Below are 57,671 nucleotides of genomic sequence, written 5' to 3'. Positions count from 1 at the left end.
AAATCAAAAATAAAACATGTTAATTGATACACATACACATTTATATTCGGAGCAATTCGAGAATGATATAGATGAAGTAATTGCGCGAGCAAAACAAAATGGAGTAGGGAGATTTTATTTGCCAGCAATTGATAAAAGTTACACGGAGAGAATGTTGACATTAGAAAGTCAACATCAAGATTCGATGTTTGCGATGATGGGTTTACATCCATGTTCGGTTCATCCAGATACAATAGAGGAGGAGTTGGCTCATGTACGTGAATGGATTGATAAACGACCATTTAAGGCGATTGGCGAAATCGGAATCGATTTGTATTGGGAAAAAGAATTTCTACAAACGCAACAAGATGCTTTTAAAACACAAATTGAATGGGCAAAAGAAAAGAATTTACCAATTGTAATTCATTGCCGTGATGCTTTCAACGAAGTTTTTGAAGTATTAGAAGAAGTGAAAGATGAAAAATTATTCGGAATTTTTCATTGCTTTTCTGGAACAAAAGAAGATGCACAACGCGCAATTGATTTCAATTTGAAATTAGGGATTGGTGGTGTTGTAACATTCAAAAATGGTAAAATAGATCAATTTTTAGGTGATTTTGATATTAAACATATTGTTCTCGAAACAGATTCACCTTATTTAGCGCCTGTTCCGTTTCGTGGAAAACGAAATGAAAGTAGTTATTTGACACATGTTTGCGATAAGTTGGTCGATATTTATCATCAAACACCAGCTGAAATTGCAGCAATTACAACAAAAAATGCGTTTGACATTTTCGAACGTTAGGATAAATCAGAATAGAAAAATTATATTTGCAAAAGAAAACCTTTGACAAGATGAAATACAAAAGAATATTACTTAAATTGAGTGGTGAAGCATTAATGGGAGATTTACAATATGGTATCGATCCAAATATGCTGAAACAATATGCGCAACAAATTAGAGAAGTTGCAGAACTTGGTTGCGAAGTGGCAATAGTAATCGGAGGTGGTAATATTTTTAGAGGTGTACAAGGTGTTGCTTCTGGTATGGATCGTGTACAAGGAGATTATATGGGAATGTTAGCAACTGTGATTAACAGTATGGCATTGCAAGGAGCTTTGGAAGACGCTGGCGTTAATACGCGTTTACAAACGGCTATTCGTATGGAGCAAATTGCAGAACCATTTATCAAAAGAAGAGCAACGCGTCATTTAGAAAAAGGTCGTGTCGTAATTTTTGGTGCAGGAACAGGAAATCCATATTTTACAACAGATACAGCAGCAGTTTTGAGAGCAATTGAAACACAAGCTGATGTTATTTTGAAAGGAACTCGTGTTGATGGAATTTATACTGCAGATCCTGAAAAAGATCCAACAGCAGAGAAATTCGAAACAATTTCTTATCAAGAAGTTTACGATAAAAACTTAAAAGTAATGGATATGACAGCTTTTACTTTGAGTGAAGAAAATAATTTACCTATTATTGTATTTGATATGAATACAGATGGTAACTTGAAAAAATTAATTTTAGGAGATAACGTAGGTACTCTAGTAACAAATAAATAAATCCCGAAATGGAAGAATTAGATATTATTTTAGAAACGGCTAAGGAGCAAATGCAGGGAACTGTAAGTCACTTAGAGGTTGCATTCGACAAATTAAGAGCAGGTAAAGCTACTCCTGCAATGTTAAGTTCAGTTCGTGTTGATTACTACGGAAGTTTATCTCCGTTAACTCAAATTGCAAATGTTAATACACCAGATGCAATGACATTGAGCATTCAACCATACGAGAGAAATTTAATTCATGAAATAGAAAAAGCAATTATCAATGCTAATTTAGGTTTTGCACCTTCTAACAATGGAGATACAATTATTATCAGTATTCCTCCAGTAACAGAAGAACGTCGTAAAGAGTTAGTAAAAATGGCCAAATCGGACATGGAAACTGCTAAAATTTCACTTCGTAATGCACGCCAAGATGCGAACAAAGCATTGAAAGCTGTAAAAGAAGCTTCTGAAGACATGGTGAAAGATTACGAAACACGTGTACAAGGATTAACAGACAAGTTTTCTAAGAAATTAGAAGAAGCTTTAACGAAAAAAGAAGCTGAAATCATGAAAGTTTAATCTTTCTTGAAAAAAAAATATTTTAAGGCAGCGTTTCGCTGCTTTTTTTATTTATTTGCATAATCAATTTCAAACGATGAAGAATTATATATTCCTGCTAAATTTCTGTATCTCAATTGCCACATTTGCTCAAATTAAAGTAAGAGTATTCGATGCTCAAGACGAATTTCGTTTAACAGGTGCTAATGTTTACAGTGATACCAAACAATTCCTTGGTCAAACAGACGAATTAGGAGAATTGGATATCAATGATTCTGTTCATTTTATTGATGTAATCAAGAACGGATATTTCTCGGAAAGTATTCAGACTGAAGGTAAAAAGTTGGTCGAAATTATGATGAAACCTTCTTTCATTAGTTTGGATGAGGTTAGTTTTACAACAAATGATTCTGTTGGTCGTAATTTGATTATCAAAGCAATTCGCAATCAATCTAAGAATACAATCAGAAACGGAGGAAATATTTTCCTAAAATCATACACAAAATTTTGGAGTACAGTAAATAACGATTCGATTCCGTTTATTATTCAACCTCAAAATCACAAAGATTCTGTCAATAATCAATGGAAAAAATTATTAGACAATAGTCATTTATTTTTGGGAGAACGTGCAATGGATCACAAAGTTTCGAAGCGTTTTGGATTAAAAAATATTGTGCAATCTTCTCGTATTTCTGGAATGCGTTCGCCTTTGTACGAATATTTGGCGATGCAACCAATTGCGTTCAATTTTGATCAAGATAAAATCAATTTTTTCTTCAAAGGAATTATTAATCCAGTAAGTCGCGAAGGTCTTTCGCATTACCGTTATGGTTTCAAAGAAGATATTTTTATTGATGGACGAAAAACGGCTGTTATTAGTTTTTTCCCATCGATCAAAACGGATAAAAGACAAATTAAAGGAACGCTTTGGATTGATGACAGAACCTTTGCTTTGATTAAGATTGAAGCGGAAAATACAAGTGCAAATTATATTGCCGAATTAGAAGCAGATTGGAAATTGAACAATGGTTCTTGGATACCGAATCAACAAAAATATCGTATGGAAGCTGGTAATTTCAAGATCACTGAGAAATTAGCTGGCGATGATTTTATTGATAAAAAAGAAAAAATTTGGATTAATCTCGAAACTACTTTCAAGGATATTCAGAATCCTGCGCATTTCAAACGCAACGAATTTTTAGGTTACGAAGACGAAATTTCTTTTCAAAATATGAACGAAAAGAAATGGGACAATGTGATGGAAGATTACCGTGATTCGTCATTATCGAACAAAGAGCGAAATACGTACACGACAATTGATAGTATTGGCGATAAATATAAGTTAGAACGTCAAATGAAATTGACGCGAATCATCAATTCTGGCGGAAAATTATCGTTAGGAAAAGTTGATTTAGATTTAACAAAAATCTTAGCGTTTAACGATTACGAAGGTTTTAGACTTGGTGCTGCGTTTAATACAAATGAAAATTGGAGCGATAAATATTCATTGAATGCATATTCGGCTTATGGTTTCAAAGATGAAACATTCAAGTTTGGATTTGGTGGAGATTATTATGTAAACAAACCTTATTCGGGTCGAATTTTTGCAAAATACTCGCAAGATGTTTCGGCTTCTGGGAAAACGCCAATTTTATTGCAATCGAATTATACACGTCTAATTTCTGGAGCTTTTAGTAATATTTATAACCACGAATATTTTTCATATAAACGCTATTCGTTTGGATATGAACAAGATATTTTCAAAAATGTAACTTTCAATATTTCGGCGAATTATGAAAAACAGCAAGCAGAATTTGATTATTCTTTCCTGAATAATATTGGTTGGTACGATTTGTATAACACGCAATTAGCGATTCGTTTTGCGCCAAAAGACAAGTTTATTCGCACGCCTTACGGGAAAGTGACGGTGAATAGCGGGAAATCTGTTTTCTATGCAACGCTGACGAAATATTGGGATATTTTCAATTCTGATTATGATCCACTTCGTTTCAATGTTTCTTATTTTGATGTGTTTGATACGCGAGTTGGTAAAACAAATTTTAATGTAAATGCAGGTTGGGTCGAAGGTAAAATGCCGTTGATGAATTTGTACGAAGGACAAGGAAATGCAAAACGAAATGACTTTTTGAATTTTGGAGTAGGTGGTTTAACGAATTTCGAAACAATGCGTCCAGGTGAATTTTATTCGGATCGATTTGTATCATTTCAGTTGAAGCATATTTTTGCTGGCGTTAAAGTTGGAAACAAAATTATTTTCCCGCAATTCGTTTACCGTGGAGTTTTGGGTGATATGAAAGATAGAGCAGATCATCAAAATTTAGAGTTCAAAACGTTGAACCATTATTATCACGAAACAGGTGTTGAGGTAAACAATTTAATTTTCAAAACATTTGGTTTAGGAGCGTTTTATCGTTTAGGTGCTTATTCAGAAGAAAAATTCCAAGATAATTTCTACTTAAAATTAACTGTAAATTTGAATTTCTTGTAGGATAAGGATGCTGTCATTCTGAACTCGTTTCAGAATCTCATCTAATATTCAATTACAATTCTAATTATTATGGATAAAGAATTTGAACTTAAAAAGTATAGAGATTTAGTAGTTGCGACTTTAGATTATTATATTGTTCATCTTGCCTTTAATAATGAAATGAAAGATGAATATTTTCGTTTAAAAACTCAAGCAGAAGAATATTATTCAAAAGGAAAATTAACTATTTTAAAAAACTGGTTTAAAGATTTAAGGTCTGATTTTATCGAAGATAGAGATTTTGGTTTTAATGAATATTTGATAAAGACAACCAATTATGAAATTGATATTTTTGAATCATATTTTAAAAGAATCGAAAAGATAATTGAGAAAGATCAAATTAAAACTGATAGTCAATTTTACGAATTAAAAAATTATGTAGATTATTTAATTCAAAATAATAATTCTGATAAAGTTCTTATTCAAAGAATAAATGAAATTCTTTTGCGTTTTGAATCTAAGAATTAGAATAATTTCACTTCAAAAAATAAACTAAAATCAAAAATCCTTTACATTTTCATTGAAATTATAAAGGATTTTTAGGTTGGTTGAAAAATATTCGCAAAAATTATGCCTATAATTTTTATAACTTTAAATAATAACTAAATTTGTAAGGATAAATTAAAAAATTATGCAATCGTACGGAATTAAAGCCTTATTAGAAAAAGGCAAGGATTTGTTGCTACAGGAAGTAGTTGTAAATGGATGGGTAAGATCGTTCAGAAGTAATCGTTTCATCGCGTTGAATGACGGTTCTACAATTAATAATATTCAAGTAGTAGTAGATTTCGAAAATTTTGACGAATCAATTATAAAACAAATTTCTACAGCAGCTTCTTTACAAGTTAAAGGAGAAGTGGTAGAAAGTGAAGGAGCAGGTCAAGATATTGAAATTGTTGCGAAAGAAATCAAAATTTTAGGAACTGCGCCATCTGATGATTTAAAAGGAACTATTTTACAACCAAAACAACACAGTTTAGAAATTTTGCGAGAGCAAGCACATTTACGTTTCAGAACGAATGTTTTTGCTGCCACTATGCGTGTTCGTAATGCGTTAATGTTCGGAATTCACAAGTATTTCAACGAAAATGGATTCGTTTACATCAACACACCAATTATTACAGGATCTGATGCTGAAGGAGCAGGAGAGATGTTTCATATCACAAACTTGGATATGGAAAACTTGCCTAAAAACGAAGAAGGAAAAGTAGATTATACACAAGATTTCTTTGGTAAATCGACTAACTTAACGGTTTCTGGACAGTTAGAAGGAGAAACTGCAGCAATGGGATTAGGGAAAATTTATACATTTGGACCTACTTTCCGTGCAGAAAACTCGAATACTTCTCGTCACTTAGCTGAATTCTGGATGATTGAACCAGAAGTTGCGTTTTTCCGTTTAGATCAAAATATGGATTTGGCAGAAGATTTTATGAAATCTGTTATCACTTATGCAATGGAAACGTGTAAAGATGATTTGAAATTCTTAGCTGAACGTTTTGACAAAGAACAAAAACAAAAACCAGAAGCAGAGCGTTCTGAATTAGGTTTAATTGAGCGTTTAGAATATGTTTTAAATAACAAATTCATTCGTTTAACTTATACAGAAGCAATTGATATCTTAAAAGATTCTAAACCAAATAAAAAAGGTAAATTCAAATATCCAATCGAAGGTTGGGGAGCAGATTTACAATCAGAACACGAACGTTATTTAGTTGAGAAACACTTCAAAACGCCAGTTATTTTATTTGATTATCCTGCAGAAATCAAAGCATTTTATATGCGTATGAATGATGACGGAAAAACAGTTCGTGCAATGGACGTTTTATTCCCTGGAATAGGAGAAATTATCGGAGGTTCTGAGCGTGAAGAACGTTTAGAAGTTTTAGACGAAAAAATGGAAAAATTCGGAATCGATAAAGAAGAATTATGGTGGTACCGCGACACAAGACGTTTCGGTTCTGTGCCACATTCAGGTTTCGGTTTAGGTTTAGAGCGTTTGGTATTATTCGTTACAGGAATGGGTAACATTCGTGACGTAATTCCTTTCCCTAGAACACCGAATAACGCTGAATTTTAATCAAAATATTTTTACGGATTTATGCTTAAAAATTGTAACTTTAAGCTAAATCCGTTTTTTATATAAGCCAAAACCCAAAATATGTTAAAGCAGGAATTAAATTTAAAATTACAACAAAAACTATCGCCACAACAAATCCAATTAATGAAGTTGGTTCAACTTCCTACGGTTGCTTTTGAACAACGCGTAAAGGAAGAGTTGGAAGAAAACCCTGCTTTGGATGATCAATCTTCTGAATATGACGAAGATTACGGAGGAGAGCAGGAAGAATGGGACAATCAGAGTGATGATTTTGGCGACGAGCAAGTGATTGATACAAGTGATATCAATATTGATGATTATTTGAGCGATGATGACATCCCAAATTATAAAACGTATACGAATAATTATAGTGATGATGACGAAGATAAATCTGTTCCTTACGCGCAAGGAGAGAGCTTTATCGAGTTTTTGACATCGCAATTATATACGAATCGATTAACTTCGGAACAATTTCAAATTGCTGAATTTATCTTAGGAAATATTGACGATGATGGTTATATGCGTCGTGATATTAAATCGTTGGTTGACGATTTAGCATTCTCGCAAAATATTTACACTTCGCCAGAAGAGGTCGAAAATTTGTTGATTAATTATATTCAACGAATGGATCCAGTTGGTGTAGGTGCGCGTGATTTGCAAGAATGTTTATTGATTCAATTAGAAAATAAAAATCAAACAGAAGCAGTAGAATTAGCCGAAAAATTAATTTCAGAATCGTTTGATGCATTTACGAAAAAGCATTATTCGAAATTGATGGCAAAATATGATGCGGATGATGATGAGTTGCGTGATGCAATTTCGGAGATTGAACGTTTGAATCCAAAACCAGGAAAATCATTTTCGAGTAGTAGTAAAATTGTAGAGCAAATAACGCCAGATTTTACGATTCATATCAACGATGGCGATTTAGAATTGTCGTTAAATGGACGTAATGTACCAGAATTGAAAATTTCGAGTGCGTTTGCAGAAATGTTAGATACATACAAAAAAACCGAAAATAAATCGAATCAACAGAAAGAAGCTGTGATGTTTGTCAAACAAAAGTTAGATTCTGCGAAATGGTTTATTGATGCGGTTCAGCAACGCCGTAACACGCTTTTGTACACAATGGAAGCGATTATGAAATTTCAAAAAGAGTATTTCTTAACAGGAGATGAAACGAAAATTAAACCGATGATTTTGAAAGATATTTCAGACAGAATTGGAATGGATATTTCGACAGTTTCTCGTGTAGCGAATTCTAAATATGTCACAACGCCTTACGGAACATTTTTGATAAAAGATTTGTTCTCAGAATCGTTAACAAATGATGAAGGTGAAGAAGTTTCGACGCGCGAAATTAAACGAATTTTGCAAGATGTAATTGCAGATGAAGACAAACGTAAACCTTTGACAGACGAAAAATTAACTGAAATTTTAAAAGAAAAAGGTTATCCAATTGCTCGTCGTACAATTGCAAAATATCGTGAACAATTAAATATTCCGGTTGCGAGATTGAGAAAAGAAATCTAAAATTTTTAGAAATATATTCAACAAAAAAAAGAGCTTTTTATAAAGCTCTTTTTTTGTTTTTACCCCAAGTTGTCATCCATTCAAAATAATCTTCTTTGTATGAATTATCATTCAATTGAGTAATAATTTTTTGTTGTTTTTCTACGTTCAAATCATCATCAATCACAGAAAAGTTTAAGAAAATATCTTTACCGATTAATTTAGAAAAGAAATTTTCATTCTTTAATTCTTCTAAAACTTCGATACATTTTTCATTAATTTTATTCTGAAATTGATAAAACCAATCTTCGTCATCATCGTGTTCATCAACGATTTCTTTGCACATTTGATTGATTTCTTGAAAAGAGTTTTCAGCTCCTAAATAATCATATTTCCATTCAGAAGGCTCGTATTTGTAGTAACAAAAATCGTCTTCATCCGAAACTTTTTCCAAATGTTCTACAGAATTTGCCGAAGGATGAATAGCTATTTTCGAGTCGTTATTGCACAAGGCAAAAGCATAAAGGTCTTGGGAAGGATTTTCGTTATAAATTTTCAAAAAGGCTTGTTTGGTTGATTGCACTAATTTGTTTTTTAATTCATTAAAATCCATTCATTTATATTTTTTTAATCAGTTGTAATTATTTTTTGAAATGTAGTAAAATTCTTTAAATATTAAATCATTGTTAATTTATTTTTTAAAGACAAATTCAATTATTATTCATTTTCTATGTAACTTTTCTGTAATTCACACGTCATTATAGTAAACAAACCTAATATGTCTAAATTATACATACCAATTTTATTATTTGCCTCGACCTCGATTTTTGCGCAACAACAATATAAAGGAAGCTTGCAATATACGAATCAAATGCCTGTTAGTTTGGCTGATGTTATTATTTTAAAAGATGATCAAATTATTGATGAAATTTCAACTGATGATAAAGGAACTTTTACAGTTGATTTAGTAGAAGGAAATTATACGTTTCGAATAGAAGAAGCTGGTGTTTTGCTTCATACTCAAACAATTTTATGTGGACAAAATCAAGATTTAGGCGTTATTATTATTCCAAAAACTGAAAATATTACATTAAATGAAACAGTTGTAAAAAGTCAGAAAAAATTAATTGAAAAGAAAGTTGATCGACTTGTTTTTAATGCAGATTTAGCGGAAGGAGCAAAAGGTGGAGATGCGTTAGATTTGCTAAAATTGGCGCCTCGTGTGAAGGTTGATAATGATGTTGTTTCGATAATTGGTAAAAGTAATTTGCGTGTGATGGTGGACGATCGTTTGTTGGAAATGTCTGGTGATCAATTGATAAATTATTTAAAAACGCTTCGCGCAGATGATATCGAGAAAATAGAAGTAATTACAAATCCGCCCGCAAAATATCAAGCAATAGGAAATAGTGGAATTCTAAATATTGTATTAAAATCTGGTAAAAAAGACTCGTGGAATGGGAGTTTGTCATCGTCATTGCAACATTATAACAAACCATATTGGAACAATAGTGCATCGTTTAATTACCGAAAAAATAAATGGACATTAGTTTCGAATATTTTTGGTGGTTTTGGAGAATATGACGGAATTGGACAATCTGATATTTATTTCACAAAAACCAATGAAGTTTGGACCGAAAGAGAAAAAAATAGTGGAAAAAATAGAAATATTGGCGGAAAATTAGGTTTAGATTATAAAATTTCGGAGAAGTTGACAACTGGTTTTACACTTGATTTATATGCTGGAAATCGAAAAGGAACTGGTGGTACGAAAACAACGATAAATAGTTTGGATAAAAATGAATTGTTGAGTTATATTTTGAATGATCGAAATGGGAGCAAAGGCAACACGAAATACAATACACTGAATTATCATGTGATTTATAAAATGGATACAATCGGGAAAAAATTAACCTTTGATTTTGATTGGGTTAATTTTAATAACAATAATACAAGTGTAGCTTCTAACCGATTTTTTGATTCAAATGATCTTGAAAATACAGCAGAATATCAAGGAAATAAAAGTTTGTCTGATCAAAAAGCAAATAATTATAGTTTGAATATTGATATGGAACACCCCGTTAATACTTGGAAACTAAATTATGGTGGACGTTACAGTTGGACGAAAAATAATAGCGATAATTTATTTTACAACACATCTTCTGGAACGCCTGTTTATGATGAAAAGTTGAGTAATGGTTTTTATTATGACGAAAATATTTTAGCTTTTTATGCGAGTATCGAAAAAGATATTTCAGAAAAATGGTCAGCAAAAATTGGTTTGAGATACGAAAATACTGATGCAAAAGGTTTTTCTCCACAAGAAAATCAACATGATACCTATAAATATGATGGGTTATTCCCAACGGCTTATTTGATGTATAAACCTGCTGAAAATCATTCGTTAAGTATAAATGTTGGGCGACGTATTGATCGACCTTTTATGGGACAATTGAATCCGTTTCGTACCATTTATTCGCCTTATTCTTTTGCAGAAGGAAATCCGAAGTTAAAACCTTCTTATTCGTATAATTATGAGTTGGAATATGCATACAAAGATTTGGCAATTACAACGTTATATTATAGAAATTCTACGGATGAAATCAATCAAATTGTGGTTGTAAATCCAACAGAAAATACACAAAATTGGATTCCATATAATTATGCTGATTCGGAGAGTTTTGGGATTAGTGAAAATCTAAATTTCAAGCTTGTAAAATGGTGGAAAGTCAATGGAGCGATTGATTTGTATTACAAAAAAACGAAAGGAATTATTCCAGAATATAATTATACATTGGATGGATTTAATGGAGAATTTCGTTTGACAAATAATTTAGAACTGAATAAATCTAAAACATTATTATTTAACCATACTACAAATTATTCAACAAAAACAATTGATGCGATGTCAAGAAGTCGTGCTAATTGGAGTACAGCTTTTGGTTTGAGAGCGTTATTTCTGGATAAAAAGTTTGAAGTTTCGTTTAATGTAAATAATGTATTTAAAGATAGAGCTTGGCAAGATCAAAGTTTTAGTAACGATACAAAATTTGTTTATACAGGACAATCCGCTCGTTATTATCGTGTTGGAATTCGATACAATTTCGGAAAATCATTTACGATAGAACAATCAAAAAGTAGTTCGGAAAAAGGAAGGTTATAATTTTTAAAACTAAACCCCAATATTGATTAAAATATTGGGGTTTAGTTTTATTTGAAAATTAATACGTAATTTTCTCTGGTTCAGGGAAAATATCTTGACTTTTTATACTAAAATTCTTATCTGTTTTTAATAGCTTCAAATTATCAACAGATTTTAATATTAATTGTTTCAATTGATTTTATTCTTCTGGAGGCATTTTGTTAGAAACGAAAATAGATTTTTCAGTATCATCCTTTTTTAAATATATTCTATAAATAAATCCAACAATAATAATTTTATTTTGGTAAACTGAATCATAGTTATATAGATTAATATTTGCAATTGCTTTATTAATATTATCTCGATCAGTTTTATTTAAAATTGCATAATAATCCTTGTGATAATATGGATTTTTTAATTCGAAATCTTCATAATATTTTCTAATAAATACAGTGTCACTATTAGTTAATTTGATTGAATTATAAACTTGAAAAAAATTACTATATGTTATATCAAATTCATCAAAAGAATTATTTTTATCAGCACAACTTTGACATAGATAATATAATAATAGTAATGTAATCTTTTTCATAGATATTCATATTATTATTTCTTCTCCATTTTATAGAACAATAAAATAATGAAACTAATCGCAAACGAAACGCCCATTGCAAGAGCCGAAGCTTTCATTCCGCCAGAATATTCAATCAATAATCCATAAATAACTAAACCTAAAAATAAGGCAAATTTTTCGAACACATCATAAAAACTAAAATAGGTTGTTGTGTCTTCTGTTTCTGGTAATAATTTGGCGTATGTAGAACGTGATAAAGCTTGCAAACCTCCCATTACAAGACCAACCATTGCAGCCATTACGTAAAATTGAGTTTTTACATTAGGATCATTTTTATTAATTAAATAACCAATAATACATGTAATAATCCAGATAAAAATCCCGATTAATAAGGTTTTCTTATTTCCTATTTTTCCTGATAGAAAAGAGAATAACCATGCCCCTAAAACAGCTTCAATTTGAATTAATAAAATGGTCATAATCAATTCTGAAGATTCCATTCCTATTTCTGAACTTCCAAACATTGCCGCCATCAAAAAGATAGTTTGCATTGCTAAACTGTAAAAGAAAAATCCAGCCAAAAAAACACGAATATTTTTGTATTGATTCAGATCTTTGAAGGTATGTTTTAAATTTCTAAAACTTGATTTGATAATATCTTTCGGAATTTCACGATCATATTTGTGATTTGGTAATTTGCTTAATGCAATTTGTCCAAATCCTAACCACCAAATTCCTGTTAATAAGAAACTTATTCGAGTAAACATAGCTTGTTGTTCTTCTGGGGCGAATTGTATCATTGCTAAACAAATCGTCAATAAAATGACAGAACCAATATAACCAAACATATAACCTTGAGCGGAAACTTTGTCCATTTTTTCGTCTGAGACAATTTCTGGTAAATAGGCGTTGTAAAAAACTAAACTCCCCCAAAAACCTATGCTTGCGGTGATATTGAGTAATAAAGCTAACCAAACTAAATCGCTCGATGTGAAGAAAAACATTCCGATACATGAGAACGACCCTAAATAACAAAAAAAGCGAAGAAATTTTATTTTATTTCCGATTAAATCTGCAATTGAAGACAAAACAGGAGACAAAACAATCACAAAAAAGAAAGCAATTGCCAATGAAAAATTGAATGCGGACTCTGGTAATAATCCTAAAAATTTGATCGGTTGATCGTTCGCATCATAGGTCATTAAAGTATAATAAACCGGAAAAATAGCAGAGGCAATAACTAAAGAATGAACAGAATTTGCCCAATCGTAAGAAATCCAAGCTCGTATTAGTTTGGGATTATCTTTTGTATTCATAAATTTTTATAGTAATGTTGGCTAAACTTAAGAATAATTTATCAAAAATAATGTTTCGTAAAAATTAATTGTTCAATCTTCTATTCTTTCAGTTCAAATTTGGTTAGTTTATTGCCTTTGTAACAATAAAATTCATAACTATCTTCTCCAATTTTGAATACTTTTTCGAGATGGATTTTATCGTAATTAGGTAAAATTTCATTGTATTTTTTCAATAATTTTTCAGGTAATTCATTCGGTTGAATTGGACGTTCAATCTCAAATTCACCATCTAACGAATATTCCATCACAAAATCACTGTTTCGCCATTTCAAAGTTGTTTCATTTTCGTCACCTTTACTTGTTGTTGTAAGTTGAACTTTATCTTCTTGAATGATTTTTTGAGAACTTGTATAAAAAAGTGTAATTCCAGAAATAACCATTGCCGCATAGCCAACTTTTCTGAAAATAAAATCGCTAAAATAAGGTAAAATATATTTGACCGTATAAGAAGAAATAATTGAGGCAACTGCAATCGTCAATCCAAGTAATAAAGCGTTTTTTGAATATAAACCAAGAACAATATAAATGATTAATTTTATGATATGAAGTATAATTTCGTTGGCAGCTCGCGTTGCAATAATTTCTTCTTTTGTTAATCCATATTTTAAATAAAATCTATTGAATAATAAACCTATTGCTCCTGTTATTCCAGAAACGAATCCAGCTAAAAAACCAACAATGGCTAAAATATATTTTGGTGAAGGTTTTTCTTCATTATCTTGTTGTTTTTTGTTTAGAAATAATTGTGGAACATTTGAAATCAATAATACAGCTACAATAATTTGTAAATAAATTGGGTTGATAAATTTGATTAAATAAGCGCCCATTAAAACTGCTGGAATCGAAAATGGCACGAACCAAAAGAAGATTTTCCAATGTACAGATTTTCTGAAAGCCGCTATTCGAGAGGCAGAACTTGTAAATGTTCCGATTGTTAACGAAAAAGGGACTAACGAAGTTGGAATAATAAGATTGAGGATTGGAATTAAGATTAAACTTGCGCCACCGCCACAAATTGCACTTATCCAAAATGCTAAAATTGCTCCAATAAATAGGAGAAAAATAGTAAAAATCATGATCAGAAATTTTATTCTGTTACAAAATTAGGACGATGATTTTAGAAATAAATGTCTAAAGACTTATCTTAAGTAAAACTTAAGAATAAGTAAATCTTAATTGAAAAAGATGATTTTTCGGATAAATTGTTTGCGAAATTTGCTGAAAATTATTTTTTAATAAGGCTTTAGACGAGGCGATATTTTCTTTTTTCACCCAAGCTTCAATCAGCATATATTTTCTCAATTTCAACTCTTTCGAAATCAGATTGATGATTCGTGTTGCGTAACCTCTGTTCCAAAATTGTTCATCAATGGAATAGCCAATAATCGCTTTGTCATGAACAGGTTGAAACATTACAGTACCAATCAAGGTTTCAGAAGATTTTTCGATAACAGCAAAGCGAAATTCATATCCAGAATTCTTTTTTTCTTTATCTCTTTCTAGCATTTTGTACGAATCTTTGATCGTTTTCATTGATGCGGTTTCGCGGTATTTCATGGCTTTTGCATTCGAATAAATTTCGAAAAGCCGTGTGCTACATCAGTGTCCAAAAGTTCTCTGAAATAAATTAATTCGTCTTCCATATTTTGGTTTTAAGAATTTGCTTGACGTTCTAATTTTTCAATCAATAATGCTTTTGCATTTGTAAGCGCATAATCTTTAGCTTCTGCAAATGAAACGTTGTATTTTCGTTTAAGAGATTGAATATCTTTTGGTAAATCGTTTAAAAGTTTATCGTAATAAACATCTAACATTTCAGATGTTGGCATTTTGAAATCAATTTTTAACTGAAATCTTCTCAATAATGCAACATCAATAATATGTGGATGATTTGTTGCGGCTATCAACAACGAATTTTGTGGCAAATAATCAATTAATTGAATTACCGTGTTTACCAAACGACGCATTTCGCCAACATCTTTGTCGTCATTTCCACGCGCTTTTCCAATTTGGTCAAACTCATCCAAAAATAGAATCGCTTTTTCACGCGCAGCTTTATCAAAAAGCATTCGAATATTTTGTGAAGTTTCACCAATTCTTGATGAAACAATATTACTTAAATTCAAAATCAATATAGGTTTTCCGATTTCATTTGCAATTGCTTTTGCAGTTGTTGTTTTTCCACAACCTGAAAATCCATGCAACAAAATTTTATTATTGACAGGTAAATTATATTTACTCAATTCCTCTATATATCTATGTTCTTTGATAAGTTGTTTTACTTGAGCAAGATTTTGATCATCTAAAAAAACATCATTCAAAGAAATTTCTTCCTTATCGTCAACAATTAAATCGTAAATATTCATATCAATTTTACTTCAAGACTCAAAAATAAACTATTTTAATCCGAAAGCCGATTTTTAGCACAAAAAAAGCTTCAGATTTCTGAAGCTAAAATTTTAAACCGTCATATGAGAACTGATTGCAATTCTATTCCAAGCATTAATCGTGGTAATTGCAATAATGATAATCGCAATATAATTTTCAGAAAAAAGTGTTAATGCTTTTTGATAAGTTTCTTCTGATAAACCATGTTGACTAATATTTGTAATTTCTTCTGTCATCGCCAATATCACACGCTCTTCTTCTGTAAAAAGTGTCGTTTCTCGCCACGCATTCAACAAAAAAATACGTTGATTTGTTTCGCCTAATTTCATCGCGTCTTTGGTGTGCATATTAATACAAAAAGCACAACCATTGATTTGTGAAGCTTTGATTTTAATAAGTTCTAAATGTAATTTATCTAATTCAGAATTTGCTAAATAATTCTCTAGACCATACATTGCTTCGTAAGCTTTTGGTTCTAATTTTTGAATGTTTAATCGTGATTTCATTTCTTAATTTTTAACAAAGTTCGTCGATTATTTATTCAAAAAAATTAAACTGGTTTAAGAAAACTCTTTCTTTCGGATTTCGCTTAAATATTCGGGTGTGAAACCTAAATAAGAAGCTAATAAATATTGCGGAACACGTTGTAAAAACTCAGGAAAATTTTTCTTGAAGTGAAGATAAAACTCCTCTTTCGAAAACTCTTTCAAATATTTGGAACGCATTTGAGCAGCAGCATTTGCTTTTTGATAAATTTGTTTGAAATACGAATTGAAAATAGGATGTTTTTCGCATAAAATTTCTTCGTTTGTTTTACTCATTTTCATAATAATTGCATTTTCTAGAGCTTGAATATAAAACTCAGAAATTTGTTGATTAATGTAAGAAAACGAATCTGTCAACCACCAATTTTCGATAGCAAAATCAATGGTTTGTTCTACACCTTTTTCATTGATGAAAAATAATCGAATACATCCAGAAATAATAAAATAATTGTACGTACAAACTGTTCCAGCTTTATGAATCATTTCTTTTTTCTTCACCGAAAATTTTTCAAAATATTGGACTGAATCGTGAAATTCTTCTTCAGAAATTGAAGTGAAAATTTGAATATGTTTCTTTAACTGACCGAAAGAATTTTCCATTTTATAAGCTTAATATATTTCTCTTTAAAATTAATGATTAGTTTCCGAAAGGACTTAATTTAGTTTAAAATTAATCAGGTTTATAGTCAGAATTTGGAGTGCAATTTGCTTGAAATGAATCGTTGAAAGAACATGAAAATAATCTGTAAAGATTTGTCATTATTTTTTACTTTTACGAACCAAAAAATAACAATAATATGGCTTCAGGAATATTTGCAATTTTAGATGATATTGCAGCATTGATGGATGATGTAGCGGTTACAAGTAAAGTAGCAGCGAGTAAAACAGCAGGGATTTTAGGAGATGATTTGGCTGTAAATGCTGAGAAAGCAACGGGATTTTTATCTTCGCGCGAAATACCAGTTTTATGGGCAATTACAAAAGGCTCTTTTATCAATAAATTGATCATTGTTCCAATTGTTTTGACACTAAATCATTATATGCCAGAGGTCATAAAATATGTTTTGATTTTGGGAGGTTTTTATTTAGCTTTTGAAGGTGTAGAGAAGATAATCGAGTTTATTTTTCACCGTCCAAAAAAAGGTTCAGAAGTTATTCATGAAGATAAAGTAGAAGATAAGAAACAAGTTTCGGAAAAATCAAAAGTGAAATCTGCGATTATTACGGACTTTATCCTTTCGATAGAAATTGTGATTATTGCATTGAGTACAGTTTTGGAACAACCGATGTTGACACAAGTTTTTACAGTTTCGTTTATTGCAATTTTAGCAACCATTGGTGTTTACGGGATTGTAACCTTAATTGTTCGTATGGATGATGCTGGTTTTAAACTTATAAAAGCATCACATGACAAAGGAGCTGTTTCTAAATTAGGACATTTTTTGGTTGACGCATTACCTTATGTGATCAAAATTTTAGGATTTGTAGGGACTGTTGCACTTTTATTGGTTTCAGGTGGGATATTTGTTCATAACATCGATTATATTCATCACCATTTACCTACAGCAATTCCAATGATGATTAGTGAAGCTTTGATTGCTTTGATTGCAGGATTATTGGTTGTGGTAATTGTCACAATAGTTAAGAAAATAATAGGTTTAGCTAAAGGTTAGGAGATAGATAGATTTCGAAAAGAATTGTTTTCATTTAATTAATGAATAAATTTTTAATCTAAACTTTATCCTCAAATACACACTTTCAACGTATCTTTAGGGCAATTAAACAATAAATTATGAAAATAAAGTCGATAATAGCACTTTTTTTTCTCGCTACCACTTTTACTTTTGCTCAAACAAAACAGATTCTGATTGAAAATGTTAGAATTTTAGATCATCAAACTCAAGCATTAACATCACCGATGAATGTTTTGGTTTCTGGTCAAAAAATTGAAAAAATTAGTTCTGCAAAAATTTCTTCACCTAATCAAGATGTTGTAAAAATTAATGGAGGAGGAAAAACGTTGATGCCAGGTTTAATCGATGTTCATGTACACATGGTATTTGGTTCATTGACGATGGCGCAAATGATGTCGCCAGATATGTCCGAAGAAATGTTGGTTTCAAAGATTGGTGAAGCTTCTCACAAAATGTTGATGCGTGGTTTTACGAGTGTTCGTGATGCTGGTGGACCAATTTTTCCTTTGAAATTAGCCATTGATAAAGGTAAAGTTGTAGGGCCTAGAATTTGGCCTTCGGGAGCAACGATTAGTCAAACGGCTGGTCATGGAGATTTTAGAACTCCTGATGAACGTTCGCGTCGTTTTTTTGGAAAAGCATCTCGTGCAGAGGAATTAGGAGCTACTTTTATTGCTGATGGGAGAGATGAAGTTTTGACTGCAACAAGAGAAAATTTACGTTTTGGTGCGAGTCAAATTAAATTGATGGCAGGTGGTGGAACGTCTTCTGCTTATGATCCGATTGATGTTACACAATATACTTTTGACGAAATGAAAGTGGCTGTTGATGCTGCAGAAGATTGGGGAACCTATGTAATGGTGCATGCCTACACGCCGAGAGCTGTGCAGCGCGCTGTGGAAGCAGGAGTGAAGTCAATTGAGCATGGTCAAATGTTAGATGAAGAAACATTGAAAATCCTTGCTAAAAAAGGTGTTTGGTTAAGTCTTCAGAATTTGATGGATAATAATGAAAACATGGACGAGCAGCGAAAAGAAAAACGTAAACCAGTTTTGGATGGTCAAGATAAAGTTTGGCCATTAGCAAAAAAACTTGGTGTGAAGCTTGCTTGGGGAACGGATTTCTTGTTTGAACCTGAGTTGAATGATGAGCAAAATAGTTATATTTTACGTCTTCAAAAATGGTTTACAAATGCTGAAATTCTGAAAATGATTACTCAAGATAATGGAGAATTGTTGCAATTATCTGGTTTGAGAAGTCCATATCCAGGGAAATTAGGTGTTGTAGAAGAACAAGCTTTAGCAGATTTGATTTTGGTTGATGGAAATCCATTGAAAGATTTATCGTTAATCGCTAATCCTGATAAAAACTTTTTAGTGATTATTAAAGATGGTCAGATTTATAAGAATACAATTAAAACGAAAAAGTAAAATTATCGTACATTATAAAAAAAACGAGGTTAATTTTTATTTACCTCGTTTTTTTTAGTTGTAAAAATTAGAAATTTTAGATCTTATTTATCGGCTTGAAATTTGTTAAAAAAGTCAATGGTTTATTCATAAAAATGTTGATTTTGAATAAGTAAAACTGTAAATTAATAATTAAATCTTAATAAAAATGTCAATACCAAAGAATGTTTATTATAGAGTAATTCTTCCAGAAAATGAGATTAAAGCTACGTTTCTTATTGTCCATGGTATGCAAGAACATAGTGGGCGATATGAAAATTTTGCAAAGTATTTGGCTGACAAAGGAATTCTAGTTTTGTTATATGATCATTTAGGACATGGAAAAACAGCTAAAATAGAAGAAGATTACAGTTTTTTCTGCTTAGATAATCCAAAAGAAAATTTAATAAATACGGCAAAAGAGTTAGCTAATTTGTTAGAGAATGAATACCCTTTATTACCACATTTTATTTTGGGGCATTCAATGGGATCGTTTATAACACGTTGCCTACTTCAAGAATATGGAGACCACTTTGATGGTGCTATAATTATGGGAACAGGAGGTAGAATTCCTGGAATTAAATTATTGAGTAGTTTTTTAAGTCTTCTAAATAAATTGATTCCTCATAAAAGAAGTCAATTACTTAATACTATTTTTTCAAAATCGAATAATAAACATTTTCAAAATGAAGAAAATTTTCATGAGACTAATTGGCTTAGTTTAGATGAGTTAAATCGTTTAAATTTTCTGAAAGATCCTCTTTGCGGAATACCTTTCACTGTTAACGGTTTTTATACTTTGATTAATTTAAATATACAAGCAACAAAAAAGAATTGGGCAAAAGCTATACCGCAATCTTTACCTATTTATTTTGTGAGTGGAGCAGATGATCCAATTGGTGATTTTGGTAAAGGAGTTTTGCAATCGTATAAAGATTTAAAGCAAAATGGATTTCAACATGTAACAATGAAATTATATCCAAACTTGAGACATGAAATATTGAATGAATCTATCAAAGATGAAGTATATCAAGATATTGTAGATTGGTTAATGGTTTTGATAAATCATAAAAAAATAGAGCAAAAAGACGTTTAATAAATCTTTTTGCTCCAAAAAAATTATTCTCCTAAAAGAACACCAGAAACATTCCAATAACTGAAACTATTTCCTTCAGGTTTTCCTTGCGGAATTTTCACTTGTATGCTATGTTTTCCAGCTTTCAAATCTCCTAAATTAATAAAATATGGATTTGTAATTGTTCCTGGACACCAATTAGAACGGCTATAATCGGATGATGACAAACCATTATCAAAATTACCAGAAGCTGGATTGTAAGCGCGATAAGAACCACAATCTTGTCTCCAAGGAACTATATTAAATACTTTTTGTCCATCAAGAAAAATACTATTTTCTTTTGGAACAAATTCATCTCCATTTTCCCAACCGCCATGTCCAGTTGTTGTAAAACGCAATTTAGCATTGTTGTAATCTTCTTTCAACGTGAATTCTACTGTAAAACCATTCGAATTTTCGAACAAAGTAGGATATTCCTGTCCAGCCATTTCCATCACATTTGCAGTATTGAAAATTGGTAAAACTTTTTTGATAGGCAACGTTGTCGTTGAACTTGACGGATGAATAGAAATATTAGCAGTAATTGTATGTCCGCCTTGATCATAATTTCCAATGAAGAAACCAATCAAAACTTCTTGATTAGATAATAAACCTTGAAATTCTGTGATTTCTTGACGATATTTTGCTTCGGTTTCCCAAGTTTGATTTTTTAATTGAATATGATTGAATTTATTAATTCCAAAAGGTGTGAAAAAGCGCATTAATTCTATCGTTGGCGAATAATTTTCTGTCAAAAAATAACCTTGGTATTTTTTATTATTTGCCGATGTATAAACAGGTAATTCGTTGATTCCTTTTTGTAAACCATCCATAAACGTAATTTTAGAATCACGCGGAATCAAAAATACAGAACCTGTTCTATCGTAAGCATCGCCATTCGATTGTTGCGAAACTTTTAAGAAAACTTGACTCCCTTCTTTAATTTGAGGAATTTTAATTTTTCTGACTACAACTGTTCCATTTGCAAAGCGATAAATCGAATCATTTGACGAAAAATCTTTACTAAAATTAACTTGTTGATGAGATAAAAGTGGAATATCAACAAATTTACTTTTCCAAATAATGTCTTTATATGTCAATAAATCAACTCGATTTTGATGCAATTCTTTTTGGATAAATAGACTTGGAATCAAATCTTTTTCGCGTTCTATTTTCGAAGCTCGAATAGTTGAATTATTATTTCGTGTAAGTTCTAACACAAAACCTAAATTCATTCCAACCATTGTTGGAGAGGCATTCAATTCCATATTGTCCACAAACCAAACGTCTATTGTATTCGAATTGATATTTGTCGTCGCTTTTTTACAACGTAAACCTAAAATTCGTTTTGTTTCTTTAGAAATCGTGAAAACAGATTTATTGAACGCGACAGAATCATTTGTAATAATAGAATTAGTCGGGTCAAATTGTGTAATCAAGGAAATAATTGATGGATTTGTTTTGGTATAATAAAACATTTCATCAGGATAATTTGAAGAATTACTAAAACTTTGTTGCTTTCCAATAACGGTTTCTTTTGTATTCGCAATAATCTGTATGGGGTTATTTTCTTCGACTTTCTTTCCATTCGAAAAGCGTTCATACGTAATTTTGTAGGTTTCTTGTGCATCAAGAAAAATAGCCTGAATACAAAAAATGATAAGTAGAATTGATTTCAATTTCATGTGTGATAAATAAAAAAGGTTTACAAACGAATTGTAAACCTATAAAAATATCTGATTGTATGAAAAAATATCTTATACAAAAGCATTAATTCCTGTCACATCTGCTCCAGTAATCAATAAATGGACATCATGCGTTCCTTCGTATGTAATTACAGACTCCAAATTTGCAGCATGTCGCATCATAGGGAAATCGCCAACAATTCCCATTGCTCCAATAATTTGACGAGATTCTCTCGCAATATCAATAGCCATTTTTACATTGTTGCGTTTTGCCATAGAAATTTGTTCAGGAGTTGCTTTATTTTCGTTTTTCAACGTTCCTAATCGCCAACATAACAACTGAGCTTTCGTAATTTCTGTAATAAATTCAGCTAATTTTTTCTGCTGTAATTGATAAGAAGCAATCGGTTTTCCAAATTGTGTTCGTTCTAATGAATATTTCAAAGCAGATTCATAACAATCAATTGCAGCACCAATTACACCCCAAGAAATTCCGTATCGAGCCGAATTTAAACACGATAAAGGTCCACGTAAACTACTTACTTCTGGTAAAATATGAGATTCTTCGATCTTCACATTTTCGAAAACTAATTCACCTGTTTTTGAAGCTCTTAATGACCATTTATTCAAAGTTTCTGGTGTTGTAAAACCTTGCATACCGCGTTCTACAATTACACCACGAATTTTTCCTTCTTCATCTCTTGCCCAAACAACTGCAATATCACAAATTGGTGAATTTGTAATCCACATTTTTGCTCCATTTAAAATATAGTGATCACCATTTTTAGTTAAACGAGTTTCCATTCCACCTGGATTTGAACCGTGATTTGGTTCAGTTAACCCGAAACTTCCAATGAATTCTCCTGAAGCTAATTTTGGTAAATATTTTCGCTTTTGTTCTTCTGATCCAAAAGAAAAAATTGGATACATCACTAACGAAGATTGTACTGATGCAGCAGAACGAACAGCCGAATCGCCGCGTTCTAATTCTTGCATGATTAATCCATACGACATTTGATCTAAACCAGCGCCTCCATATTCTTCAGGAATATAAGGTCCTAAAGCGCCAATTGCACCTAATTTTTTCATTAAATCTGGAATGTCTTTGTGATGTTGCGCAGCATCATCTATAACAGGTTTTATTTCGTTGTCCACAAAATCTCGAACAGATTGACGAATTAATTTATGTTCTTCGGTTAATAAATCATCAATCTTAAAATAATCTGTAGTTGAATTCATTTTATGCGGTTTTATTTTATTAAATCTAACGATTATTCATTAAATTAAAAATTATTCTGAATAATATTTATTAAAAATTTTAATTTATGAAACTTTTGACTAATTTAGGTAAAAGTTAAAAACACAAAATAACACAAAAAAATGATAGAAAACGAATTAAAAGAATTAGGTATTTCTTCCGAAAATCTCGGAACATCGACAGGAAATACTTGGTTTGGAAAAGGTGAAGAACTTTCTTCTTACTCGCCAGTAGACGGAAAATTGATTGGAAAAGTAAAATCATCAACCAAAGATGATTATGAAGAAGTGATAAAAAAAGCACAAGTTGCTTTCAAAGAATGGCGAATGATTCCTGCTCCGAAACGAGGAGAGATTGTGCGTCAATTTGGAGATAAACTTCGTGAGAAAAAGGCTTCCTTGGGAAAATTGGTTTCATATGAAATGGGAAAATCCTATCAAGAAGGTTTGGGTGAAGTACAAGAAATGATTGACATTTGTGATTTTTCGGTTGGATTATCGCGTCAATTATATGGTTCGACAATTCATTCGGAAAGACCTTTGCATCGCATGTACGATCAATATCATCCGCTTGGAATTGTAGGCGTGATTTCTGCGTTCAATTTTCCTGTTGCGGTTTGGTCTTGGAATACATGTTTAGCGATGGTTTGCGGTGATGTTGTAGTTTGGAAACCAAGTGAAAAAACACCTTTGTGTGCGGTTGCGTGTCAACATATTTTAGCAGAAGTTTTAAAAGCAAATAATGTTTTAGAAGGCGTTTCTTCTTTGGTAATGGGAGATAAAGCAATCGGAGAATTAATTGCGCAAGATGCTCGTGTGGCTTTGGTTTCTGCAACAGGTTCTACGCGAATGGGAATCGAAGTGAATAAAGTTGTTGCAGCACGTTTGGGTAAAACAATTTTAGAATTAGGCGGAAATAATGCGATTATTGTTACGCCGGATGCTGATCTAAAAATTATGTTAACTTCAGCTGTTTTTGGTGCGGTTGGTACTGCTGGTCAACGTTGTACAACAACAAGACGTTTGATTGTTCACGAATCGATTTATGATAAAGTAAAAGAATCGTTGGTAAATGCTTACAAACAAATAAAAATAGGTAATCCGTTGGATACAGCAAATCATGTTGGTCCGTTGATCGATAAACATGCGGTTGAAATGTATTCAAATGCTTTAGATAAAATCAATCAAGAAGGAGGAAGTATTATTGTTGAAGGAGGAGTTTTAGAAGGAAATGGTTTTGAAAGTGGTTGTTATGTAAAACCTGTAATTGCTGAGGTTGAGAATCATTATAAAATTGTTCAACACGAAACTTTTGCTCCAATTTTATATTTAATCAAATATTCTGGAGATGTGTTAAATGCCATCGAAATTCAGAATAATGTAGCGCAAGGTTTATCGTCTTCTATCATGACAAATAATCTTCGCGAAGCTGAATTATTCTTGAGTCAACAAGGTTCTGATTGTGGAATTGCAAATGTAAATATCGGAACTTCTGGTGCTGAAATTGGTGGAGCTTTCGGTGGAGAAAAGGAAACTGGAGGTGGACGTGAGTCGGGTTCGGATGCTTGGAAAGCGTATATGCGACGACAAACGAATACAATTAATTATTCGACAGAAGTGCCATTGGCGCAAGGAATTAAGTTTGATTTTTAAAAAATTACAGAGATGAGTACAGTACACGAAAGATTAGCAAAACATATATTGGCAGATGGATATCCGATTGTAATGGATATGGATAAGTCGCATGGTTCCTATGTTGTAGACGAAAATGGTGTTGAATATTTGGATTTATTTTCAATGTTTGCTTCGACGGCGATTGGTTATAATCATCCACATTTGATGGCGAAAATTGATTTTTTAGGTCGAAATGCAGTTAATAAACCTGCGATGTCAGACATTTATACAAAAGATTATGCAGATTTAATTGATACATTTGAGCGTGTTGCGATGCCGAAAGAATTGCAATATTTATTCTTTATTTCTGGAGGAACATTAGCAGTAGAAAATGCATTGAAAACGGCTTTTGATTGGAAAACAAGATTAAATTTTTTGAAAGGAATTGAAAAAGAAGCAAGTGATGTCATTCATTTTAAGCAAGCGTTTCATGGGCGTTCTGGTTATACATTATCGCTGACGAATACGAAAGATCCTCGTAAATACGAATATTTTCCAAAATTTGATTGGCCAAGAATTGAAAATCCAAAACGAATTTATCCTGTTACAGAAGATAATTTATGCAAGGTTGTTGAGGCTGAAAAACGAGCGATTGAACAAATTGAAAATGCTTTAGAAACACGCAAAAATAAAGTTGCTTGTATTATTATTGAGCCGATTCAAGGTGAAGGAGGAGATAATTATTTTCGAAAAGAATTCTTTCAGAAATTGAGAGAAATTTGTGATCGAGAAGAGATTTTATTGATTTTTGATGAGGTACAAACAGGAATGGGAATGACTGGTAAAATGTGGGCTTTTCAGCATTATGATGTGATTCCTGATGTGATTTCGTTTGGAAAGAAAACACAAGTTTGTGGAATTTTAGCGAATAAAGAAAAGTTAGATCAAATTCCGAATAATGTTTTCAAGGAATCAAGCCGAATCAATTCAACTTTTGGTGGGAATTATATCGATATGTTGCGCTTCAAATTAATTTTAGAAGTAATTGAACAAGAAAAATTAGTAGAAAATGCGGCAGAAAAAGGAAAATATATTTTATCAAAATTGAATGAAATCGCAAAAGAAACGAAGAAAATTCATTCGGTTCGTGGATTAGGGTTGTTCATTGCGTTTGATTTTTCATCAGATTTGGATCGTTCAGAGTTCATCAAAACATGTTTCGAAAATCACATGATTATTCTTCCTTGTGGTGAAAACTCTGTGCGAATGCGCCCTCATCTCAATATTTCTGAAGAAGATACCAATAAAGCAATAGAAATTATTAAATTAGCGTTAAAATAAACAGCAAAAGCAACCAAACAAAGGTTGCTTTTTTAATTTTGTAAAAGATAAAACTAAAGTATGATAGATTCTTTTTTCTTCGATTTTGACGGAACATTACAAGGTTTTGAAAACCACGAAATCAGTGATTCTACAATTGAAGCGTTGAAATTATTAAAACAAAAAAATAAAAAAATATACATCGCAACTGGACGAAATATGGTGGATATGCCCGAACATATTTTTGATTACGGTTTTGATGGTTATATCAATAATAATGGTGGAATGTGCTCGGATGAAAATCGACAATCGTTTTTTGTAGATTATATCAATCCTAATGATATAGAGGCTTTGTTGCAATATGATGATGAAAATCCTTTTTCATTTTCGTATATGACCAAAGAAGCGTTTAGTATTAATCGTGTGAATGAAAATGTAGAAAAATCGTTTGCATATTTTGGAATGGAAGTTCCAGAAGTGGTTGATCCTCGAACTTTACCGAAAGATAATATCATGCAAATGAACTTTTTTGTGAATGAAGAACAAGAAGATTATTTGATGAAAAATGTGTTGACAAACAGTGTAGGAACACGTTGGATAGAATATTTCGCCGATATAAATCCGAAAGATATTAGTAAAATGCGTGGAATAGAACGAATGGCTGAGCGCGATAATTTGGATTTATCTAAAACAATGGCTTTTGGCGATGGCGGTAACGATATTAGTATGTTGAAAGGCTGCAAAATTGGTGTAGCAATGGGCGATGCGAAGGAGAATGTTCGTGAAGCCGCTGATTATTATACAACTTCTGCGGATAATCACGGAATATGGAATGCGCTGAAACACTTTGAGATAATTTAGAAAGCTATAAAATCTACAATGAAACCAATTTACATAACCAAATTTAATTTAGCCAGTATATTACTGGCAATTTTAATTATTATTGCTTTATTAGGGGCTGGTGTATATTTTCTTTTAGAACTTAAAGGAGAAAATTTTTTCATTAAACTATTTATCTCATTACCAATATCTATTATGATATTATTTTATTTTTTGATTTTTGAAAAAATTTATAAAATTAATATCTACCATAATTATTTCGAGTTAATTAGTAGGTTTGGTTTTAAGAAGCAAAAAATCTATAATCACGAAATTTCAGGTTATTTTATTCATTACACTAAAGATCGTTTTGGTAAAGTACAGTCTAATTTTTTTTTACTTTTGAAGAGTAATTTACGTATAGGGATTTTATTTGATTACTATTTAGATAGAGAACAATTGCTATATTATTTAACACAAAACTTACAATTGTTAGAAGATCCATTTATAGAGAAATAAATTAATGTACCTGTTGTGCATTTTGAATTAAAANNGGTTTAATTGCTAAAATTATCCAAATGAACAACAGGTATTAATGTAAGATATGATATTATTTTAGGAGATAAAAGGAAAGATGATTTGTTAAACCTATAATATAAAAAGATTGATATTTATTTAATCGTTTTTCATTTTGAGCGGAATGATTTATCAAGGAAACTAAATTTAATTCTTAATTATATCACTTATTTGGAATTGGGAGTATAAGTATTTACTAGGAGTTATATAAAAGTTCAACCATTTAGTTGAATTTTTTTCTTTTCCCAATGTTGTGTTAATTATATGTTCTATTATTGTAGAATTGAAAAATAAAAATTATTTTAGAGTATTAATTATAAACTACAACATAATGAAACAATTATTACTAGCTGGATTTTTACTTTTTTCGAATTTTGGTTTTGGGCAAGAAAAGTTTATTGTCGATTATAAATACGATATAAAGCATGATGAAGAAAAAATAAAGGAGTTTGAAAGAGAGCAAGCACAAAAAGGAGGAGGTACAATAAAAATTGGTGGGTCTCCAAATATTTATTATCAATTAGAATATAGTGATCATCAGTCCATTTACAAAAAAATAGAAACTATAAATAATGATCAAAATGGTAGCTCTATGGGGGCTTTTTCAATTAATATTGGAGGAGAATATAAAGATCTGATTAATGAAACAAGTAAGAAAGCGTTTCGTCAAGAAGTCGTTTTAGATAAACAAAGTTTTATTGTGGTTACGCCATATAAAGATTATGAATGGAAAATTACAGATATTGAAGATACGATTTTGGGTCACAAAGTAAAAAAAGCTATTGGTAATGATAAAGGTAAACAAATAGCAGCTTGGTTTGCGCCAGATATTAAGATTGATGCAGGGCCAAATCAAGTGAATGGATTGCCTGGTTTGATTCTGAAAACGGTGAGCGAAACGGGTGGTAAATTAGGTTCGATTATGACTTATGAAGCGGATAAAATTACCTTAAACCCTAAGAAAATGTCTAAAACTAAACCTATAAAAGGTGAAGAAATAACACAAGAAGAGTTTAAAAAATTGCAAGATGAATCTCGTCAAAAAATGAGAGAATCTTTTTCGATAGGAGTGGACAAAAAATAATTTTGAATGAAATATTTAGTAATTTTCATTGGTTTTTTTTGTAGTTTAATTCAAGCGCAAGAAGCTCTAGAGATTGAATACGAAGAAGTTTCTATTCCACGAATAATAGGAAAAGATGGGAAGGAAGAAAAATTGGATGATGATTTTATAAAAGCACTTTCTGTTCCAAAAAATTATGTGCTACAAATAGAAAAAGGAAAAAGTGTTTTTTCTAAGATTGAGAAAATTAATAATTCTCAAGGTAAGGCATCGGTTACGATGTATGGTATTTTTTCGTATAATTTTGAGCAAGATTTCAATCAAAATAAAATGAAACAAGAATGGATGATAGAGAATAAAAAATACCTTGTAAGTGATACCATTTCTACACATTATAAATACGAATTAACACAAGAAAAATCTACTTATTTGGGTTTTGATGTTAAACAAGCAGTTGTAAAATATGATGATAATAACAAATCAATTATTTGGTACGCACCAAGTTTACCCAAACGTTTTGGTCCAAAAGAATTTATTAATCTTCCAGGTTTGGTATTAAAAGTAGAATCTATTCGAAATGGAATTATTGATCCATCTTATTCTTTGAAAGCAACTTCTGTTACAACAAAAGATCATTTAGAATTTAAGAAATTATTCAAGGCTAAGGAAATTTCTAAAGCAGAATTTGAAAAGCTGAAAGCTGATTATAACCAACAAAGTTCGAATGAATATCAAGGAGTAGATAAAAATTAACCTAAACAAAAAAGGATTTCAATTGAAATCCTTTTCTTTTATATGAACTAATTGATAAAATTATTTATCAATCGAACCCATTACGCGTTGCATAAAAGTATTGGCAGCAGTACGCTCATCCAAACCTTCTTCTTCCATCATTTGCTTCATTTCCATAGCTCCACAAATGTTAGAAATCATTTCACCAATCACTTCTTGTTCTGGCTCTTTTACAGCTGGAGAATCAGCATAAACTTCCAAAACTTCTAAAGCTGTTTCCATTGCTTCAATAGAAACATTTTTTGCTAAATTTTTAAATACCGGCAGCTTCATTGATCAATTCTTTTACAGCATCAATTTTAGACGCAGTTACTTGTCCTACATTTTGTCCTCCTTTAAATACCGCGAAAGTTGGTAAGTTAGGAACATCAGCTAATTTTCTTGATTCTACTAATTTCTCAGCATCAACATATAAAAACTCAGCTTGACCTTCATATTCAGCCGCTAATTTTTTGAATTTTGGTTTTACTAAACGGCAGTTTCCACACCATCCAGCACCATATTGTACAATTACTATATTGTTATCAGCAACTACTTGTGCTAAGTTATCTTGTTCTAATTCTGCAAACATTTTATTAATTTTTATGGTTAAAAATTGGGTATAAAAAAGGCTGTCTAAGTGTTGAGCTTAGTGATTTTTATTGAAAATTAATCCGTTAAAATCTCCTGTCAAATTTTTTAGACAGCCTCTTCGTGAATTTTGAAAATCAAAAGATTTTCAAGTTATTTTTAGTGAGAAGCTAAGTAAGAAGCTACACCATCTTTAGTAGCGTTCATTGCATCTTTTCCTTCTTCCCAGTTTGCTGGACAAACTTCACCATATTTCTCAACGTGTAAAATAGCGTCTAATAAACGTACATACTCATCGATGTTACGTCCTAATGGTAAATCGTTGATTGTTTCGTGACGAACAACACCATTTTTGTCGATGATGAAAGTACCACGGTAAGCAACTGGAGCTCCTTCAAATTTTAAAGAATCATTTTCTTCATTGTAAACATACTCACCAGCCAAAACTCCGTAATCCATAGCGATAGTTTTTGCTAAGTCAGCAACGATTGGGTAAGTAACACCTTCGATACCTCCGTTATCTTTAGCAGTGTTTAACCATGCTAAGTGTGTTTCTTCTGAATCACAAGAAGCAGCAATTACAACAGCATCTCTTTTTTCGAATTCAGCTAATTTAGCTTGGAATGCGTGTAATTCTGTTGGACAAACAAATGTAAAATCTTTTGGATAGAAGAATAAAACGATGTTTTTTTCTCCGATTGGCATTGAAAAGTTTTCTACGATTTCGTCTCCATCAATTACTGCTGGCGCTGTGAATAAAGGCGCTTTTTTTCCTACTAATGACATAATTTTAATTTTTTATATTTTGTTTTTTACTTCTCGATTTGATAAAACTTGTTACAGTTTTTATCTCTTTTACTGATGCAAATTTAGACTGATATTTTAAACTGTCCATATATTTTCAATTTCAAATATAGATTAAACTATAAATTATATTTATGATATATGATTAATAATAATTATTGAGTTAATATTCTATTGAAATTCAATACAACAAACCTTTTTATCTTATCTCTACGCTAATTTACGAAGATTATTTACCTTAAAGAATGATATTGCTTATGTTGATGATTATTTAAAATGAATTAAATTTTATTTCTATATTAGTAGAATAATAAACACTATAAAATGCTAAAATATTTATTTTTAATACTTCCAATAATTGGATTTGCCCAAGATGCTGTTCGTGTAGAATATGAAGTTCGTCAAGAATTTGATAGAAATAATATAAAACAAACATCAGCTAGAATGGAAGAAATGCTTGTCAATTCAGAAAATAAACGATATTATTTTGAGTTATTTGTAAATGCTACAAATTCTAACTTTACGGAGATTGAACGTATAAATAATGAACAAGGTCGTGGAATTTCTGTAGGATTATTAAGCAATGTTAGTTCTAATATTTATAAAGATTTTAACTCGAAAGAATTGTATGAGAACAATAAAATGAAACCTAAACTATTCATCAAAGATTCTATCCAGACCTTTCCTTGGGTGTTAAGTAAAGAAGAGTCAACAATTTTAGGTAACAAAGTCAGAAAAGCAACATATACAAATCTAACACAGACAGTAGAAGCGTGGTATGCGCCAGATTTGCCTTTTCGAGATGGACCTTCTCGTTTTAATGGATTACCAGGTCTAATTTTAAAAATTAAATTCAAATTACCATTTACAAGTGATATGGATACAAATGTTAGTTTTACGGCAATTGATGTAAAACCATATGCAGGTAAAATAGAATTGCCAAATAAATCGAAGAAAATAACCAAGGAAGAATATGATAAGGAGATTGAGAAATCGATGGGAAAATCTGGAGGAATAATAAATCAAGGCGTAGAGAAAGATTAAGATATTAAAACGAAAAAGGTTAGTGANNTCACTAACCTTTTTCGTTTTATATTTTTTTACTTTTTCCTTCTATATATGTATTGAAATTTTTTCCATCCATCGAAATTTCAAAAGCTGTATTAACTTCTTTATTTTCTAGTAGCGAGTATATCAATCTAAATGTTGGTTGATTGGGTTTTGTTTCACTCAGAAATGTAATTGTTTTTTCGGTATAAGTAATCGAATAATTGATAACATGACCTTCGTTATCAAAATAAATGGCTTTCGATAAATTTTTATTTTCATCTAAATAAACAACCAATAAATCATCATGAATTGTCATTTTTTTAGAATCTCGCGAAGGATATTCGGAATGACTTTTTCTAACAATTACATTTTGATCCAATTGGTATTCAAAAGAAAAAACGCCTTTTCCTTCTCCTGGCTTTCCATTACCAACGCCTTCCCAATTTCCGATTAACCAATTCCAATTTTGATTTGTTTGTGCAAAACCTAAATTAGAAAAAACAAGGAATAGGAGGAACGTTATTATTTTTTGATTGATCATATTAGATTTTATAGACTTCATTAACATTGATTTGAGTTGTAAATAAACCATAATTTACAAAAACAATTTCCTTTTTTATTTTATCAATTGTTCCAACACTCGACGAACCATGAATTTTGACGCGATCACCAACTTTTAACGCATCAATTTTCTTTTGCGTAGCTGCTTTTTCTTTCTTTTCGATCACATGTTTTTGTTGAGAAATTGTTTCAGAATTTTCTTTTAATTCACGCTTAACTTCTTTCTCTACAATTTTTTCGATTTTCTTTAATTGTTGAACTTCTTTCGTTTTTTTCGAATTTTCCATTTCAATTAATTTCAAGAAATTCGAAATCATTTGTTTTTTATTTTTCGTTTTCAAGTAAGAATCCGCCATGTCTGAAATACGTTCACCAAGTTTCAAACGTTTTTGTTCACGATCATATAATTGCTGAAAATCATATAGTTTTTGTTGAATTTTTTCGTTCGTTTGCTCTAATTTTTCATTATGTTCAATATTCGTTTCGCGCAACTCTTCAACATGATCTTTTGTTTTCTGAATTTCAAATTTCTCTTGTTGAAGTTTTAATATAGTTTTATCCAAACTCACTTTTTCACTTTCAACTTTTTTCTTTGCGCGATTAATCAAACGAAACGGAATTTTATTTTTCTCTGCAACTTCAAAAGTAAACGAACTTCCGGCTTGTCCAATTTCCAAACGGTAAAGTGGTTCCAATGTTTTTTTATCAAACAACATACAAGCATTTATCGCTTCTGGCAAACTTTCTGCGCTCAATTTGATATTTGTATAATGCGTTGTAAAAACACCGAAAGAATTGCGTTCATAAAACTCTTCAAAGAAAACTTCCGCCAAAGCTCCACCTAATTCAGGATCAGAACCTGTACCAAATTCATCAACTAACAACAATGTTTTATCATCAGCATTTTTCAAAAAATACGACATTTGTTTTAGACGATAACTGTAGGTTGATAAATGATTTTCAATGGATTGATTATCTCCAATATCTGTAAAAATTTGATTAAAAAATCCAAATTGACTTTCATCTTTTACAGGAACTAAAACACCACTCTGAATCATAATTTGAAGTAAACCAATCGTTTTTAACGTAATTGATTTTCCTCCAGCATTTGGACCAGAAATAATGATAATACGACAATCTTCGTTAATTTCTAAACTCTGCGGAATCGTTTTTTGAGCTTTTCTTTTATTGTTTAAAAATAAAACAGGATGATAAGCATCGACTAATTTGATAATTCGATTCTCAGAAAGTTGAGGTAAAATTCCATTAATCAAAAAAGCATAATTTGCTTTCGCTTGTGTAAAATCGATGTACTCTAAAAATGTTTGATATTCTTCAAGTTTTGGTTTGTATTCCGCAATTTGAGCAGTTAAATCTAACAAAATCTGAATAACCAAATGTTTTTCTTCTTCTTTCAATTCTTCCCATTCGCGACGAGGATTTTGTACACTTTCTGGCTCAATAAACGTAATCGATCCAGTTTTTGAAGTACCTAAAAATTGTCCTTTCACACGTTTTCTCAAAGCTGATTTAACAGCTAAAACGCGACGATTTCCAACGACAGATTCGCGAATGTCATCCAAATAATCCGAATGATAAGACATTGATTTATTGAATAATTCGGTAATTCGGCCATTTAAATGACGCAAACGATCGCGCACAATTTTCAGCTCTGGGCTTGCGTCGTCTTTGATTTCTCCAAATTTATTGAATACTTGATCGATTAATTTTACGATATTTTTTTCGTAAGTAATCGTTGAAGCTTTTTCAAACAAAACAGGTGCATATTCGTTGAAAGCTGTCAAATATTTCAAGATTTCTTTCACTTGAAGCGTATTTGCCTTGATTTTGAAGAATTCTTCTGCAGGCAAATAATAGTTTTCGATTTCTAATCGGCTTAAATTTTCATCTAAAATATAATATTCTGAAAACGGAAAACGATTTCCCGTCTCGAAACTTGTTAAATATTCGTTTGTCGTTTGTAGATCTTGTACTAAAAGTTGATGATCTTGGTAAGGTTTTAAGTTAAAAATAAACGCTTCAACCTTTTCTGTATAAGCAAATTCAGCGATTTCTTTCTGAACCGCATTAAATTCTAAATCTTTTAAAGTTTGTTCTGATATTTGCATTAACGCAAAATTACGGATAAATTCTTTAGTTAGAAATAAATGACAGATAATACTATTTACATATAGATTTAATAATTTATTAAATCTATAATTTATATTTTGATGGATATTGATTTTTATATTTATGGAATGAAGAGATTAACAGTATTTTGTGGGTNNTCGAGTAATGGCTCAAATAAGATTTTTAAAGAAGAAGCATATAAATTAGGTCAAAAATTAGCAGAAAATAAAATTGAACTTGTTTATGGTGGAGCTAATGTAGGGTTAATGGGCGTAATAGCAGATTCAGTTTTAGAAAATAGAGGTGTAGCTATTGGAGTTTTACCAAACTTTTTGAAGAAAGTTGAAGTTGAGTATAAAGGATTAAGTGAACTTATTTTAGTAGATTCTATGCATGAACGTAAGGCGAAAATGAATGAACTTTCTGATGGTGTTATAACTTTACCTGGAGGTTTTGGTACACTTGAAGAGTTTTTCGAAATGTTGACATGGGCTCAATTAGGATTACATAAAAAACCAATTGCTATTTACAATATAGATGGTTTTTTTGATGATCTTTTACTTTTTATTAAAAGTATGGTTACCAAAGGTTTTCTGAAACAAGAAAATTATGATATGCTAATTGTTAGTGATAATCTAGATCTTTTATTTGAGAAATTAAAAAATTATAAAGCTCCTACAGTTGGTAAATGGATAAATGAATCTCAGATTTAGTTTGAAAAATTACTCCAGCAAGTATAAAAAGAATAATTTTGTTTCCATAAAAGAATAATATGGATGTGAAATTAGATGCTTCTTGGAAAGAAGTTTTAAAGGATGAATTTGAAAAAGATTACTTTAAAATATTGACAGATTTTGTACGAAATGAGTACAAAACAAAAACAATATATCCCCCCGCATCCAAAATATTTTCTGCATTTGATTATACACCTTTTAATGATGTTAAAGTTGTTTTAATTGGTCAAGATCCTTATCATGGGATTGGACAAGCAAATGGTTTGTCTTTTTCGGTTGCCGATGGAATTAAATTACCTCCAAGTTTGCAGAATATTTATAAAGAGTTAAATGATGATTTAGGAATAGGAGTTTCGACTTCAGGAAATTTGGAAACATGGGCTAAACAAGGTGTATTATTATTAAATGCAACTTTGACGGTTGAAGCTTCTAAGGCAGGTTCGCACCAGAAAAAAGGTTGGGAAATATTTACAGATGCTGTAATACAGAAGCTTTCTGATCAAAAAGAAAACCTTGTTTTTATACTTTGGGGAGCTTATGCTCAAAAAAAAGGAGCAAAAATTGACCGAAATAAACACTTTGTAATAGAATCTGCTCATCCTTCTCCATTAGGAGCTTACAGAGGTTTTTGGGGGAGTAAACCTTTTTCGAAAACAAATGATTTTTTGAAAAGTAAGAACTTACAACCTATAAATTGGGAAATCAAAAACAAATAATTTACATCGTCATAATTTTTTGTAAATAAGAATTAAAAGCTGTTGGATTGTTTACATTTATATACGGAACTTTTTCGGTTATTTTATCTTTTAGAACAGCATATGTTGCCACAAAAATGGTAATGTTTGGAAGATTTTTCTTGATTGATTCGAGATAAATTTCAAGAGAAGAAGAGTCATAGTTTTTAGAGATATAAATAAAAATATGTGTAATTTGAGTATTTTCAATACATTCTAAAATAGAATTTAAACTTTGATTTTCGCCTAAATAAATTCCTTTTTCGTTATTAATTTTTAAAAGAAGATAAGTATAAATTAATTCTAAATCTTCATTTTCTTTTTCAGGTAAAAATAAAAGCCATTTACGAGAATTTTGATCTGAATATGGAATTGATTTAATCAAATAAAAAAGATGTTTTCTAATTAGATTTTTAGAAAAAGAAATAACCGATTCTTGAATAGTATACTTTTCTAGAATGATAGACATTTTACTTAAAAAAGGGAAAACTATATCTATACAACATTTTTCGATTCCAATTTTATTGAAACAAAGTGTAAGAATTGTGTCAAAAAAACGTGTATCATATGAAAAACAAGAACAGATTAATAACTCAATAATTGGTTCATAACTTTTGTATTTCTGGATATAATTTTGAATTTCAAATTCGGATAAAACTTGTATTTCAGAAAGTGATTTTACACTTAAATTTTCTACTGTATTTTTTTTGTTTGATTCACTTAAAAAAGAAATAATAATTAATTTTTTTAAGTGATCATGATTAAATAGTGAATTTTTATCAATCTTATCTTCGTTAAACAAATTGAACTTTTTATTCCATAAAATAATCATTTGTTCATCTAGTCTTGACAGGTCTGATAGATTTTTTAGAGAATAAGTATTCATAAGTAGAATTCTAAATAGTTCTCTTTAAAGTTAATAATATATTGTAAATAAATCAATATAAACTATGGTGATTTATTAATAAAACTTCAATATTTTACTGAATATGATAATTTCATCTGTACTAAAAACATTGAAATTTATGTTATCTTAGCAAGAGTCATAAAAATCAAAATCACAAATAAATGTCACAAATTACTCAAGAAGAAAAGAAAGAAAAGTTTGTACATCCAATACAAGAAGTATACACTCCCAAAAATAAAGTGCGAATTGTAACCGCAGCGGCTTTGTTTGATGGGCACGATGCGTCGATCAATATTATGCGCCGTATCATTCAGGCAACGGGTTGCGAGGTAATCCATTTAGGTCACGATAAATCTGTTGAAGATGTTGTAAATACAGCGATTCAGGAAGATGCAAATGCAATTGCAATGACATCTTACCAAGGAGGGCACAACGAATATTTCAAATATATGTACGATTTGCTTCAAGAAAAAGGAGCAGGTCACATCCGCATTGTAGGTGGAGGTGGAGGTGTAATTTTGCCGTCAGAGATTAAAGAATTGATGGATTATGGAATTACACGTTTATACTCTCCTGATGATGGTAGAGAATTAGGTTTGCAAGGAATGATTAATGATATGGTAGAGAAAGCAGATTTTCCGACAGGGGCATTAGAATTACCAGAAGGAAAAGATGTGTATCAATCATTAGAAGATAAAGACATCACGACGATTGCGCGATTAATTTCGTTGGCTGAAAATCGTGAAGAAGACTTTTTAAAAGCATTTGATTTCGATAAAGTAGCTGATAAATCTGCACCAGTTTTAGGAATTACGGGAACAGGTGGAGCAGGAAAATCGTCGATGGTTGATGAATTAGTTCGTCGTTTCTTGATTGATTTTCCTGAAAAATCAATTGCCTTGGTTTCTGTTGATCCATCAAAAAAGAAAACAGGTGGCGCTTTGTTAGGCGATCGTATTCGTATGAATTCTATCAACAATCCTCGTGTTTATATGCGTTCGTTGGCTACTCGTCAATCAAATTTAGCGTTATCTAAATATGTAGAGGAAGCAATTCAGGTGTTGAAAGCAGCGAAATATGATTTGATTATTTTAGAAACTTCTGGAATTGGTCAGTCAGATACCGAAATTTTAGATCATTCTGATGCTTCATTGTACATTATGACACCGGAATTTGGTGCTGCAACGCAATTGGAAAAGATTGATATGTTAGATTTCGCTGACATTGTTGCGATTAACAAATTCGATAAACGTGGTGCTTTAGATGCGTTGCGCGATGTAAAAAAACAATATCAACGTAATCATAATTTGTGGGATGTAAATCCTGATGAAATGCCAGTTTTTGGTACAATTGCTTCTCAATTTAACGATCCAGGAACCAATCAATTATACAAATCAATCATTGATAAAGTTGTTGAAAAAACAGGTGCCGATTTGAAATCATCTTTTCAAATTACAAAAGAAATGTCTGAAAAGATTTTTGTTATTCCACCTTCAAGAACGCGCTATTTGTCTGAGATTTCAGAGAATAATCGTGGATATGATGTGCGTGCAAATGCGCAGAGAGATGTTGCTCAAAAACTATATGGTTTCTTTAAAACAATTGAAACACTTTCTGGAAAAACGCCAACGATTTCTCAACACGGGATTGATATTTCTGGAACTGATAATGCTGATTTGGTTAAAGTTCTTTTAGCTGAATTTGATAAATTAAAAATGAATTTAGATCCTTTCAACTGGGAAGTAATTACGACTTGGGATGAAAAGGTAAATAAATATAAAAATCCAGTTTATACATTTAAAGTGCGTGATAAAGAAATTAAAATTCAGACACATTCTGAGTCTTTATCACACTTACAAATTCCAAAAATTGCGTTGCCAAAGTACGAAGCTTGGGGCGATATTTTACGTTGGGTTTTACAAGAAAATGTACCGGGAGAGTTTCCATTTACTTCAGGATTATATCCTTTCAAACGTGAAGGCGAAGATCCAACGCGTATGTTTGCTGGTGAAGGTGGTCCGGAAAGAACCAATCGTCGTTTCCATTATGTATCGAAAGGAATGCCTGCAAAGCGTTTGTCTACAGCGTTTGATTCGGTAACATTGTATGGAAATGATCCTGGTCATCGTCCTGATATTTACGGAAAAATCGGTAATGCCGGAGTTTCGATTTGTTGTTTAGATGATGCGAAGAAATTATATTCTGGTTTCGATTTATCGCATCCAGCAACTTCGGTTTCGATGACGATTAATGGACCAGCACCTATGTTGTTAGGTTTCTTTATGAATGCCGCGATTGATCAAAATTGTGAGAAATACATCAAAGAAAATGGTTTAGAAGCTGAAATTGAAGCAAAAATCAAAGCTATTTATGAAGATAAAGGTTTGGAAAGACCTCGTTATAATGGCGATTTACCAGAAGGAAATGATGGTTTAGGATTGATGCTTTTAGGTGTAACGGGAGATCAAGTTTTACCTGCGGATGTGTATGCTGAAATTAAGAAAAATACGTTAGCTCAAGTTCGTGGAACGGTTCAGGCAGATATTTTAAAAGAAGATCAAGCACAAAATACGTGTATTTTCTCAACTGAATTTGCGTTGCGTTTAATGGGTGATGTGCAAGAGTATTTCATCAACCAAAATGTACGTAATTTCTATTCGGTTTCTATTTCGGGTTACCATATTGCAGAGGCAGGAGCGAATCCTATTACGCAGTTAGCTTTTACGTTAGCAAACGGATTTACGTATGTTGAGTATTATTTATCTCGCGGAATGGATATCAATGCGTTTGGGCCAAACTTATCGTTTTTCTTCTCGAATGGTATCGATCCAGAATATTCAGTAATAGGTCGTGTAGCACGTAAAATTTGGGCAAAAGCCTTAAAGAATAAATACGGAGCTAATGAGCGTGCGCAAATGTTGAAATACCACATTCAAACTTCGGGTCGTTCGTTACACGCACAAGAAATTGACTTCAATGATATTCGTACAACGTTACAAGCTTTATATGCAATTTACGACAACTGTAACTCTTTGCATACCAATGCGTATGATGAAGCAATTACAACGCCAACAGAAGAATCTGTACGTCGTGCAATGGCTATTCAGTTGATTATCAACAAAGAATTAGGTTTAGCAAAAAACGAAAATCCAATTCAAGGTTCGTTTATAATAGAAGAATTAACAGATTTAGTAGAAGAAGCAGTTTTACAAGAATTTGATCGTATTACAGAGCGTGGGGGTGTTTTAGGAGCGATGGAAACGATGTATCAACGTTCTAAAATTCAGGAAGAATCATTATATTACGAAACATTGAAACACAACGGAACGTTCCCAATTATTGGTGTAAATACGTTCTTAAGTTCAAAAGGTTCGCCAACCGTGGTGCCTGCGGAGGTGATTCGTGCGACTGAGGAAGAAAAACAGTTCCAAATTCACACCAAAGAAAATTTGAATAAAATTAATGAACAACAAGCTGAAAGTGCATTAGAAACTGCGCAACAAGCAGCTGTTAACAATCAAAATATTTTTGAAGTGTTGATGGAAGCTACCAAAGTTTGTTCGTTAGGACAAATTACTTCTGCCTTGTTCGAAGTAGGTGGACAGTATCGTAGAAATATGTAAGAAATATAGTTATAATATTGTTTTAAGCCTTGTCGAAAGACAAGGCTTATTTATTTTTAATTAATTTGTAAATTTCAAACATGAAAGATTTCCTACTCAAAAAAGATATACAAATTTCTGCAAAACGATATTTTATCGATGCAATGGGCGCAATGGCTTATGGTTTATTTGCAACTTTATTGGTTGGTACAATTTTGAAAACCATTGGTGAAGAATTAAATGTTTCTTTTTTAACTGATATTGTTTGGCCAGTTGCAAATCAAGCGACAGGACCTGCGATTGCATTGGCGATTGCTTATAGTTTACGAGCACCTCAATTGGTGTTATTTTCGTCAGCAGTTGTAGGAATTGCAGCGTATCAATTAGGTGGGCCTTTAGGCGTTTTCATCGCGACAATTGTAGCGGTTGAGGTAGGAAAAATGGTTGCAGGCGAAACCCGAATAGATATTGTCATTACACCGATTATTACTGTTTTGGTTGGAGTAATTTTAGCACAAATCATTGGTCCTTCTGTTCAACAAATGATGAAATGGATTGGTGAAATAATTATGCTATCAACCGATTCAAATCCTTTGATAATGGGAATTGTAATTGCTGTAATTGTTGGTATGGTTTTGACTTTGCCAATTTCATCGGCTGCTCTGTGTCTAATGTTAGAATTAGATGGTTTAGCTGCTGGTGCTGCAACAATAGGTTGTTGTGCGCAAATGATTGGGTTTGCAACAATCAGTTTTAAAGATAATGGTTTGAAAGGTGTTTTAGCGCAAGGATTAGGAACAAGTATGCTGCAAGTACCTAATATTTATAAAAATTGGAAAATTTGGATTCCGCCAACTTTGGCTTCAGCTATTATTGGTCCAATTGCAATTATTTATTTCAATATGGAAAATACAGCTTTAGAATCGGGGATGGGTTCTTGCGGTTTAGTTGGTCAAATAGGAACTTTCAATGCTATGAAATCGAAATACGATACATCATATATATTAACGTCAATCTTGATTTTGCAAATCATTGCTCCAGCAATTATTTCATATTTAATTTACATTTTTATGAAAAAGAAAAACTGGATAAAAGACGGTGATATNNGGTTAAACATTAAAATAATAAAGAATCCCTTTCTTTAATAATACAATTAAGAAAGAGATTCTAACTATTAAAGACATAATAAATGAAAAGATTTTTACTGCTTTTTGATAATTGTATTGTTGTTTCCCTCAATTATTTGAGGTAATTTACCATTTTTAGATAAAGCTTTACGATAATATAATGTATTTCCTTCGCCAGCTAATTCAGCAGAAGTTAATCCATTAACAGATATTGTATTATTTGTTCCCATGATCTCAACTTTAGTACAATCTCCTTTCAAATTGATCACATGTCCACTTCCACCAACTTCTACTTTTTGTCCCTTACAATCTAACGTTAGTTTTTTATTATTTCCATCAATTTCTATCTGTGCAAAAGAAAGGTGACTAATAAATAACATCGTAACAGCACATAATAATTTATTCATTTTCATTGTGATTTATTTTTTGGTTACTTTTTAGAAATCAAGAATCGTGCACTTTCAATTAATAAAATCTAACTTTACAAAAATTTAACAGAATGACTTTAGTTGAGCTAAAACAATTGTTTTTAGATAAATTGGAATTACTATATGATAAAGAAGAAGCTTCTCATATTTTCATGATTTATGTAGAAGATAAGTTGAATCTTGATTTATCTAGCCAAGTTGAAATTGAATTAACGACTGAAATTTTATCCGATATAGAACAATTAAAAAAAGGTCAACCGATACAGCATATTACTGGAAAAGCTTTTTTCTATAATGATTTCTTTTTTGTAAATGAGAATACATTAATTCCTCGTCCTGAAACGGAAGAATTGGTCGAATTAATTAGAAATGATTATGCTCAAAATCAAGATATTTCTATGATTGATTTAGGGACAGGAACAGGATGTATTCCTATTTCGTTGGCAAAATTATTTCCAAATGCAAAATTTTCTGCATTAGATATTTCTGAAAATGCTTTGAAAATAGCACAATTAAATGCTGAAACTTTAAAAGTTAATATAAATTTTTATCAGAATAATTTACTGGAGGACATTCAATTAAACCAGAAATTTGATGTGATTATTTCAAATCCTCCTTATATCCGAAATCTTGAAAAAGAAGAAATGCATCAAAATGTTTTAAATTTTGAACCTCATTTGGCGCTTTTTGTTGAAAATGATGATGCTTTAATTTTTTATGAAAGAGTAATAGATTTTGCTAAAAATCATTTGAAAGAGAATGGAAAAATTTATTGCGAAATCAATCAATATTTGGGAGAAGAAACAAAACAATTATTCCAAAAGTTTTATCAAAATGTAATTATTCACAAAGATATTTCTGGAAATGATCGTATGTTAAGTGCTTCTAATCAATAATTATTTATAAAAATCTTGTTTTATTTTCTGAAAAGATTTAATTTTAATTCAATAATCGTTCGCAATTTGGTATTAAAATTGTTAGAATTGATTCTATTATTAAAACAATTAAATAAACAACTATGAAAAAATTATTTGTATTANNAAAAGCGAAAGTAGATGAAGCAAAAAAAGCTTTAGATGAAGCAAAAGCGAAAGGTGATAAAGCTGCAACAGAAGCTGCACAAAAAGCTTATGACGATGCTAATAAAGCGTGGATTGATGCAAAAGCTGCTGTAAATAATGCTGCTCAAGATGTAAAAGATGGAGTGAATAATGCAGTAGATAAAGTAGATGCAAAAGCTTCGCAAGCGAAAGAAGATATCAATACAGCTGCAAAAGATGCAAAAGCTGATATTAATGCGGCAGCAAAAGATGTGAAAGCAGAAGCGAAAGAAGCTGGAGAAAAAGCAAAAGAAGGATATAACAATACGTTAGATAAATTAAAAGCGAAATAATTTCAAAATAATTATTGCTAACTTAGCCTTGAGAAATCTCAAGGCTATTTTTTTATGTTAAATTTTAGAGAAGCAACAAAGACAGATGCGTTATCAATTGCAAAATTGATGATGTTAGCAATGGATAAAATCGTTTATGATTTTATCGGAAAAACAGATTATGAAGAAGGAGTTAACTTCTTGAAAAAATTAATTGAACAAGAAGAAAATCAATATAGTTATCAAAATACAGTTGTTGTAGAATATGATAAGCAATTTGCTGGAACAACAACTTTTTATGATGGAGGAAAATTAGAAGAACTTCGAAAACCTGTTTTAGAATTATTGAAAAATGATTATAACCAAATTATTCATCCGCAAGATGAAACACAAGTAGGTGAAATATATATTGATACCATTGCAGTTTCCGAAGATTTTAGAGGAAAAGGAATAGGTTCTAAAATATTGGATTATTTGATTGATAAAATAGGAAATAAGCAAGGTAAAACTTTAGGTTTATTGGTTGACTTTACAAACCCGAATGCAAAGAAATTGTACGAAAGAAAAGGTTTTGAAGTGGTAGGAGAAAAAATGTTGATGAACGAAAATCATGAACATATGCAATACAAACCAAAATAATAGATAATAAAAAAGAGCTTTTTTCAAAGCTCTTTTTTTATTTCATTACCCCTAATTGAGTTAAGATTTTTTCTTCGTACGGATCGATTGTAAATTGTTCAAATTTTACAAAATCTTTTCCATCTTTTAAGTAACCTAATTGATAATTTTGACGAATAACAGCTTGATTTTCGAAACTTTCTAAAATTGGTAATTCAGAAATTGGATTTAAAATTAGTTCGTTTTTGGTAGAAATTAAACCAAAATGCATCAAATAATTCTCTTTTGATAAGAAATATGGAAAATAAGCTAATACATCTGGACGCTCAACTTTTAGTGAAGTAGCTTCTCCAAAAGTGGCAAAATTTTGATCGACAGGTGTTAAATATTCGTATTGATAAGCTATAATCAACTGATTATTTTTATTAATCATTCCCCATTTTCCTTCTTTTTCAACTCCAGCCAAACCAGCTCTAAAATCTGTACAACCATCATATTCGAACGGGATCACAACTTGATTTAATAAATCAATAAAACCCCATTTTCCGTCTTTTTTTACAGCACAAATATTCTCAATAAAATCACTCGTTAAATCATATTCGAACGGAATCAAAATTTGGTTAGATTTTGTGATAATTCCCCACTTATTTTCTTTTTGCGCGCTGTAGGCATTAACAGTTGTGAGCACAAGTTTTTGATATTCGAATGGAATAATTACATTTCCTTCTTTATCTATTAAACCAAATTGATTATCAATAGATATTGGTGCCAAATTGTTGCGATCGAAAACAGTTAATTCTTCAAATGTCGTTGTTTCCTTGTGAACAAAATCGTCAAATTGGTCGGTATCTTTTGGTGATATTTTAGTCATAATTCTATAATTCGATGCAAAATTAATTATTCAAAAATTAATAGTTTATATATAAATTTTAAAATATCCGATTTTAAACACTTTTTGTAAATTTAATTCTTATTTTTGTGAGAAAGCTTAAAGTATAACCTATGAATATTTTTACTAAACTATTTTTAACCACAACTGTTATGGCGAGTAGTTTTGCTGCTGCTCAACAAGATAGTATAAACATTACTAATTTACCAACTACAATTAATAAAGATTATTCTTTTGAAGGAATATGGAAAATTTCTAACGACGGAAATACATCTAACTATAAAATTTCTGGAGGAAAATTGACAAATTATTCTAACAAAACAAGTCAGACTTTATTTCTTGATTTATATTTTGCTCCATCAAAAACATCTGTAGATTTATATAATTTACCGAATAAAATCAATACAAATGCACAATTAGGGAATTTAGAAGGTAACGGAACTAGTTTCAATAATGTGATTGTAACATTCAAAGGGGCTGATGTACAAGCTTTATCGCAAGGAGAATATACACCAATTTTATTATTGAAAGAAAAAGAATCTGGTTCTATTTTGAACTATAAAGTACTAAGCAATAAAATTTCATTAGAATCTAATAATATATTGATAGATAAAGTTATACAAAATGTTGAATTACCAAAAGTAACAGAAGATAATACTTTGGCTTCAACAAAGGATATAGATGCCACTTTATCTGATATCTATACCCCTGTAGAAAGCTCTTTAGATATTGAAAATGCCAATAAAAAATTAAAATTAGCAGGTATTTGGAAATTAGAAATTGATTTTAATACTTTGATGGTAACTGTTAACGGTATCAATAATTCAATTCAAAATTTAAACTCTAAACCGACAAATAAATTAAAGCTATTGGTTTATTTTTCAAAACAAAATATAGTTAATGAAAAAGAAATTGATGGATTTGAATTATTAAATTTTGATGTCTATCCAGTTTCAGGAAATACCAAAGCTGAAAAATTAAGTTTTACTTCTAATATAACGAAACTAATACCTGCTGGTGAATATTATCCTATTTTAGTTCTTACAGAGAAAAATGATGAAGGAAACTACATTATAAAATCTACATTAGGGTTAGGTGAAAAATATATTTGGAAATAACTTATATGATTATTTTGAAAAAGGCTNNAATTAATTTTAAGCCTTTTTTATTATATTATTTCTCATTAAAGTTCCACATGAATATCTTTCGTAGTGGCTTCTTTTTGAGAAGTTTTATATTTTGTATCATAGTTCCAAATAATTTTATCTGAAATGATTTTTCTTTTAAGATTAGTTTCTGCATTATATTCAGAAAAGAATGATTTTGTAATCTTTGAACTTTTTCGCAATTTCATTCGCCAGATTTTCAACACCTTATTTATTTGTCAAAGTTCGATTACGTTATTATACCATCCAAAATAATGATGAATATCTTGTATAAAACTAGCTCTAACTTGATTAGTTTGCTTATCAGTCGCATTCCAAGTATGTGGAGTGAATTGTATTAAAATATTGAATTGTAATTATTTAAATTGTTTTTAAATTGTCTTTTCATGAAACACTAATAGGAGTTAAAGTTTACAATTTTTTCGTAGTAGCTGGTTGTAAATTGAGAATGGTAAAATAGTTATTTCAAAAATGTAGACAAAAAGAAAGCCACTCAATTTGAGTGGCTTTTCTACTTATTTTGAATAGATAAATTATTTATCTAAAACTTCCATATCAAAATATAAAGTTGCATTTGGTGGTACAACACCTCCAGCACCTCTTGATCCGTAACCTAATTCAGCAGGGATAATTAAGAAAACTTTAGAACCTCTGTTGAACATTGTTAATGCTTCCATCCAACCTTGGATTAATCCTGTTACACCAACTGTAGCGTCTAATGGTTGATTGCGATCGTAAGAAGAATCTAATTTTTCACCATCGTTTAAACGTAAAGTATAATGTACTTGAATTGGATCTCCTTGAACTGGTTTTGCTCCGTTACCTTCTTCTAAAATTACATATTTTAATCCAGAAGGAGTTGATTGAGCTTTTGCTTCTAATTCTTTTTGACGAGCAATTTCTGCATCTTTTTCAGCTTTTGCTTTCGCTTCAGCTTCAGCTTGTTTTTTTGCGTGATTTGCTTTTGCAGCTTCAAATGCTTCAGCTCCGTTGTATTTAGCATATTTATCACCTTTACGAGCGATTTCTACTTTCTCAATTACAACTGGAACAACTGGTTTATCACTTGGCGTTTTTTCTACATTTGCAATAGAATCAACTACATCTAAACCTTCTACAACTTGTCCGAAAATAGTGTGACGTCCGTCTAACCATGGTGTAGGAACTTCTGTGATGAAGAATTGAGAACCGTTTGTAGCTGGTCCTGAATTTGCCATAGATAAAACACCTTTTTTATCGTGTTTTAAAGTTGGTTCAAACTCATCTTCGAAATCGTAACCAGGTCCACCTGTACCAATTCCGTCTGGATCTCCACCTTGAATCATGAAATCTTTGATCACACGGTGAAAAATGATTCCATCATAAAAAGGAACTCCTTTTGCTTTTGCTTTATTTTCTTTTGTACCTTCTGCTAATCCAACAAAGTTAGCAACCGTCATTGGCGCTTCTTCTTCGTATAATTTGATTGTCATTGCACCATGATTTGTTGTCATTTTTGCATACAATCCGTCTTCTAAACTTTTAAATTCTTCTTTACTCATCGATTTTGGAATTTTAACGCCACAACTAACAAGGGTAGTGATGACAGTTAAGATTAATAATATTTTTCTCATTTTAACTTTACAGTCTTTGTGTTTATTAGTGTTTTTTTATTTTCAAAACTTTTACATCCATAATAATAGGCGAGTCTGGCGCAATTTTTTGCGTATCGCCATAACCTCCATAAGCTAAAAACGAAGGTAACAATAATTTAGCAGTTTCACCTTCAGGAATTAATTGTAAACCAGCTTGTAAACCTCTCACAATATCAGCTTTTCCTAAAATTATTTTCTGAATTTTATTATCGTTAAACGAATATAAAATGTTGTTTTCGATATCAGTTACTTGATATTCAAATTCGATATAATCTCCATTATTAGCTGTTTGAGCTGTTCGTTGACCACTATTCGAAATCCAAAAACCCGAACTCGTTTTAACAAATTTTAGGTCAGATGTTTTCATATAATCATCAAACCATTGCAATTCTTCTTGATGCAATAATTTTCCACGCTCTTGCGAACGTTTCATAAAATCATCATTAGAATATGAAACGGGATATTGTATCACTTTTTGATCACAACTCATTAACGCAAAAACAGCGAAAGTGAATAAAATAACTTTTTTCATTAGATAACGATACTAGCTAATTTTTCTTGATATTCTGGTAAAAGTGATTGGAAATAAGCAATTGTTTCTTCCATATTCATATCCGAACGACCTCCAGCCGCATTCATATGACCACCGCCATTAAAATGTTTGCGAGAAAATTCATTCACATCAAAATCACCTTTAGAACGTAACGAAATTTTAATGAAATTATGATGTGTATCTTCAATAAAAATTACAGAAAAGATAAAATTCTCTACACTCAAACCATAATTTACAAAACCTTCTGTATCTCCTTTTTGAAAACCATTTGCTAATAAATCTTCGCGTTTTAAGAACATGAAAGCTGTACGATGTTCTGGTAAAAAAGTTAGATTATTTAGGGTTAATGATAACAATTTTAAACGTCCTTGCGTTTGCGAATCGTTAACATACGAAGTCACTTTGTCAACTTCTACACCTTTATCAATCAATTCTGCCACAATTCTGTGCGTATCTGCCGATGTATTACGAAAACGGAATCCACCTGTATCCGTCATTATTCCAGTATAAATACATTCAGCAATGCCTTTGTCAATTTTATCCAAATCATTCATCGCTTCGATAAAATTATAAACCATTTGACAAGTCGCTGGCATTTCGATATCCGAATACATAAAATCAAATGTATCTGGTTCGCGGTGATGATCGATTAATATTTTTGGCGCTTTCGAACGTTCAACCCAGTTTCCTAAGTCATCAATTCGTTTTACAGTATTAAAATCTAAGATAAAAATCAACTCAGCTTGATGTATAATTGCTTCGGCAACTTTTGGTCGGTAATCTGCAATTACAATATCTTTTGCTGAAGGCATCCATTTTAGGAACTTCGGAAAATCGTTTGGTGAAACAATGTTACACGTGTGTCCCAATTTATTCAAATAATGATACATCGCCAATGTAGAACCTATCGCATCTCCATCAGGATTTTTGTGCGGTAGAATTGCAATTTTCTTTGGTGTTGATTTTAAAAGAGTTTTTAACTCTTCGAAATTTGTCATTTGCATAGTTGCAAAGATAAACAAACAACTGATATTGTAAATTGCTTTGAAGAAGAAAACTGCAAAATTTAAATGAATTATTTATTTTCAATGTGCATATTTTGTTGATGAATTGTTATAATTCCGTTTTATGATTATTAAAAATAAAATCAGAATAATAAAAAAATGTAAAACAAATATTAATTCGATTATATTTGTTGATATAACTTATAATCAACTATATAATAAATCTAATTATGAAAAAGACTACTTTTTTAGCAATCCTATTAGGAGGGATTGCTTTTGGACAAGAGTTTTTACAACCATCAGATGCATTTTCGCATAAAGAAATTGTTTATTTAACATTAGCAGATGGTACAGAATTACAAGGAACTGTAGATGATATTGACCGAAAAAAAGGTTTGATAGAGGAAATTGTAATTAAAGATGGTAATAATAAAAAGATAAAACTGAAGCCCGAACAAGTTAAATCGATGTATTTGATGCCAACAAAGTTGAATAAACTTACAAAAATGTCAGAAGCATTACATGAAGTGAATAATTATGCAGATAAAAGATTGAATAATGCCTTGACTGGTCAAGGATATGTTTATTTTGAGAATGTTCCTGTTATGGTTAAGAAAAAAAGAACGAATATGTTAATGCAACTTCTAAATCCAGATTTCAGTTCTACAATCAAAGTATATCATGATCCTTATGCAGGTGAAACGACTTCTTTAGGTTTTGGAGGTATTAAAGTTGCTGGATGAATTGATAAATCTTATTATATTTCAAAAGATGGAGAAACAGCGTATAAAATAGAGAAGTCTGATTACAAAGACGCTTTTATTCCAATGTATCAGTCATGTCAAACGTTAGTAGATAAATATAAAAGTGATATTTCTTGGAGAGATTTAGAGAAACATGTATATGAATTTTCTACAATTTGTCAAGAAAAATAAATTTAAGCATTAACGATAAGATGAATTCATAAAAACAAGAAAACCTCCAAATTTGGAGGTTTTCTTGTTTTTATGAAACGTTATAATTTATAAATCTCTTTTCTTGATAATTAATAAGGATAAACCAAGAAATAAAATGATGTAGAAAACATTTGCAGCAAAATATTCCCATTGTAAATGATCCGCAACAAATAATTTTCCTTCCATAATCGCTTTTTGTATATCTACAGAAGGATAATCAACTATTTTTCCGTTTGAGTTTAGTGGTAAATAATTAGTTAAGATTTTAATTTCTTCAGGATTTTTTGGAGGATTTTTACCAAAACGCACTAAAAATTCAACAACTTTAGCAACAGATTCTATAATATTCAAAACAATTAAAGATAAAATCGCAAAAGCACTTTTCTTTAATAAAAATGATAAAAACATGGCGAAAACAATGTAAGCGAAGATTTCGACGAAATATCCACCTAAGAATTCAATTCCGTTTACAAAATCAAATTTTTCGCTAAAAATAGAACCTAATGCAAAAACTAAAACGCCAACTAAAAATGTAGAAATCAATGTTATCACAACGTTCATCAAAACTTTAGTGTTAAGAAACTCTGTTTTCGATAAACCATCAATTGTATTTTGTTTGAAAGTTCCGAAAGAATATTCGTTGGTAATATTATTAATGACAATAATAGCTAAAAAGAATTTTCCAAAACCAATTAACCACGTAATATTATGCCAAATTACAGGAAACTCTAATGCTCCCAATTTGATTAAATCAACTTCAATTCCATTCATATTTGGTTTGAAATTTGGCAACGTAATTCCCATTAACAGAATCATCACGAAGTATAAAATAATGAAAATTCGTGTTCCTTTGTTGTAGAATAATTTATTCCATTCTATGCTAAATAATCTTTTCATGTTAGTTCTGTTTTTGGATTAATTGGAAAAATTGTTGTTCTAAAGATTCTTTACGTTTTACCAAATGATTTACGATAATCCCTTGTTCATAAAGCATTTTGTTGATTTCTGCAGGATCTTTTTCTTCTGATAAAACAGCAAAAAGTTTGTTATTCTCTTTGGTAACTTTCGAAACGAATGAGAACGTTTTTAATGTATATTCCAAACTTTCCATATTTTGCGCAGCAACTTCAATGCTTCCAAAACTCGAATTCATTTGATCTACAGAACCCGCATAAAGCATTTTACCTTGATTAAGAACCACCACATGCGAACATACTTTTTCTACTTCGTCCAATAAATGGCTTGCTAAAATAATTGTTGTGCCTTGTTGTGCAATTTTAATAATCAATTCACGAATCTGAATAATTCCTTGCGGATCTAAACCATTTGTAGGTTCGTCTAAAATCAACACTTCAGGATCATTTAACAACGCAGCCGCAATAGCCAAACGTTGCTTCATTCCCAACGAATATTGTTGAAATTTATCTTTTTTACGAGAAAGTAATCCGACTAATTCAAGCTTTTCGTCAATTTTTGCGTAATTAACTTCTTTAATATCCGCAACAATTTCAAGATTTTTTTCTGCTGATAAATAAGGATAGAATTTTGGACTTTCGATAATTGCTCCAATTTTTTTCAACGAATCGTTATCTGGTTCCTTATCGAACCATTTCCATGAACCCGCTGTAGGATTGATCACATTAAGAATCATTCCTAATGTTGTCGATTTTCCACTTCCGTTTGGACCAAGTAATCCATAAACGTTTCCTTTTTCTACCGAAAAAGTGACATTGTTGACCGCTGTAAAACTGCCAAATTTTTTTGTAAGTTGATTAATTTCAAGAACTTTATTCATAGTAGTTGAATTTGTTTTCTTTATATGTAGAGTTTTTCGTTAATTTGTTACAATTTAGAATTAATTTAAATAAAGTAGTTGATCTATTTTAAACATGGGCTTGGCTGTATGCAGAAATTGTTGCAAACATCGAATTCGGAAAGCATCCATGTTCTAAAAATATACGCGTTTACACATATTCTGATGAAACCAACACGATATATTCCGACCCGTGTTATCGAATAATTAAAGCTCAATTTGCAGAATAATTGAGTAGGGAATGAATAGGTTATGTTGCTCCATCACCTTCAAAAGACAAATAAAAGAATGAAAAAGACACTTTTGGCAGCTTTATTATTCGCTGCATCTTATGCACAGGCGCAGACAAACTCGTTGATGAACGGCGAGTTCTGGAAGGGCAAACCTACATTGACCGTTGTTAAAGCAGAAATCAGCAAAGGAAATAGCCCTTCTCAGCCGAATGCGGCATCCTTTGATCCGGTCACTATGGCTATATTAAATGGTGCTCCGACTGATGTCGTCAAATTCATGATCGAACAAGAAGGGAATAGTGTAACCAAGAAGACACATCACAGCCGTAGTTATTTACACTGGGCAGCGTCAAGTGGAAATGCTGAATTGGTCGATTTTTTAATAGCGAAGGGATCTGATGTCAATTACCAAGATAGCCATGGTTACCCAATTGTCGCTTATGCAGCTTCAACAGGAAATACAAATACTGCTGTGTATGATGCCTTGTTTAAAGCAGGTGTGAATCCCAAACAGAAATATGAAGGTGGTGCAACTTTGATGATGCTTGCAGCGTCTGCAGACAAGGACCTGGCATTGACGGATTATTTCATAAAAAAAGGATTATCTATTCAAGATAAAGATGAGTCGGGCCGTACGGTAACGGATTATGCTGCTAAACTTGGAAATACCGCGCTTATGGAGAAATTCATCGCCCGTGGTGTAAAGCCAACCAACAATGCGTTGTTTTTTGCGACTCAAGGTTCTAGACAAGCTTCTAACGGTTTGGCGGTTTATACCTATTTGGTTGAAAAGTTCAAATTGGATCCTAAGGCGGTAAATAAGGAAGGTGCTACGGTACTGCATGCTTTGGTTCGTAGGCCAGATATGGATGTGATCAATTATTTTTTGGATAAAGGTGTAGATGTCGCAAAAGCTGACAACGAAGGAAATACGGCACTTATGGTGGCTGCTAGTGGTAAAGATGCTAAATTGGTCGAGTTGCTGCTTACTAAAGCGAAAAATGTGAATGCTGTAAATGAAAAAGGAGAATCTGCATTGACTAAAGCAATAGCAAATGGAACTCCTGAAGTAGCTGCGGCATTGGTTAAAAATGGAGCCGATACCAAGGTATTGGATAAGGAGGGCAATAACTTAGCGTTCTATTGGTTTAATTCTTACAAGGAATTGCCACAGGGGGGAAGACCAGGTGGTCAGGGAAATGTGTCACAAGGGGATGAGTTTAAAGAAAAATTAGCGATCCTTAAGACGAACGGATTGGACGTTAATGCTCCGCAAAAAAATGGTAGTACATTGTATCATTTGGCAGTAGCCAAAGAGAATGTGAAGCTTATCCAGAAAGCTAGCGAACTTGGAGTAGACATTAACGCACAAGATAAAGAAGGAACGACGGCACTACATAAGGCAGCTCTCCTAGCTAAAGACGATTCCATATTAAAAACATTGGTTTCGCTTGGTGCAAAAAAGGAATTGAAAACAGAATTCGATGAAACAGCTTATGACCTGGCGAAAGAGAACGATTTCTTAGCTAAGTCCAATGTGCAGCTTGACTTTTTGAAATAAGACAACATCGTATTTCAGTGGTATTTCTAATCATATCGATGAAAGATCCCGATAAATAATAGAAATATTGGTAACGTTGAACGGACTACGGATACCTTAAAATTAGATACAATTGAAGATGAATAACATATTTAAAACAACGATAGCCACTCTTTTATTTTCAATGGCAGCCCTAAGCTCTTTCGCACAGGCAGCTAAATATAAGTGCATGATCCAAATGAATGCCTACGAAGGTGAGAAAGCCTACGTCGTGATTTCACTGATTAATCCTAGTGGAGCTTACGAAAAAACACTCGCCGTATTGGGATCTGATAAGCAATGGTATAATACGATCAAGGAATGGTACAAGTTTCAAAATAAGACCAAAGAGAAGCTAAATGCGGTGACGGGTGCGTCAGTTGGTGGCGGTGACCGTGCCATGCGTACATTGGATATTGACGAATCGAAGTTCAACAAAGGGTATAAACTCCGTTTTGAATCTGCTGTAGAGGAACAAAAATATCATACTGCCGATGTTGAAATCCCTTTAACAAAAGAAGCCATTACCGAAAAAGCGAACGGCAAGGGATACATCAAACTTGTCAAGTTAAATAAAATACAATAAAAGAGGGGTAAAAATGCTGGTATCTATTTGGAGGTATGCACATTTAGCCTTAGCTATTGTTTCTTCTGTCTTTTTACTTTTATTATCGATAACTGGCGTAATATTGGCCGTTGACGCTGTCAACGAAAAAATTCCACCTTATCGGGTTGAACATATTGAAACTTTAAACCTGNNCGATTTCGGTAGATCACAATCAATTTGTGAGTATTGATGCCATAGACGCTGATGGCAATACCGTGAAGGGTTATATTGATCCGAATACCGGGCGTCTGCTTGGTCCCCAATTGAATAAGTCCCAATTTATTCAATGGGTTACAGCTTTACACCGCTCGCTCTTTCTGAAAGTGACCGGCCGGGTGATTATTGGTGTGGTTTCATTTCTGTTGTTTCTTATTACTATTTCAGGAATTGTTCTGATTGTTAAGCGTCAACAGGGCGTTCGACACTTCTTTGCCAAAATCAATCGGGACTTTTTTGCCCAGTATTTCCACGTTGTTTCAGGACGTTTATTTTTGATACCAATTTTGATATTGGCCCTAACTGGTACCTATTTATTCCTGGTACGTATTGAAATCTTAAAGAAGCCGAATCAAACCATCGAATATTCCAATAAGATGAAGGAAGATATCGAATTGGAGGTGGCAAAATTTTCAATATTCCAAAATACAAAACTTGTTGATTTGAAGACCTTGGAGTTTCCGTTTATNNGAAGGCGATCCTGACGAATATTTTGTATTGAAGCTTCGCGATCGGGAATTGACCATCAACCAGTTGAATGGAAGCTTGCATAAAGAAGTCAAGTACCCCTTTACTGCATTGGCCGAAGAGTTGTCTTTGGACCTTCATACGGGTAAGACCAATATTATATGGGCTATTGTACTGGGGCTCGCATCGTTGAATATTGTGTTCTTTATTTATACAGGGTTCGTCATTACATTCAAGCGCACGCGTACAAAAATCAAGAATAAATATAAACCTGAAGAAGCGGAGATTGTTATTCTTTTCGGAACGGAAAATGGAAGCACGCTGTTTTTCGCCAATCAGATCCATAAACAGCTCTTGGCGGATGGGCAAAAATCGTTGCTGCTCGGAATGAACCAATATCAGTGCTTTCCAAAGGCAAAACACTTGCTTGTGTTTACTTCGACATACGGGCTAGGAACAGCACCCTCCAATGCACTTCAATTTGAACAAAAGCTCAATAGCCATCCACAAAAACAAGATGTACAATTTTCGGTTCTCGGCTTTGGTTCAAAAGCCTATCCCGATTTTTGTGCTTATGCGCGCGAAATTGATTGTTTACTAGAAAAACAAGGTTGGGCTTCGCGTTTAACAGACTTACATACCGTTAATGATAAGGATGTTGATGAACTTATTTCATGGATACATGACTGGTCTTCGCAGGCCACTATTGCACTCGCTTCTGCACCAGCTATTTATAGTGCTAAAGTTGTCGGACTGACGAAATTTAAGGTGGTAGCGAAGTCTGCTGTTTCAGCGACTAACACGACCTTTACTTTAGTGCTGAAGCCTGCAAGTAAAATTAACATGCAATCGGGCGATTTATTGGCAATCTATCCCGCGCAAGATCAACGTGAACGTTTTTATTCGATCGGCTACAAAGATGGAATGGTGCAGCTCGTGGTGAAATTGTTTCCTGATGGATTTGGTTCTAGCTTCCTCTATCGATTGGAAACTAATCAAACCCTCCAGGCACGTGTCATGGTTAATCCAAGTTTTCATTTCCCGAAAGCAGCAAATGCAGTCGCTTTAATTGCCAATGGTACAGGGGTAGCACCCTTTCTTGGCATGATTTCAGAAAATGAAAGTAGGACGCCTTTGCGTCTGTATGCTGGTTTTCGCCATCGAAATGAAATGACTGCGCACTATGTGGATTTTGCTGATGAGCAGATAAAGCTGGGACATCTGCAGCAGCTTGAACTGGCTTTTTCGCGCGAGGAAAATCCACAATATGTCATGGACCTGATCCGTCGGGATGCGCTATATTTTGTCGAATTGCTTGAAAAAGGAGGTTGTGTATTGCTTTGTGGTGCATTGCGTATGCAGCATGATGTTGAACATACTTTAAATGAACTTCTCCTGGCGCATGTCGGCAAAACTATTGCCGACTACAAAGAAAGTGGACAAATCTTAACGGATTGTTATTAGTAAATTGATGGTACAATGGTAAATCCCGTCACGAAGACTACTTTTGGTATAGATCGNNACCCTTATGGGCTCTGTTTTTGAAATCAGCTTGGTAGATCGGGATAGCGCGATTACAAATCAGCATATCGATGAAGTCATCTCCGAAATAGATCGAATAGAAAACCTGATTTCAGAATGGCGTCCGCAAACCCAAATAGCAGCGGTGAACCGCAATGCAGGGATTAAGCCCGTTAAGGTGGATAGGGAAGTTTTTGAATTAACAAAGCGAGCGATCCAGTATGCTCAAAATTCAGGCGGAGCCTTTGATATTAGTATTGTTGCCTTGGATAAAGTTTGGGTATTTGATGGTAGTATGACCACGATGCCTACGGAAGATCTGGTTAAAAGGTCTGTCGCCAAGGTGGGCTATCAACACATCCGTCTCGACAGTGCATCTTCGACAATTTTTCTGGAATTGCCCGGTATGAAGATCGGTTTCGGCTCGATCGGGAAGGGCTATGCTGCTGATCGTGGCAGGGACATGATGAAGGCAAAAGGAATTGAAGCAGGTATAGTTAATGCTTCCGGAGATCTTTCGGCTTGGGGAAACCCACCCCGGGGGGACGCCTGGAAAGTGGGTGTAAACAATCCGTTCAAACCCCATCGAATGGTCAAAGTTCTTCATTTGAATGAAATGGCCGTAGCCACTTCAGGCAGCTATGAGAAATACGCGGAGATCAATGGGAAACGGTATTCACATATTATAAATCCAGTGACAGGTTATCCAGCTACGGGATTAACTTCAGTGACGATTTATGGACCTTCCGCCGAGATTG

At 31.9% G+C, this 57,671-nt stretch carries 56 protein-coding genes (1 of these 56 running past the window's edge); 32 read left to right on the top strand and 24 right to left on the bottom strand.

Translation table 11 applies throughout. From position 1 onward, the window contains the following. From B4H69_RS07150 to rpoN, 8 genes are all read left to right on the top strand, one after another. A protein-coding gene (locus tag B4H69_RS07150; protein WP_291093292.1) for a GSCFA domain-containing protein crosses the window boundary here: on the top strand, nt 1–27 show its 3' portion. Its footprint begins 960 nt before the window's first position; only the last 27 of its 987 coding nucleotides appear in the window; its start codon lies beyond the left edge, outside the window; the stop codon is at nt 25–27. Continuing rightward, nucleotides 17–784, top strand: coding sequence for a TatD family hydrolase (locus tag B4H69_RS07145; protein ID WP_291093290.1), 768 nt, complete (start codon nt 17–19; stop codon nt 782–784). The genes B4H69_RS07150 and B4H69_RS07145 overlap by 11 nt, the downstream gene beginning before the upstream one ends. 50 nt (nt 785–834) lie before the next feature. Then, complete coding sequence (pyrH, locus tag B4H69_RS07140; RefSeq protein WP_115000992.1) at nt 835–1,545, top strand: UMP kinase; 711 nt, start codon at nt 835–837, stop codon at nt 1,543–1,545. An 8-nt stretch (nt 1,546–1,553) separates the two neighbouring features. Next, on the top strand, nt 1,554–2,108 hold the full coding sequence (frr, locus tag B4H69_RS07135; protein WP_115000990.1) for a ribosome recycling factor: 555 nt from the start codon (nt 1,554–1,556) through the stop codon (nt 2,106–2,108). Nucleotides 2,109–2,184: 76 nt separating this feature from the next. Continuing rightward, complete coding sequence (locus B4H69_RS07130) at nt 2,185–4,596, top strand: DUF5686 family protein (RefSeq protein ID WP_180904650.1); 2,412 nt, start codon at nt 2,185–2,187, stop codon at nt 4,594–4,596. A 69-nt stretch (nt 4,597–4,665) separates the two neighbouring features. Next, nucleotides 4,666–5,103, top strand: a complete 438-nt coding sequence (locus B4H69_RS07125; protein ID WP_180904649.1) for a hypothetical protein — start codon at nt 4,666–4,668, stop codon at nt 5,101–5,103. Nucleotides 5,104–5,266: 163 nt separating this feature from the next. Next, nucleotides 5,267–6,715 (top strand): asparagine--tRNA ligase, encoded by a 1,449-nt coding sequence (gene asnS, locus B4H69_RS07120; protein ID WP_180904648.1) that lies wholly within the window; start codon nt 5,267–5,269, stop codon nt 6,713–6,715. An 81-nt stretch (nt 6,716–6,796) separates the two neighbouring features. Then, entirely contained in the window at nt 6,797–8,269 is a 1,473-nt protein-coding gene (rpoN, locus tag B4H69_RS07115; RefSeq protein ID WP_115000980.1) for an RNA polymerase factor sigma-54, read from the top strand. 37 nt (nt 8,270–8,306) lie between these two features. On the opposite strand, the gene B4H69_RS07110 is transcribed toward rpoN, so the two are convergent. Further along, the gene (locus tag B4H69_RS07110) at nt 8,307–8,861 is read right to left on the bottom strand and encodes a DUF4303 domain-containing protein (RefSeq protein WP_180904647.1); all 555 of its coding nucleotides are present in this window, start codon (nt 8,859–8,861) and stop codon (nt 8,307–8,309) included. A 165-nt stretch (nt 8,862–9,026) separates the two neighbouring features. On the opposite strand from B4H69_RS07110, the gene B4H69_RS07105 reads away from it, so the two are divergent. After that, nucleotides 9,027–11,411 (top strand): outer membrane beta-barrel family protein, encoded by a 2,385-nt coding sequence (locus B4H69_RS07105; protein ID WP_180904646.1) that lies wholly within the window; start codon nt 9,027–9,029, stop codon nt 11,409–11,411. Between the two features lie 178 nt (nt 11,412–11,589). On the opposite strand, the gene B4H69_RS07100 is transcribed toward B4H69_RS07105, so the two are convergent. The 7 genes from B4H69_RS07100 to B4H69_RS07070 all read right to left on the bottom strand — a co-directional run bounded on the left by B4H69_RS07100 (nt 11,590) and on the right by B4H69_RS07070 (nt 16,855). Then, nucleotides 11,590–11,982 (bottom strand): hypothetical protein, encoded by a 393-nt coding sequence (locus B4H69_RS07100; RefSeq protein WP_291093285.1) that lies wholly within the window; start codon nt 11,980–11,982, stop codon nt 11,590–11,592. 14 nt (nt 11,983–11,996) lie between these two features. After that, nucleotides 11,997–13,280, bottom strand: a complete 1,284-nt coding sequence (locus B4H69_RS07095) for an MFS transporter (protein WP_180904644.1) — start codon at nt 13,278–13,280, stop codon at nt 11,997–11,999. Nucleotides 13,281–13,360: 80 nt separating this feature from the next. Beyond that, nucleotides 13,361–14,398, bottom strand: a complete 1,038-nt coding sequence (locus B4H69_RS07090; RefSeq protein WP_286476235.1) for a sulfite exporter TauE/SafE family protein — start codon at nt 14,396–14,398, stop codon at nt 13,361–13,363. Nucleotides 14,399–14,477: 79 nt separating this feature from the next. Then, nucleotides 14,478–14,900 (bottom strand): GNAT family N-acetyltransferase, encoded by a 423-nt coding sequence (locus B4H69_RS07085; protein ID WP_260392513.1) that lies wholly within the window; start codon nt 14,898–14,900, stop codon nt 14,478–14,480. 74 nt (nt 14,901–14,974) lie between these two features. Further along, nucleotides 14,975–15,688 carry an AAA family ATPase gene (locus tag B4H69_RS07080; RefSeq protein WP_115000956.1) on the bottom strand — a complete coding sequence of 238 codons (714 nt, stop codon included), beginning with the start codon at nt 15,686–15,688 and terminating at the stop codon, nt 14,975–14,977. Between the two features lie 93 nt (nt 15,689–15,781). Next, nucleotides 15,782–16,216 carry a carboxymuconolactone decarboxylase family protein gene (locus tag B4H69_RS07075; protein WP_038335884.1) on the bottom strand — a complete coding sequence of 145 codons (435 nt, stop codon included), beginning with the start codon at nt 16,214–16,216 and terminating at the stop codon, nt 15,782–15,784. Nucleotides 16,217–16,270: 54 nt separating this feature from the next. Further along, nucleotides 16,271–16,855, bottom strand: coding sequence for a Crp/Fnr family transcriptional regulator (locus tag B4H69_RS07070; RefSeq protein WP_115000954.1), 585 nt, complete (start codon nt 16,853–16,855; stop codon nt 16,271–16,273). Nucleotides 16,856–17,052: 197 nt separating this feature from the next. Here B4H69_RS07070 and B4H69_RS07065 point away from each other — a divergent pair, with 197 nt between their 5' ends. The 3 genes from B4H69_RS07065 (at nt 17,053) to B4H69_RS07055 (ending at nt 20,493) form a co-directional block, all read left to right on the top strand. Beyond that, nucleotides 17,053–17,928 (top strand): DUF808 family protein, encoded by an 876-nt coding sequence (locus B4H69_RS07065; protein WP_291093282.1) that lies wholly within the window; start codon nt 17,053–17,055, stop codon nt 17,926–17,928. Between the two features lie 119 nt (nt 17,929–18,047). Further along, a complete protein-coding gene (locus tag B4H69_RS07060; protein WP_291093280.1) occupies nt 18,048–19,379 on the top strand; it encodes a metal-dependent hydrolase family protein in 1,332 nt (443 codons plus the stop codon). A 187-nt stretch (nt 19,380–19,566) separates the two neighbouring features. Next, nucleotides 19,567–20,493 (top strand): alpha/beta fold hydrolase, encoded by a 927-nt coding sequence (locus tag B4H69_RS07055; RefSeq protein WP_286477691.1) that lies wholly within the window; start codon nt 19,567–19,569, stop codon nt 20,491–20,493. Between the two features lie 23 nt (nt 20,494–20,516). On the opposite strand, the gene B4H69_RS07050 is transcribed toward B4H69_RS07055, so the two are convergent. Together B4H69_RS07050 and B4H69_RS07045 are read right to left on the bottom strand one after the other, a co-directional pair. Continuing rightward, nucleotides 20,517–22,196, bottom strand: coding sequence for a PNGase F N-terminal domain-containing protein (locus B4H69_RS07050; protein WP_291093276.1), 1,680 nt, complete (start codon nt 22,194–22,196; stop codon nt 20,517–20,519). 72 nt (nt 22,197–22,268) lie between these two features. After that, nucleotides 22,269–23,435 (bottom strand): acyl-CoA dehydrogenase family protein, encoded by a 1,167-nt coding sequence (locus tag B4H69_RS07045; RefSeq protein ID WP_180904634.1) that lies wholly within the window; start codon nt 23,433–23,435, stop codon nt 22,269–22,271. A 141-nt stretch (nt 23,436–23,576) separates the two neighbouring features. Between B4H69_RS07045 and B4H69_RS07040 the strand changes: the two genes are divergently transcribed. The 6 genes from B4H69_RS07040 (at nt 23,577) to B4H69_RS07015 (ending at nt 29,598) form a co-directional block, all read left to right on the top strand. Then, nucleotides 23,577–25,106 (top strand): aldehyde dehydrogenase family protein, encoded by a 1,530-nt coding sequence (locus B4H69_RS07040; RefSeq protein ID WP_180904633.1) that lies wholly within the window; start codon nt 23,577–23,579, stop codon nt 25,104–25,106. A 12-nt stretch (nt 25,107–25,118) separates the two neighbouring features. Beyond that, nucleotides 25,119–26,408, top strand: a complete 1,290-nt coding sequence (gene lat, locus B4H69_RS07035) for an L-lysine 6-transaminase (RefSeq protein WP_180904632.1) — start codon at nt 25,119–25,121, stop codon at nt 26,406–26,408. Between the two features lie 60 nt (nt 26,409–26,468). After that, nucleotides 26,469–27,248, top strand: a complete 780-nt coding sequence (locus tag B4H69_RS07030; RefSeq protein WP_280046332.1) for an HAD family hydrolase — start codon at nt 26,469–26,471, stop codon at nt 27,246–27,248. An 18-nt stretch (nt 27,249–27,266) separates the two neighbouring features. Further along, on the top strand, nt 27,267–27,725 hold the full coding sequence (locus tag B4H69_RS07025) for a hypothetical protein (protein ID WP_180904630.1): 459 nt from the start codon (nt 27,267–27,269) through the stop codon (nt 27,723–27,725). Nucleotides 27,726–28,113: 388 nt separating this feature from the next. Further along, complete coding sequence (locus B4H69_RS07020) at nt 28,114–28,866, top strand: GLPGLI family protein (protein WP_180904629.1); 753 nt, start codon at nt 28,114–28,116, stop codon at nt 28,864–28,866. Nucleotides 28,867–28,872: 6 nt separating this feature from the next. Continuing rightward, nucleotides 28,873–29,598, top strand: coding sequence for a GLPGLI family protein (locus B4H69_RS07015; protein ID WP_180904628.1), 726 nt, complete (start codon nt 28,873–28,875; stop codon nt 29,596–29,598). A 60-nt stretch (nt 29,599–29,658) separates the two neighbouring features. Here B4H69_RS07015 and B4H69_RS07010 read toward each other — a convergent pair whose 3' ends face one another. From B4H69_RS07010 to B4H69_RS07000, 3 genes are all read right to left on the bottom strand, one after another. Continuing rightward, nucleotides 29,659–29,910 (bottom strand): DUF6952 family protein, encoded by a 252-nt coding sequence (locus B4H69_RS07010; protein WP_038336694.1) that lies wholly within the window; start codon nt 29,908–29,910, stop codon nt 29,659–29,661. Continuing rightward, nucleotides 29,891–30,208: a thioredoxin family protein gene (locus B4H69_RS07005; RefSeq protein WP_180904627.1), complete on the bottom strand. Its 318-nt coding sequence runs from the start codon at nt 30,206–30,208 to the stop codon at nt 29,891–29,893. Before B4H69_RS07005 ends, B4H69_RS07010 begins: the two co-directional genes overlap by 20 nt. Before the next feature lie 158 nt (nt 30,209–30,366). Then, nucleotides 30,367–30,993, bottom strand: coding sequence for a peroxiredoxin (locus tag B4H69_RS07000; RefSeq protein ID WP_038336698.1), 627 nt, complete (start codon nt 30,991–30,993; stop codon nt 30,367–30,369). A 342-nt stretch (nt 30,994–31,335) separates the two neighbouring features. On the opposite strand from B4H69_RS07000, the gene B4H69_RS06995 reads away from it, so the two are divergent. Next, a complete protein-coding gene (locus tag B4H69_RS06995) occupies nt 31,336–32,055 on the top strand; it encodes a GLPGLI family protein (RefSeq protein ID WP_180904626.1) in 720 nt (239 codons plus the stop codon). A 46-nt stretch (nt 32,056–32,101) separates the two neighbouring features. Here the strand turns inward: B4H69_RS06995 and B4H69_RS06990 are convergent, their stop codons facing one another. Together B4H69_RS06990 and B4H69_RS06985 are read right to left on the bottom strand one after the other, a co-directional pair. After that, a complete protein-coding gene (locus B4H69_RS06990) occupies nt 32,102–32,623 on the bottom strand; it encodes a hypothetical protein (protein WP_180904625.1) in 522 nt (173 codons plus the stop codon). Beyond that, complete coding sequence (locus tag B4H69_RS06985) at nt 32,604–34,751, bottom strand: endonuclease MutS2 (protein WP_180904624.1); 2,148 nt, start codon at nt 34,749–34,751, stop codon at nt 32,604–32,606. Before B4H69_RS06985 ends, B4H69_RS06990 begins: the two co-directional genes overlap by 20 nt. Before the next feature lie 129 nt (nt 34,752–34,880). On the opposite strand from B4H69_RS06985, the gene B4H69_RS06980 reads away from it, so the two are divergent. Beyond that, complete coding sequence (locus B4H69_RS06980) at nt 34,881–35,465, top strand: TIGR00730 family Rossman fold protein (protein WP_291093269.1); 585 nt, start codon at nt 34,881–34,883, stop codon at nt 35,463–35,465. Nucleotides 35,466–35,524: 59 nt separating this feature from the next. After that, entirely contained in the window at nt 35,525–36,202 is a 678-nt protein-coding gene (locus B4H69_RS06975; RefSeq protein WP_180904623.1) for a uracil-DNA glycosylase, read from the top strand. Nucleotide 36,203: 1 nt separating this feature from the next. Here B4H69_RS06975 and B4H69_RS06970 read toward each other — a convergent pair whose 3' ends face one another. After that, the gene (locus B4H69_RS06970) at nt 36,204–37,106 is read right to left on the bottom strand and encodes a hypothetical protein (protein ID WP_180904622.1); all 903 of its coding nucleotides are present in this window, start codon (nt 37,104–37,106) and stop codon (nt 36,204–36,206) included. Nucleotides 37,107–37,288: 182 nt separating this feature from the next. Here B4H69_RS06970 and B4H69_RS06965 point away from each other — a divergent pair, with 182 nt between their 5' ends. Both B4H69_RS06965 and B4H69_RS06960 read left to right on the top strand, forming a co-directional pair. Then, a complete protein-coding gene (locus tag B4H69_RS06965; protein WP_291093266.1) occupies nt 37,289–40,750 on the top strand; it encodes a methylmalonyl-CoA mutase family protein in 3,462 nt (1,153 codons plus the stop codon). Between the two features lie 80 nt (nt 40,751–40,830). Then, nucleotides 40,831–41,874 (top strand): PTS transporter subunit IIC, encoded by a 1,044-nt coding sequence (locus B4H69_RS06960; RefSeq protein WP_291093264.1) that lies wholly within the window; start codon nt 40,831–40,833, stop codon nt 41,872–41,874. Nucleotides 41,875–41,930: 56 nt separating this feature from the next. Here the strand turns inward: B4H69_RS06960 and B4H69_RS06955 are convergent, their stop codons facing one another. Next, nucleotides 41,931–42,263, bottom strand: coding sequence for a DUF3060 domain-containing protein (locus B4H69_RS06955; RefSeq protein WP_160279610.1), 333 nt, complete (start codon nt 42,261–42,263; stop codon nt 41,931–41,933). A gap of 92 nt (nt 42,264–42,355) precedes the next feature. Here B4H69_RS06955 and prmC point away from each other — a divergent pair, with 92 nt between their 5' ends. Further along, nucleotides 42,356–43,180 (top strand): peptide chain release factor N(5)-glutamine methyltransferase, encoded by an 825-nt coding sequence (gene prmC / locus B4H69_RS06950; RefSeq protein ID WP_038336710.1) that lies wholly within the window; start codon nt 42,356–42,358, stop codon nt 43,178–43,180. 551 nt (nt 43,181–43,731) lie between these two features. Further along, the gene (locus B4H69_RS06945) at nt 43,732–44,295 is read left to right on the top strand and encodes a GNAT family N-acetyltransferase (RefSeq protein WP_038336711.1); all 564 of its coding nucleotides are present in this window, start codon (nt 43,732–43,734) and stop codon (nt 44,293–44,295) included. A 37-nt stretch (nt 44,296–44,332) separates the two neighbouring features. Here B4H69_RS06945 and B4H69_RS06940 read toward each other — a convergent pair whose 3' ends face one another. Further along, complete coding sequence (locus tag B4H69_RS06940; RefSeq protein ID WP_291093261.1) at nt 44,333–45,145, bottom strand: WG repeat-containing protein; 813 nt, start codon at nt 45,143–45,145, stop codon at nt 44,333–44,335. Nucleotides 45,146–45,276: 131 nt separating this feature from the next. Between B4H69_RS06940 and B4H69_RS06935 the strand changes: the two genes are divergently transcribed. After that, complete coding sequence (locus B4H69_RS06935; RefSeq protein ID WP_291093259.1) at nt 45,277–46,281, top strand: hypothetical protein; 1,005 nt, start codon at nt 45,277–45,279, stop codon at nt 46,279–46,281. Nucleotides 46,282–46,346: 65 nt separating this feature from the next. Here the strand turns inward: B4H69_RS06935 and B4H69_RS06930 are convergent, their stop codons facing one another. From B4H69_RS06930 to B4H69_RS06915, 4 genes are all read right to left on the bottom strand, one after another. After that, entirely contained in the window at nt 46,347–46,517 is a 171-nt protein-coding gene (locus B4H69_RS06930; protein WP_180904612.1) for a hypothetical protein, read from the bottom strand. Between the two features lie 345 nt (nt 46,518–46,862). Next, complete coding sequence (locus B4H69_RS06925; protein ID WP_244957946.1) at nt 46,863–47,942, bottom strand: peptidylprolyl isomerase; 1,080 nt, start codon at nt 47,940–47,942, stop codon at nt 46,863–46,865. 25 nt (nt 47,943–47,967) lie between these two features. Further along, nucleotides 47,968–48,495 carry an FKBP-type peptidyl-prolyl cis-trans isomerase gene (locus B4H69_RS06920; RefSeq protein ID WP_180904611.1) on the bottom strand — a complete coding sequence of 176 codons (528 nt, stop codon included), beginning with the start codon at nt 48,493–48,495 and terminating at the stop codon, nt 47,968–47,970. Then, nucleotides 48,495–49,520, bottom strand: a complete 1,026-nt coding sequence (locus B4H69_RS06915) for a DHH family phosphoesterase (RefSeq protein ID WP_180904610.1) — start codon at nt 49,518–49,520, stop codon at nt 48,495–48,497. Before B4H69_RS06915 ends, B4H69_RS06920 begins: the two co-directional genes overlap by 1 nt. Nucleotides 49,521–49,750: 230 nt before the next feature. On the opposite strand from B4H69_RS06915, the gene B4H69_RS06910 reads away from it, so the two are divergent. Then, nucleotides 49,751–50,263: a hypothetical protein gene (locus B4H69_RS06910; RefSeq protein WP_180904609.1), complete on the top strand. Its 513-nt coding sequence runs from the start codon at nt 49,751–49,753 to the stop codon at nt 50,261–50,263. Nucleotides 50,264–50,542: 279 nt separating this feature from the next. Here the strand turns inward: B4H69_RS06910 and B4H69_RS06905 are convergent, their stop codons facing one another. Then, nucleotides 50,543–51,373 (bottom strand): ABC transporter permease, encoded by an 831-nt coding sequence (locus B4H69_RS06905; RefSeq protein WP_180904608.1) that lies wholly within the window; start codon nt 51,371–51,373, stop codon nt 50,543–50,545. A gap of 1 nt (nt 51,374) precedes the next feature. Further along, entirely contained in the window at nt 51,375–52,271 is an 897-nt protein-coding gene (locus tag B4H69_RS06900) for an ABC transporter ATP-binding protein (protein ID WP_180904607.1), read from the bottom strand. A gap of 306 nt (nt 52,272–52,577) precedes the next feature. Between B4H69_RS06900 and B4H69_RS06895 the strand changes: the two genes are divergently transcribed. The 5 genes from B4H69_RS06895 to B4H69_RS06880 all read left to right on the top strand — a co-directional run. Beyond that, the gene (locus tag B4H69_RS06895) at nt 52,578–54,083 is read left to right on the top strand and encodes an ankyrin repeat domain-containing protein (protein ID WP_070568301.1); all 1,506 of its coding nucleotides are present in this window, start codon (nt 52,578–52,580) and stop codon (nt 54,081–54,083) included. A 118-nt stretch (nt 54,084–54,201) separates the two neighbouring features. Continuing rightward, complete coding sequence (locus B4H69_RS06890) at nt 54,202–54,687, top strand: DUF2271 domain-containing protein (RefSeq protein WP_070567915.1); 486 nt, start codon at nt 54,202–54,204, stop codon at nt 54,685–54,687. A gap of 200 nt (nt 54,688–54,887) precedes the next feature. Further along, on the top strand, nt 54,888–55,409 hold the full coding sequence (locus B4H69_RS16450; protein WP_349679658.1) for a PepSY-associated TM helix domain-containing protein: 522 nt from the start codon (nt 54,888–54,890) through the stop codon (nt 55,407–55,409). Between the two features lie 13 nt (nt 55,410–55,422). Continuing rightward, nucleotides 55,423–56,856 (top strand): NADPH cytochrome P450 oxidoreductase family protein, encoded by a 1,434-nt coding sequence (locus B4H69_RS06885; protein ID WP_349679657.1) that lies wholly within the window; start codon nt 55,423–55,425, stop codon nt 56,854–56,856. A gap of 64 nt (nt 56,857–56,920) precedes the next feature. Further along, on the top strand, nt 56,921–57,671 hold a 751-nt coding region (locus B4H69_RS06880; RefSeq protein WP_291093249.1), incomplete at its 3' end, for an FAD:protein FMN transferase.

Source organism: Empedobacter sp. UBA6745, assembly GCF_002453775.1.
Taxonomy (GTDB): Bacteria; Bacteroidota; Bacteroidia; order Flavobacteriales; family Weeksellaceae; genus Empedobacter; species Empedobacter falsenii_C.
The sequence above is the reverse complement of the archived record's forward strand: the minus strand, read 5'-3'. Positions and strand labels throughout refer to the sequence as shown.

What these genes read in the sequence shown, in the direction of transcription:
- B4H69_RS07000 (WP_038336698.1), bottom strand. Translation starts at nt 30,993, where the DNA reads ATGTCATTAGTAGGAAAAAAAGCGCCTTTATTCACAGCGCCAGCAGTA.
- B4H69_RS07130 (WP_180904650.1), top strand. Translation starts at nt 2,185, where the DNA reads ATGAAGAATTATATATTCCTGCTAAATTTCTGTATCTCAATTGCCACA.
- B4H69_RS06920 (WP_180904611.1), bottom strand. Translation starts at nt 48,495, where the DNA reads ATGAAAAAAGTTATTTTATTCACTTTCGCTGTTTTTGCGTTAATGAGT.
- B4H69_RS06970 (WP_180904622.1), bottom strand. Translation starts at nt 37,106, where the DNA reads ATGAATACTTATTCTCTAAAAAATCTATCAGACCTGTCAAGACTAGAT.
- B4H69_RS06990 (WP_180904625.1), bottom strand. Translation starts at nt 32,623, where the DNA reads ATGAAGTCTATAAAATCTAATATGATCAATCAAAAAATAATAACGTTC.
- B4H69_RS07050 (WP_291093276.1), bottom strand. Translation starts at nt 22,196, where the DNA reads ATGAAATTGAAATCAATTCTACTTATCATTTTTTGTATTCAGGCTATT.
- B4H69_RS07070 (WP_115000954.1), bottom strand. Translation starts at nt 16,855, where the DNA reads ATGGAAAATTCTTTCGGTCAGTTAAAGAAACATATTCAAATTTTCACT.
- B4H69_RS07010 (WP_038336694.1), bottom strand. Translation starts at nt 29,910, where the DNA reads ATGAAGCTGCCGGTATTTAAAAATTTAGCAAAAAATGTTTCTATTGAA.
- B4H69_RS07100 (WP_291093285.1), bottom strand. Translation starts at nt 11,982, where the DNA reads ATGAAAAAGATTACATTACTATTATTATATTATCTATGTCAAAGTTGT.
- B4H69_RS07005 (WP_180904627.1), bottom strand. Translation starts at nt 30,208, where the DNA reads ATGTTTGCAGAATTAGAACAAGATAACTTAGCACAAGTAGTTGCTGAT.
- B4H69_RS06930 (WP_180904612.1), bottom strand. Translation starts at nt 46,517, where the DNA reads ATGAAATTGCGAAAAAGTTCAAAGATTACAAAATCATTCTTTTCTGAA.
- B4H69_RS06910 (WP_180904609.1), top strand. Translation starts at nt 49,751, where the DNA reads ATGAAAAAGACTACTTTTTTAGCAATCCTATTAGGAGGGATTGCTTTT.
- B4H69_RS07045 (WP_180904634.1), bottom strand. Translation starts at nt 23,435, where the DNA reads ATGAATTCAACTACAGATTATTTTAAGATTGATGATTTATTAACCGAA.
- B4H69_RS06955 (WP_160279610.1), bottom strand. Translation starts at nt 42,263, where the DNA reads ATGAATAAATTATTATGTGCTGTTACGATGTTATTTATTAGTCACCTT.
- B4H69_RS06940 (WP_291093261.1), bottom strand. Translation starts at nt 45,145, where the DNA reads ATGACTAAAATATCACCAAAAGATACCGACCAATTTGACGATTTTGTT.
- B4H69_RS07145 (WP_291093290.1), top strand. Translation starts at nt 17, where the DNA reads ATGTTAATTGATACACATACACATTTATATTCGGAGCAATTCGAGAAT.
- B4H69_RS07025 (WP_180904630.1), top strand. Translation starts at nt 27,267, where the DNA reads ATGAAACCAATTTACATAACCAAATTTAATTTAGCCAGTATATTACTG.
- B4H69_RS06890 (WP_070567915.1), top strand. Translation starts at nt 54,202, where the DNA reads ATGAATAACATATTTAAAACAACGATAGCCACTCTTTTATTTTCAATG.
- B4H69_RS07065 (WP_291093282.1), top strand. Translation starts at nt 17,053, where the DNA reads ATGGCTTCAGGAATATTTGCAATTTTAGATGATATTGCAGCATTGATG.
- lat (WP_180904632.1), top strand. Translation starts at nt 25,119, where the DNA reads ATGAGTACAGTACACGAAAGATTAGCAAAACATATATTGGCAGATGGA.
- B4H69_RS06945 (WP_038336711.1), top strand. Translation starts at nt 43,732, where the DNA reads ATGTTAAATTTTAGAGAAGCAACAAAGACAGATGCGTTATCAATTGCA.
- B4H69_RS07030 (WP_280046332.1), top strand. Translation starts at nt 26,469, where the DNA reads ATGATAGATTCTTTTTTCTTCGATTTTGACGGAACATTACAAGGTTTT.
- prmC (WP_038336710.1), top strand. Translation starts at nt 42,356, where the DNA reads ATGACTTTAGTTGAGCTAAAACAATTGTTTTTAGATAAATTGGAATTA.
- rpoN (WP_115000980.1), top strand. Translation starts at nt 6,797, where the DNA reads ATGTTAAAGCAGGAATTAAATTTAAAATTACAACAAAAACTATCGCCA.
- B4H69_RS06895 (WP_070568301.1), top strand. Translation starts at nt 52,578, where the DNA reads ATGAAAAAGACACTTTTGGCAGCTTTATTATTCGCTGCATCTTATGCA.
- B4H69_RS07040 (WP_180904633.1), top strand. Translation starts at nt 23,577, where the DNA reads ATGATAGAAAACGAATTAAAAGAATTAGGTATTTCTTCCGAAAATCTC.
- B4H69_RS07105 (WP_180904646.1), top strand. Translation starts at nt 9,027, where the DNA reads ATGTCTAAATTATACATACCAATTTTATTATTTGCCTCGACCTCGATT.
- asnS (WP_180904648.1), top strand. Translation starts at nt 5,267, where the DNA reads ATGCAATCGTACGGAATTAAAGCCTTATTAGAAAAAGGCAAGGATTTG.
- B4H69_RS06905 (WP_180904608.1), bottom strand. Translation starts at nt 51,373, where the DNA reads ATGAAAAGATTATTTAGCATAGAATGGAATAAATTATTCTACAACAAA.
- B4H69_RS06995 (WP_180904626.1), top strand. Translation starts at nt 31,336, where the DNA reads ATGCTAAAATATTTATTTTTAATACTTCCAATAATTGGATTTGCCCAA.
- B4H69_RS07095 (WP_180904644.1), bottom strand. Translation starts at nt 13,280, where the DNA reads ATGAATACAAAAGATAATCCCAAACTAATACGAGCTTGGATTTCTTAC.
- B4H69_RS06975 (WP_180904623.1), top strand. Translation starts at nt 35,525, where the DNA reads ATGGATGTGAAATTAGATGCTTCTTGGAAAGAAGTTTTAAAGGATGAA.
- B4H69_RS06900 (WP_180904607.1), bottom strand. Translation starts at nt 52,271, where the DNA reads ATGAATAAAGTTCTTGAAATTAATCAACTTACAAAAAAATTTGGCAGT.
- pyrH (WP_115000992.1), top strand. Translation starts at nt 835, where the DNA reads ATGAAATACAAAAGAATATTACTTAAATTGAGTGGTGAAGCATTAATG.
- B4H69_RS07060 (WP_291093280.1), top strand. Translation starts at nt 18,048, where the DNA reads ATGAAAATAAAGTCGATAATAGCACTTTTTTTTCTCGCTACCACTTTT.
- B4H69_RS07080 (WP_115000956.1), bottom strand. Translation starts at nt 15,688, where the DNA reads ATGAATATTTACGATTTAATTGTTGACGATAAGGAAGAAATTTCTTTG.
- B4H69_RS07020 (WP_180904629.1), top strand. Translation starts at nt 28,114, where the DNA reads ATGAAACAATTATTACTAGCTGGATTTTTACTTTTTTCGAATTTTGGT.
- B4H69_RS07015 (WP_180904628.1), top strand. Translation starts at nt 28,873, where the DNA reads ATGAAATATTTAGTAATTTTCATTGGTTTTTTTTGTAGTTTAATTCAA.
- B4H69_RS06935 (WP_291093259.1), top strand. Translation starts at nt 45,277, where the DNA reads ATGAATATTTTTACTAAACTATTTTTAACCACAACTGTTATGGCGAGT.
- frr (WP_115000990.1), top strand. Translation starts at nt 1,554, where the DNA reads ATGGAAGAATTAGATATTATTTTAGAAACGGCTAAGGAGCAAATGCAG.
- B4H69_RS07090 (WP_286476235.1), bottom strand. Translation starts at nt 14,398, where the DNA reads ATGATTTTTACTATTTTTCTCCTATTTATTGGAGCAATTTTAGCATTT.
- B4H69_RS06985 (WP_180904624.1), bottom strand. Translation starts at nt 34,751, where the DNA reads ATGCAAATATCAGAACAAACTTTAAAAGATTTAGAATTTAATGCGGTT.
- B4H69_RS07110 (WP_180904647.1), bottom strand. Translation starts at nt 8,861, where the DNA reads ATGGATTTTAATGAATTAAAAAACAAATTAGTGCAATCAACCAAACAA.
- B4H69_RS07055 (WP_286477691.1), top strand. Translation starts at nt 19,567, where the DNA reads ATGTCAATACCAAAGAATGTTTATTATAGAGTAATTCTTCCAGAAAAT.
- B4H69_RS06915 (WP_180904610.1), bottom strand. Translation starts at nt 49,520, where the DNA reads ATGCAAATGACAAATTTCGAAGAGTTAAAAACTCTTTTAAAATCAACA.
- B4H69_RS06925 (WP_244957946.1), bottom strand. Translation starts at nt 47,942, where the DNA reads ATGAGAAAAATATTATTAATCTTAACTGTCATCACTACCCTTGTTAGT.
- B4H69_RS07125 (WP_180904649.1), top strand. Translation starts at nt 4,666, where the DNA reads ATGGATAAAGAATTTGAACTTAAAAAGTATAGAGATTTAGTAGTTGCG.
- B4H69_RS07075 (WP_038335884.1), bottom strand. Translation starts at nt 16,216, where the DNA reads ATGAAATCACGATTAAACATTCAAAAATTAGAACCAAAAGCTTACGAA.
- B4H69_RS06965 (WP_291093266.1), top strand. Translation starts at nt 37,289, where the DNA reads ATGTCACAAATTACTCAAGAAGAAAAGAAAGAAAAGTTTGTACATCCA.